Below are 57104 nucleotides of genomic sequence, written 5' to 3'. Positions count from 1 at the left end.
GCACTCTGCATCCCGAGGGTCCACTCGAGGCCCTGCTTGAACGTCTCGCTCTCGGTCTCGCCCGCGAGCACCATGTCCATGAGGATGACCGCCGAGTCGTCGACGTCGGGGTACCAATCGTTCGCGAATTCGAAGGCCCAGCCGGCCGCCGGAAGATCGGGGCGCAGCACCGCCCAGTCGCCGGGGCGCTTGATCTGACACTTGTCGAGCCATCGCATCGCGCGCGTCACGTGCTCCGCGTTCGGCGCATCGCCGGCATCCACCAGCGCGCGCACGGCGAGCGCCGTGTCCCAGGTCGGAGAGACGCACGGCTGAAAGAGCAGATGACCTTCGCGCTCGGCGAGGAAGTCGTCGAGCGCCTTCAGCCCCGCGACGACCGACGGGTGATCTTCCGCGCAACCCATGGCCCGCAACGCGAGAACGGAGTTCACCATCGCCGGCTGGATGCCGGCCCAACCCCCATTGCTATCCTGACGTTCGAGAATCCAATGCAGGGCACGCTCGAGACCCCGCCTGCGGAAACGGACCGGCAGCCGATCGAGCAGCCGCAGCACCTTGTCGGCAGCAAGGAAAAGATTCCGTACCGTGAACAACTTCGAGTCGGGCGGGAACTGCACGTCGGCCGGCATCGGCGGATCGACCCAGAGTTCCTCCACGCCTTGCCCCGGCGGCACGTCGTACGACGGGCGGTGCTGCAGCAGAATCAAGAGAGGCACGACCGTCGACCGAGCCCAACTCGACATCCGATAGATCGAGAGCGGAAAGCGTTCGGGCAAGAGGAGGAGCTCCGGCGGCAACGCGGGTACACCCGCCCACGGGAACTGATCGAAGAACGCGAGAAAGATCCGCGTGAAGACCTGCGCCTTGGCCGCCCCCCCGTTCGCCCGGATGAAGTGCCGAGCGCGCGTCAGTGCCGGCTCGCTCGCTTCGTGCCCGAGCAGCTTGAGAGCGAAATACGCCTCGATGCTGCAGCTGAGATGGCCCGGCCCGCCGAAGTACAGAGCCCAGCTTCCGTCCTCGCGCTGGGTCGACAAGATGTGGTCGCCCAGGCGCCGCTCGACGTCGGGGACCGAGCGACCGAGGAGCCGGTTCGCGAAGATGTACTGGGCATCCATCGTCGCGTTGGCTTCCATCGAGAAGTGCCAGAAGCCCTCTGCGTCCTGCAGGCCCAGAAGGTGCTGCCGCGCCCAATCCGCGGCTCTCCCCGCGCGGGCCCGGAGCCCCTCGACCCCCGTCGGACTCCCCGCGACGACTGCGCCCGCCATGCCCTGTCCTCCCCGACCCCAAGTCCGTCCGATGGACGGCAGACCCCTGTGGATACTACATTTGTCGCTGACCGATTGACCTAAACCGATCGGTCAGACCGATCGGTCAGGAGAAGTACCGCCCTCGTGGCGAGGAGTCAACGCTCGGGCGTGGTACGCCGCCCCCGGCGTGACCGGTCGAATGGACTTCCGAGCCGTGACGCTGCCGCGCGGGGCGCCCTGACTTCTCCTGCTTCTGCTGACCAGCGGGTGTCTCGACCAGTTCGACGATGGCCAGGGCCTCGGCCCGGCCACCACCAACGGAGTACGCCGCCTCGCAAGCATGCGCATCCGCGCGAAACGATTGCGCAGCACCGTCGACGCCCGAGGCGATGCCGAACACTGCACCACGGTCCGGCTGTGGATGCCGATCGACGCCCCAACTACGGAGGACTGAGCGTGGAACCCATCGACTTCTTCGGCTTCGATCACATCGATCTCACCATGAACGACATGCCCCGGTCGACGCGCTAGTACGAGCACTCCCTCGGGCGGCTCGGGTTCAAACTCTGCAAGGAACAGAGCGCCAGTAAGAGCGTCATCTTCGTGAATGGCTTAACGAGCATCGGGATCCGGCCGCCGAACGCCGCGAACGAAGGCGCGGAGTTCGATCGGTACTGCATGGGCCGGCATCATCTCGCCTTCCGCGCGGCACGTCGCGACGATGTCGACCAATTTCGCGGGCGGGTGATCGCCGAGGGCCACGAGGTCCTCGAAGCGCCGGCCGAGTATCCGGAGTACGGCAAGGACTACTACGGCGTGTTCTTCCCGGACCCCGACGGGTTGAAGCTCGATCTCGTGCACTGCCCCTGGGGCTACTGGCGCGTGGCCCAGGCCGAGGGCCGGGACGCACACGAGCCTGAGCGCGCCCCGTCAGTAGCGGAGCTCGGCCACGATCGCAGCGTGATCCGATGGATGGATGCCGTCTGCCGGCTCGGTCGCGTCGACCCGGGCGCCGACGATCTGCCCCGCGCCGCCCTCCTTCGGCCAACCGGCCAGGACGTAGTCGATCCGTCGGTTCGGCTCCAGGTCTCGCGCGGCAAACGGGTTCGCGTTGTCCCACGTAAACCCGGAGGTACCGTCGCCCGCGACGTCCCACGCATCGTGAAAGACCAGCCCGGGAGACGCCACCTTCGCCTTGCCCGTCAGCATGCGAATCTCATCCGAGTCGGGTGTCGCGTTGAGATCGCCACAAAGGATCGGCGGATAAGATCGCTCGGGCGACTCGGCGATGAACTGCGCGATCGCCTGAATCTGCGCGACCCGGACGTGACTGTGGTCGAACCGCCAATTCAGATGAGTCGTGAAGACCTGGAGCGGACCACGCGGTCCGTCGATGTCGGCGCGCAGCACCAGCCGGCGTTCGTCGGGTTCTCCCGCATCCGGCAACGGCCGTTCCTCACTCCCCACGATCGGCCACCGCGAGACGATCCCAATCCCGAGATGGAAGTCCGGGAACGGCAACCGGGACCCGTAGGTGGAATGAAATCCCCACGTGTCGGCGAGTACGCTCGCCTGGGTGCGCTCGTCCTCGGCCCAGACCTCCTGCAGACCGATGACATCGGCGTCGATGCGGGCGAGCGTCTTGCGGATCGGCTCCTGCCGCTCTTCCCACGGCCCCCAGCGACCCCAGAGATTCCACGAAGCGACCCGTAGCCGGGTCTTCCGGAGGGGGCCGAAGTTGCTGTCGTCCTGTGGTTCGGTCACGCCCCCTCGTACCCAGAAACGGAACGCAGCGGAAGCCCCTCCGCTTCGACCCGGCCGCGGACGGCTGGTAGGGATTCGGAACACCAACGGGAGGAACCCTCATGAGAGATTTCAAGGATCGTGTCGCGGTCGTCACCGGGGCCGCAAGCGGCATCGGCGCCGCGCTCGCAGAAGCCTTCGGCGCGCGCGGCATGCGCCTCGTGCTCGCCGACATCGAGGCCTCCGCTCTCGCCACGGTCGAGGACACATTGCGCGCCTCCGGCGTCGAATGCCTGTCGGTCCCGACCGACGTGGGCGACGCCGAAGCCGTGCAAGCTCTCGGCAAGGCAGCGGTCGAGCGCTTCGGTGGTGTGCACGTCGTTTGCAACAACGCGGGTGTCGCCGTCGGCGGCAACTCGTGGCAGCAATCGGTGCAAGACTACGAGTGGGTCTTTCGCGTGAACTTCTACGGCGTCGTGAACGGCCTCCGGACCTTCGTGCCGCTCTTGATGGAACAGGAAGAAGAAACCCACATCGTGAACACGTCCTCGATGGCCGGCCTCACGAACTCGCCCGGGTTCGCCGCCTACTACGCGAGCAAACATGCCGTGATGTCCCTCAGCGAAACGCTTCACCTCGAACTCGAGTCCGCGTGCCCCCGGGTCGGCGTGTCCGTCCTGTGCCCGGAAATCGTCCGCACGCGGATCGGCGACTCCGGGCGAAACCGCCCCGCGCCACTCGAAGCCACGGGCCCCTCGACACCGGAGCGCGAGGTCTACGAAGGGAGCCTTCTCTCCTTCACGGCCGGATCCCCGATGCTGCCGAAGGACATCGCGCAGCGCGTGCTCCGCGGAATCGAAGAACGCCAGTTCTTCATTCTGCCGCCCGCGGAGGATCCGTTCATCCAGACCATGGAGGCTCGACTTGAAGCGATCCATACGCGGCACAACCCGGGAATGGCCATCTCGCTCGAGCCGCCCATCCTCGAGAAGTGAGCCCCCGGACTCGGGGCCATGCCACACGACGGCGAGAGCGGCATGATCCGAGCCTCCCGCTGGGCGCTGTTTGCCGCGTCTCTCGTGACGGCGCTCATCGCAGCGGAGCTCCTGCTGCGCGCGTTCGGGCTCCCCGACTCCTTGCCGGCCCCGCCGGCGCCAAGCACGATCGATCCGTACGAGGCGAACCCGTACATCGTCTCGCGGCGACCCTACGGGGCGATGTTCCTGCCGGGATCGACGTACCGCGCCGAACGTCCGTCGTACGTCGTCGACTACGAAATCAACGCACACGGTTTTCGAGGACCGGCAATCGAGAGCAAAACGGATCGTCGCCTTCTTGTGATCGGCGACTCGATCCCGGAGGGCCACGGTGTCCCCGCCGAGGAGAGCGTGCCGACGCGCCTGGACCGGGCCCTGAACGGGAGTCGCTGGTCCGTCGTGAGCGCAGCGATGCAGGGAGGAAGCCCGCTGCAGTACGCCGCGAACGTCCCGCGCTACCTCGCGCTCGAACCCGACGCGGTTCTCCTCGTTCTGTACGAGAACGACCTCTGGGATGATCGAGCGAAGGAGTCCAACTACTTCGCTCTGCCTGTCTTGGTGGACAAGCCCGCTCCGCACCTTTGGACACTCGCTCGCACCCTCACCTCTCCGCCGGTGGACACCCCTCTCGAAGCGCAGATTCGAAAGAACCGGGATACCCCTCTTCCCGCCTACCCGCCGGATCCCGTCTCTCCGATCGTCGTCCCGCCCGAGGCCTTCGAAGCAGAGTGGAACCAGAGCGCCGCATACCTCGATGCGCTGGCCGACGAACTGGAGAAGCACGAGATCCCACTCTTCGTCGCCGTGTACGCGCTCGGAACCCTCGTGCCTAGAGCGCCGGAAGCGCATCGCCTCCACGCGGAAAATCTCGAGCGCAGCGCTCGAACCTGGAGCGAAGGGCGGAGCGTTCCGTTCCTCTCCCTCTTCCAAGTCACGCGAGGCGCGCTGGCGGAACTTCCGTGGGAAGAGGTATTGATCCCGGACGACGGCCATCCCACGACCGAGATGCACCGGCGACTCGCGCTCGAGCTCACGCCGTGGCTCCGCACCCACCTCCCGTAGGAACCGATGCTTGCCGTCGGGCATCGCGAACGGGATAACGCCTGCATGCGCACGTTCCAGGCCTCCGCCCTGCCATCGGCCTTCGCCGCCGTCGCCCTGCTCCTCCTCGCCGGCTGCCAGAGCAGCGACCGGACGCCCCTTGGTGCGAGCGATCCGCTGGCAGAACGACAGGGCGGCACACTCGTCGTGCGCTGGGAGAATGGACCGACAGGAGCGAAGCTCCCGATCTACGCCGGCCCGTCGCCCGAGCAGATCGACCACAGCGCACCCGTCGGACATCTCGAGAGCGGGCACGCCGAGATTGCTTCGCTCCCGTTCGATACGCGCCCCTACCTGGAGATCGAGCTCCCCGGCGGTGAGAAGGTCTCGCTCGCCGAGCGCCAGCTACCGCTCCAAGGCATGGACAACTTCCGCGACCTCGGCGGCTACCGAACCTCCGACGGCCATACGACCCGCTGGGGCCGCGTGTACCGCTCCGGCCAACTCTCCGGACTGAGCGACGGCGACCTCGACTACATGCACCACCTGGGCGTCAACTTGGTGTGCGACTTCCGAAGCCCGGCCGAGCGAGAGGACCAACCCGACCGACTGCCCGACGACGACACGCCCCTGGTGATCCAACCCGAGATCTATACGCCCGGCGTCGACCCGAAAGAGCTGCAGTACAAGCTCATGACCGGCGACCTCGAGGGGCTCGATCTCAGCGAGTTCCTAGTGGACGGCAACCGGGCCTTCGTGACGCAGTTCGCCCATCAGTACCGCACGATGTTCGATCACCTTCTGGAAGAAGACGGCCTTCCCGCGGTCCTACACTGCACCGCCGGAAAGGACCGCGCAGGCATGGCCGCCGCACTCGTCCTACTCGCCGTCGGGGTGCCCGAAGAGACGGTCATGCGCGACTTCCTCCTGACAAACCACTACACGCACGACAAGATCCAGCAGCAGCTTGCGATCATCTGGGTCACCTCACTTTTTCGGAGCAACCCGGGCCGGGTCGGCCCGCTCGTCCGCGTCGAGCCGCGTTACCTCCAGGCCGGCTTGGATGCGATGGTCGAGCGCGATGGATCCGTGGACGGGTACCTACGAAACACCCTCGGTCTCACGGACGAGAAGCGGCAACGTCTACGCGATCTGCTTCTTGAGCCTCAACCAGAGCCGAGCATGCGCGATGCTCGATAACGCTCGATCCAGCGAGCGTTGACCTCATTCGCTTGCCGGCGGAGCGCCACGTCGGCAACGCATGCGTCCGCGGCATTCGGCGCCCCGAGAAAGCCGAGGACCCGCCGGATCGTCCCCTGCAGGTCGCCGACCAGTTCCTCGTACGTTAGCCGGAAAGGCGCGATGCCCCGCGACGCAAAGTAGTCGTCCCATCCGGCTTCCTGGCGTTCGATCTCGGCAACGAGCCTATCAATCTGTGAGGCACGGTAGAACGACGGCGTCGACGCGCGCTGATGGATCGTCCACCGACCGGTCTGTAAGGCGCGAGCCCACGAGACAGCCTGCGCTACGCGATCCTCGCGTGAGATCCGCACCCACCGCTGCGGTGCCAGCAGATCCTCCACGCTCCAGCCCCGGGTAAGGAACCAATTCTCGAAGTGGTGGTAGTGGATCTTGAGTCCGAAGCGACCGCTCGCATCGCTCCGCCGGGAACGAACGCGCTCGACGTGAGCCGCGAACCGCTCCTGGGTCCATCCCGCTCCGGAAGCCAACCCGCTCGCCCGACCGGTCAGGAGTCCGTACCCGACGCGAGCGACAAGGGACGTTCCCAGTCGGACCTCCCAGTCGCGGAGTTGCATCGCGTTCAAATACTCCTTGGGTGCACCCACTCCGCCGGTGTCCCAAAGCGTCCGGCAAAGCAAAGTGCTCCCGGATCGCGGGACGGACGCGGCGATCCACGTTTGCGCCCCCTCGACTGGGGCAGGCAGATCGAACGCGGGACCGTTTCTCGAGTCGAGCAAGAAGGCCATCGACCACGATGGGTTACCATGGCGAACCTCCGCGCGCGCCTGGATCCGATTGCCAGTGCGTGAAAAGGCATTTGTGACGGGAAGCCCAGTCCGCAAGTCTTGGATCTGGCCGAACGAGCACTTCCTGCACCCCCCCAGTCCTCCACTCCCACGAGGGCGCCGCTTCCGAGGGGCGCGGGCGCGAAGATGCTCCCAAGCCCGGCTCTGCACCCCTTGTGGAGCCGCACCGCACTAGGAGTCACGAAAATAGTTGGATGGTCGGGAGTGAAGTGGGGGCTGCTCGCCTTCGTACCGGGGGAAGCCCCGGCCCAATCAGTGTGCCGAGTTGGAGCTATCGGTCGACAACGGCGAGCCGACCAACAAGGGGTCCTGGTTCTCGGCACACCGGATGGATACCCAATGGGTCGAGGGCAACCAGTCGTTCAACAAGCTTCGCGAAAACGGCGAAGCGCTCGGCTCCTTCGGTGGCACGGGAACGGGGACGACGTGAAGCGCCTAGGCGCGGTCTGCCCGCCCGCGGAACTCGACGGGGAGCCGATCGCCGAGAGCGAGATCCACCGCCTGACCTACGATGTGAAGCGCTCGTCCGGTCAGACAAAGCAACCGACGTGGAGCGGCGTCCTCCTGCACGACAAATTCGACGAGCTCCCGGTCGACACGCAGGGCACCGGCCTACTCCTCTCCTGCGCGACGCTCGGACTCGGTGCCGTGCCCGCTCCCCCGGGGGACGCGCTGGCCGATCCCTAACTTTGCCATCGCGTGAAGGTCTCGTCGCCCTCGAGCTTTCCCGACGGGCAGCAGGTGCGCATCTCAGACACGTTCGAAGACCGACTCTACGATCTGAAGAAGCCCGTGCGGCTGTGTCTCGCGGCAACCATCGGCGGAGCCGCCCCGGCGAATCCCGGCCTGCACGTGACATGTTACAACGCAGTTCGCGCAGCGGACGAGCCGAAGCATCGGAAGCGCATCGGCGCGGTCCGCCCGGCCGGTCTCTTCGGGGACCTGGAACTCGACACGCGTGTAGAGAACGAGCTCTGCCTTCCGGCGAGCATCGAACCACCCGCCTCGGCACGGACGCAGCTCTAGTGTGGTGGAGTCACGACGGCCTCACTGCTCTTGTCGTGGGCACGTCTGTCCAGAATTCGAGCGGCCCTTGGCCCCGACGACGAGGGGCCCTCAAGAACACTCGGGTTTCGGCTGGCACGTGGGTTGCGATCGCCACGGCGCATGGACCGAACTACGAACAGTGATGTCGCGCCGACGCGCGTAGTCGTCGTCGGGCACGGGATGGTCGCCCACCGCTTCTGTGAGAAGCTCGCCGAACGCGACACCACCGGGCAGTTCCTCGTAACCGCCGTCGGCGAAGAGCCTCGCCCCGCATACGACCGCGTGCATCTGAGCGAGTTCTTCGGCGGCAAGAGCGCGGAAGATCTCGGGATCGCCGATCCGGATTGGTACGCCAATACCGCGTATACCCTGCACGTGAACGAACGCGTCGAGTCGATCGACCGGAACGCTCGTTCGATCACCACAAGTGCCGGCCGCAGCGTGCCCTACGAGACACTCGTCCTCGCCACGGGATCCTCTCCCTTCGTTCCACCGCTTCCCGGAGTCGAGACGCCGGGCGTGTTCGTCTACCGCACGATCGAAGACCTCGAAAGGATTCGAGCGTGGGCCGACAAGTCGCGGCGGGCAGCCGTCATCGGGGGCGGGCTCCTCGGTCTGGAAGCTGCGAAGGCCGTGGTCGACATGGGGCTCGAAGCCCACATCGTCGAGTTCGCGGACCGGCTGATGCCCAGGCAGCTGGATGCGGCCGGGGCGCAGATCCTGCGGACCTCGATCGAAGCCCTCGGCGTTCACGTTCACACGGGAGCACGGACCAGAGCGATCGTCGGCCCTGGAGAGGTCTGCGCGCTGGAATTCGACGACGCACCACCGCTGGACGTCGACATGGTCATCGTATCCGCCGGCATCCGCCCGCGCGACGAACTCGCCCGGGCGTGCGGGGTGAGCGTTGGTGAACGAGGCGGCATCCAGATCGACGACGGACTGACTACGAGCGATCCGCACATCTTCGCGATCGGCGAGTGCGCTCTACACTCCGGGATGGTCTACGGCTTGGTCGGCCCCGGCTACACCATGGCGGACGTACTCGCCCGGCGTATCACCGGCGAGGACGCCTCCTTCACCGGCGCCGACCTCTCGACCAAGCTCAAGCTCCTTGGCGTCGAGGTCGCGAGCTTTGGCGACGCATTCGCCGATCAGGCACGTCCGCTAGAGGTGCGAAGCGTCTCCTTCGAGGACAAGGTCCGGGGCGTCTATCAAAAGCTGGTCGTCGAGGGCGAAAGGCTCGTCGGCGGCATCCTCGTCGGCGATGCGGAGCCCTTCGCCACCTTGGCGCGTATCGCGAAGGAAGCCGGCCCGATCCCCGAGCGGCCGCACGAACTTCTCTTCGGAGCGAACGGCACGGCCACCGACACGGCGAGCGCGCTGCCCGATGACGCGCAGATATGCTCCTGCAACGACGTCACCAAGGGAGACCTCCTTCAGGCGATCGCGGCCGACGACCTCTCTACCGTCGCCGAGGTGAAGACGTGCACCCGCGCCGGGACCGGCTGTGGAGGCTGCATCCCAAGCGTCACCCAAGTCCTCGAGAACGCGCTCTCACAATCCGGCCGCGAAGTGAGTCGGAACGTCTGCGAGCACTTCGCCTATAGCCGCGAGGAGCTGTTCTGGGTCGTGAAGCTCGGTCGAATCGAAACGTTCTACGCGCTCCTCGACAGCCACGGGACCGGGGATGGTTGTGAGGTGTGCCGTCCCGTCGTTGCTTCCATCCTCGCAGCGACCTGGAACGATCTGATCGTCCGCCATTCGACGATCCAGGACACCAACGATCGGTTCCTCGCAAACATCCAGCGCGGCGGCACCTACTCCGTCATCCCCCGCGTCCCGGGCGGCGAGATCACGCCCGACAAGCTCATCGTACTCGGCGAAGTGGCGAAGAAGTACGACCTCTACTGCAAGATCACCGGGGGCCAGCGCATCGACCTGCTCGGGGCGCGCGTCGACCAGCTGCCCGACATCTGGGCGCAGCTCGTCGAAGCCGGGTTCGAGAGCGGCCACGCCTATGGCAAAGCGATGCGTACCGTGAAGAGCTGCATCGGCTCCACGTGGTGTCGCTACGGCGTCCAGGACTCGACTGCCTTCGCGATCGAGATCGAGGAGCGATACCGCGGCCTTCGGGCCCCGCACAAACTCAAGTCGGCGGTCTCCGGCTGCGTGCGCGAATGCGCGGAAGCCCAGAACAAGGACTTCGGCATCATCGCCACGGAGAACGGCTGGAACGTCTACCTCTGTGGCAACGGCGGCTCGAACCCCAGACACGGCGACCTGTTCGCGACCGACGTTACCAGCGCAGAGGTGTTCAGAATCCTCGATCGCTTCCTGATGTTCTACATCCAGACCGCAAAGCCCCTCCAACGAACGGCGCGGTGGCTCGAGGACCTTGACGGGGGCATCGAGTACCTGAGGACGGTCGTCCTCGAGGATTCCCTCGGGATCGCCGACCAGCTGGAAGCCGACATGCAGAAACTCATCGACTCGTACGAGTGTGAGTGGAAAGCCGTCGTCGAATCGCCGGAACTCCGCGAGCGATTCCAGCACTTCGCCGACGACCGTGCGCCCGGCGAGGCCCTGCCCTTCGTCCGCGAGCGCGGGCAACGCCGGCCGGCCGCTTGGCCCGCTCCCACACCGATCCACCGCAATGGCCACGTCCCGCCGAAGAAGGCCTGGACTTGGCAGAGGCTCGGCCAGGTCGACCAGTTCCCGGAGAACGGTGGTGCCGCCGTCCGCTACGGAAACGAACAGATCGCGATCTACAACTTTTCGCGGCGCGCGGAGTGGTACGCCACGCAGGCGACGTGCCCGCACCGCAAGGACACGGTCCTCGCCCGCGGGCTCCTCGGAGATCACAAAGGGGAACCCAAGGTCGCGTGCCCGCTGCACAAGAAGACCTTCTCCCTGCACACCGGAGATGGCCTGAGCGATCCGAGCTACCAGGTGCGGACGTTTCCCGTCGAGATTCGGGGCGAGGCCGTCTGGGTTCAGCTCCCTCCCGCGGAATCGCTGGGCGCCGAACTCGGCTGCCCGGGACGTGCGGCATGACCGCCTCGGCCTACCCGCCGAGCGGTTCTTCGCTGCTCGAGCGAGTCCTCGCGGAACAACGCGAGCTCACCGCTGTCGAACGCTTCGCGCAACATCACCGAGACGCGGAAGAGCCACTCCTGGCTGCGCACTATCGGGAACTGCTGCCGACCGAGCGGAGCCCCGGTGCTGGCGAGCAGTTCGCGTTTCGCGTCGACCTGGATGCGTGCACCGGCTGTAAGGCCTGCGTGACCGCGTGCCACAGCCTGAACGGCCTTCGGCCCGACGAGGCCTGGCGCGAGGTCGGCCTCGTCGTGGATGTCGGCACCTCCGCCGGCGACCAACAGACGGTAACGACCGCCTGTCATCACTGCATCGACCCGGGATGTCTCCGCGGCTGCCCTGCACAAGCCTACGAGAAGGACTCGATCACCGGAATCGTTCGACACCTCGACGACCAGTGCATCGGCTGCCAGTACTGCGTACTCACTTGCCCGTACGACGTGCCAAGCTTCGACGCTTCTCTCGGCATCGTACGGAAATGCGACCTCTGCGCGGATCGACTCTCAAGCGGAGAGGCGCCCGCCTGCGCGCAGGGCTGCCCGACCTCCGCCATCTCGATAGACATCGTCTCCACGACGGCCGAGCCCGGCGCGCTCCTCTCCGGACTCGACCCGTACCTACCCGACTCGAGCCTCACACGACCCACCACGAGATACGTGAGCGCGCGTCCCGCCCGGCCGATCGTTCCGGCGGACGCCGCGCTCGTGAAGCCGAATCACGCCCACGCGCCCCTCGCGTTCATGCTCGTGTTCGTACAGCTCTCGACCGGCATCCTGGTCCTCGATGCCGTGGCGCGGGGAACCGTCGGTCCCGCGGCCTCCGGCCGACTCGGGCTCCTCGCATTCGCCCTCGGTGCGGCCGTGATCGGACTCGCGGGATCCATCGCGCATCTGGGGCGGCCCACGCAGGCGTTCCGGGCCGTCCTCGGATGGCGAACGTCGTGGATGAGCCGCGAGATCCTCGCGTTTGGTGCGTACCTCGCGGCCCTTTGTGCGGCCGTCTTGGCGGAAGCACTCGGGAACGGAGCAGTTGTCGCCCGCTGGGCAGCACTCCTCGCGGGAATCGTGGCGACGGCGTGTTCCATCGGTGTCTACGCCGCAACCGGGCGCGCGTGGTGGTCGGCGGGCCGAACGATTGCCGCTTTCGGGTCGACCCAACTGCTCCTGGGTGGGGCCGGGATGCTCTGCGTGACTGTCGTCGCGGCGCTCTCGGCGGGCGCTCCCTCTTCGGGTCGGCTGCTCGTCGGCGGGTTGTTCGCCGTGGTCGTCGGCGGGGCGAGCCTCGTCCGTGTCCAGCGGTTCACGGAGACACCGGCGTCGGGCCACGACCTCGAGAGATCGCGAAGCCTTTTGCGGGGCCCGCTTCGCTCCAGCGTTCACGCGAGAGTGGCTGTGACAGCCGTCGGGCTCTTGTTGGTGGTTGCCGCGGTGGGCTCGTCCCTCGTCGGAAGCGACCTGCCCGCCGCCGGTGTGGCCGGCCTCGCGCTCCTCACCCTGACCCTCGGCGAATTCCTCGACCGACGCCTCTTCTTCGCCGCGGAAGCAGCCCGCGCCATGCCCGGCCTCTGACGCGAAGTTTTCGATGTTCCTGCACACACACGACGGCCCTCTAACGCGCGACCTCTTGCGCTCGCCCGGTCGCTACGGCCTCGGTCAGCTCCCGCGACGGCTCACCCCGGACTCGACGACGCGAACGGTCTGCGGCTTCTGCTCAACAGGCTGTGCGCTCACCGGCCATCTCCGGGACGGCCAAGCGATCAACCTGTCGCCGGCGCCCGACTATCCGGTAAACCTCGGCATGGCCTGTCCCAAAGGCTGGGAAGCACTCGCCCCCCTCGATGATCCGGGACGCGCGACGCGAGCCCAGGTGCGCAACGCGCGAGGGGAATGGGAACCGGTGGGATGGGACCCGGCTCTGCGCGAGATGGTGCTGCGGTTCCGTGCCGTCGCGGAGGAACATGGCTCTGAGGCGCTCGCGTTCCTCGGGACCGGCCAGATCCCGACCGAGGAGATGGTGTTCCTCGGGGCCCTCGCCAAGTTCGGAATGGGGATGAAGCACGGCGACGGGAATACGCGCCAGTGCATGGCGACGTCTGTCGTCGCGTACAAGGAAGCCTTCGGGTTCGACGCGCCGCCGTACACCTACGCGGACTTCGAAGAGTCAGACGTGATCGTGTTGGCCGGGTCGAATCTCTGCGTCGCGCACCCGATTCTCTGGGAGCGGATTTGCCGCAACCGGCACGCGCCCGAGGTCGTGGTGATCGACCCCCGCCGGACCGAGACGGCCACGGCCGGGACGCAGCACTATCCCATCCGGCCCAAGTCCGACCTCGCGTTCTACTACGCGGTCGCGAGCGTCCTCATCGACCGAGGCTGGATCGACCAAGCCTACGTCGACGCCCACACCGAAGACTTCGAGGCATTCGCGTCGCATGTGCGCCCGTTCACGCCCGACGCCGTGGCCGCGTCGATCGGACTCCCGGCGGAATCGGTGCTCCGCCTCGCCGAGACGATCCACACCGGGCGACGGGTCTCCTTGTGGTGGACGATGGGCGTCAATCAGAGTCACGAGGCGGTGCGAACGGCGCAGGCGCTGATCAATCTCGCCCTCCTCACGGGGAACATGGGACGCCCCGGGACCGGTGCGAACTCCATTACCGGGCAGTGCAATGCGATGGGCTCACGCCTCTTCAGCAACACCACCTCGCTGTTCGCCGGACACGAGTTCACGAACCCGGACCACCGCAGCAAGATCGCGGGTATCCTCGGGATCGACGAGAAGAGGATCCCCCGGGAGAACGGCCTGCCCTATGATGGCATCCTCGAGGAGATCCGAGCCGGCCGGATTCGCGCACTCTGGATCATCGCGACAAACCCGGCGCACTCCTGGATCAACCAGACCGAGTTCCGCGAGACGCTGAGCAAACTCGACGTGCTCGTCGTTCAAGACCTCTACGCCGACACCGAAACGGCGCAGCAAGCCGACATTCTGCTGCCCGCTGCCGGCTGGGGCGAGAAAGACGGAACGTTCATCAACTCGGAACGGCGCATCGGCCTGGTAAAGAAGATGCGCCAGGCACCGGGCGAGGCGCTCGCCGACTTCCACATCTTCCGCCTCGTGGCCGAATACTGGGGTGTGGGCGAACTGTTCGACGCCTGGCAGACGCCCGAAGACGTGTTCCGCTCGATGCAGGAGATGTCCGCCGGTCGCCCGTGCGACATTACGGGCATCGCCGGCTACGACGCGATCGAAGAAGAGGCCGGAATCCAGTGGCCGCACCCCACCGGCGCCGTGGAACCCGAGCGAGAACGACGGCTATTCGAAGACGGACGCTTCTTCACGACGACGGGGCGCGCGCGCTTCTGCTTTGACCCGCCAAGACCACCGGAAGAGAACGTCGACGCGGCGTACCCGTTCGTCCTCATGACCGGCCGCGGGTCGTCGAGCCAGTGGCACACCGGAACCCGCACCGACCGATCCCCCGTCCTACGAAAGCTCCACCGCCCGGACCTCTGGATCGAAATCCACCCCGACGACGCCGCCCACCTCTCCATCTCTCCCGAAGAAACCGTCGTCGTCCGCTCCCGCCGGGGCTCGCTACGCGCCCGCGCCGTCGTCCGCGACACGGTCCGCCCCGGCCACGTCTTCCTCCCCATGCACGACCCGAAAACCAACCACCTCACCCACCCCACCTTCGATCCCCACTCCCACCAACCCTCCTACAAACACTGCGCCGTCTCCCTACGCAGAAGTGGGGACGTTGGTTAGTCTCGGCGAAATGTTTAATCGTGGAAGAAGTGCCGCTCGAACGGAGTCCGAGGCGTCGAGAAAGTAACGACTAAAGAAACGGGCGAGACTAACGAGCATCCCCACCTGGGGAGCGGATTTGGGTGGAGAAGGTTGGGGAGGTGTCGGCGGCGTTGGCGCGATCGACGATATTGGCGCGGCGGCGAACTTCGGGGAACGGAAGGCTCGTGTCGATGACGCCGGATTCGTAGGCGAGTTCGTCGAGGTAGCCGTTCACGAGGAAGCGGTAGTCCCACGGGCCGCTCGCGCCGATGGCCGCCGTGTGGTGGCGGATGGTCGTCGTGCAGTTGTGTGTGGCGGCGTTGTACCAAACGGCTTGGTCAGCCAACTCGTTGATTCGCGCGACGTAGTCCAGAAGCAATCGACGCGCGGTCTCCGGGGTGGTGTCGAGCGGGTAGAGGTAGACGTCCTCCCCCCGGTAGTTCGTGCGGACGCGTACGACATCCCGCTCGTCGGCGACCACGTAGTAAAGCTCGAACTGGCGAAAGAAGCCCAGAACCGCTGAGTACTCCTCTCCCTCCTCCTTCCGAGTCTCGATCGAGATCGCGAGTGGCGGGCCATCCTCGAACGTCCACGTCATCATCGTATGCGCAATCAGGGGAGACGACCAGTAGGAGAGGAGCAGCCCGACCCCGCTGATCGCGGAAAGATCGTAGGTCCGGGTCTCCCAGACTTCGTCGAAATCCGTCTCGGAGCGGTAATCGAAGTTCCGAACGTTCTCGAAGGTCAGAAGGTCGCCGTCGAGGGACGCGCGCGGCATCTGCGCGACGGAGGGCTCCCACACGCGATCGTTGCTCGGGGCAATGGTGAACCACCACCCGACGACGAGCAGGAACAACACCCCGAAGACGCCCAGGGCCCGCCACATCGGCCGAACGATCAGAAACACCGCGAGCGCTGCGGTCGAGAACGCCACGCCGAGGGCCCCGGCGAGAGCGTGCGATTCGGGGCCGTCGATCCAGAGCGCCGCGACCGCCCAGGCCGCACAGCCGAGAACGACCGGAGAGAGAAGAATACCGAAGAGAAACTTCATCGACGCGCCGAATGTTGCAGAACCGGCCGGGCACGTCGACTGCTCCCCGTTTCCCTCCTCCGCTGGTAGAATGCGGCCGATGAGCGAATCTATCAGCCTCGCGCCGCCCTTCTGGGCACTGGGCCTGGTGGATCCCACGCCGGATGCGTGGACCAGCGACGAGAAAGGCGTGCGGACACGTTCGTCTGAGGGCCCCGGATTCAGCCTGGCTTCGGCCGCAGTCCCCGCCGCCGCATCGCTGGACGCGGCGCAGTTTCAGCGCGCGACGCAAGCCGCCTACGAGTCGATCCACAGGGAACTCCGCGGACACGACGCCGCCCGACCGATCCGGTTCTGGAATCTGATACCCGGAATCCTCGAACCACTCGAGCCGCTGCCGCATCGCTACATGGCGTTCAACGCAGGCCGCCATGCCGCGTATCTCCACTGGTACGAGCACCCCGAAGAGGTGGCGAGGCAGGCGGCGACGGCCAGCGCCGTCGGCCACGCCGGTTCGAGTCTCGTGATCCACTGCCTCGCAGCGACGGAGCCGGGGCGATCAATCGAGAATCCCAGGCAGACACCCGCACGCGAGTATTCCGCGCGTTACGGCCCGGTCCCGCCCTGCTTCGCACGAGCGACCCGGCTCGAGCGAAACGGCCCGAGCTGGCTCCTCATCGGTGGGACCGCGAGTGTCTGCGGCGAGACCAGCCTGCACGAAAGAGACCTGGTAGCACAGCTCGACGAGACCGTCCGGAACCTCCGCGCCCTTCTCGAGACCTCCTCCATGGGCCGCGCCATCCCGCGAAGCGTGCGCGCCTACTACGTCCGCGCACAAGACAAGCCCTTCCTGCAGAATGCCCTGGAGCGGCACTTCCCGGCCGCTGTCGACAAAGAGCTCGTTCCCGCCCAGCTCTGCCGCCCCGAGCTTCTCGTCGAGATCGAGGCGCTCTACGTGCACCTGACCGGACAAGCAACGGCGACCGCGTAACGCCTCAGGCGCCGCTCACGTCGTACACTTCGACCGGGCGCACCTTGCCCTTCATCTCGAGGGGCTCCAGTCGCACCGCGGACACGCCATCGAGTCCGGCGACGGCTTTGTACGACGTCGCCGACAGAAGCGTCTGCCCCCGTCCCACCACGGAGCAGAGCCGCGCCCCGACGTTCACCGTGTCGCCGAGGATCGTGTAGTCGATCCGCTCTTCGCTGCACCTCGCCCCCATCACGACCTCGCCCGTATTCACACCGATGCCGACCGCGACGTCCCACTTCGGGTGCTCCGACCGAAGCCGTTCCATCTCCGCTTGAATCTTGATCGCACAGCGGACGACATTTACGACCATGTCGTCCCCGCGAAACACCGCCACCAACTCGTCACCGACGTACTTGTCGATGTCCCCCCGGAACTCCTTCCCGAACGTGGCCTGCTCGCGAAGGAACACGTTGAGCATCTCCACGACGACCTCAGGCTCTCGCTCTTCGGAGAACGGCGTGAAACCACGAATGTCGGAGAAGAAGACGGTCACGCGGCGACGAACGCCGCCGAGCCGCCTCCGAACTCCCAGCGCCGCGTGACGTCGCCCGCTTCGTTCCCGACCGCCCGCGGTGAGACCGTCACCGCCGTACAGAACAAAGCGGGCCGAGGTATCGAACTCACCCGAGCCGAAGAACACGTCCACCTCGCCGCCGGCGTCGGGGTCGAACAGCCTAACGCGTATCGGCCCCTGGGTGTTGGCGGGCACATCGATCAAGACGACCTGCGCGAAGTCTTCGTGGGCCGCACCCGACACCGACGAGAGCGCGAGACCGAGGAGCAGAACACCGGCCAGCCACACGACGGCCGAGACCCGAGGCGGCTTACGCGGCCGTCGGAAGCCCCGGCGCGGACAAGACAGGCGATCCGAAACGGGAATCGCGATCGACCTCCACCGTGTACTCCACCGCGCCCTCCACGGCAGCCCAGCGCAAGAGCACCGTCTCCCGATAGTGAACGGAGTCATCGACCGAGCCGGTTGGGGCCGGCGGCGGCAGGAGATCCTTCGGTTCGGCCGGTCCCTCCTCCGACGACACCACGATTCCCTGGTTCCACCCGAGCGTCACTTCCGCGGTTCCGGACGACAGCTTGACCGGTTGCACTTCGTAGTTGGCGAACTTCGCGCCTTCGCCCTCGCGACGCGACCGCGTGAGGTCGCGCGCTTCGGTGGGAAGACGAAGTGCCCCGTTCGCACGGTCGCGCGCATCCTTCCGCCGACCGGCCTGACCATCACGCAGAGCCTCATCCCGATGCGTGGTCGCACGCACGAGCAGGTCGCGCCAGAGTTCCAGACTGCCTAGATACCGGCGTGAAAGATCACGAACATTCTGGCCTGGTTGAACCTCAATGGTCTGCAGAGTGTCTTGCGCGGATCCCGCAACGGAAGAGGCGTACGACGTTAAGGCGACGACGAGACCGCCGATCGCCGCAGGAAGCCTCGCCCTACGCACCTGGTGCGCGGGGATTCAATTCAGCACTCCCGGTAGAGCCGCCCGCGACTTCGCACGCTCTCGAGCAGCCGCGGATCGAAAGGCTCGAGTTCATATCCCTTCGGATGCGGCGGACGGGCCTCGCGCCCGAGCGCGACGAGAACCTCGGGGTGCTCGTAGTAGGCGACGTACGTCGGGAACGCGAGCATCGGCACCAGCACTGAGCCGGCGTCCTCGACTTGCCCGAGAATCCTCTTCCGGTCGCCGGGCGCGAGTGCGCTGAAGGCGTCTCCGCATTCGCCACGCGCGACGCGGTCGAGCGTGGCAAGACCGGCCTTGAGCGCGTCGAGAACCACCGGGTGCTTCGCGAGCGCGACCGCGACGATCCCTGCGAGGCCGAGGTCTCCGGCGCCGGGCATCCCGCGGTCCGGGTTCGGCGGGATGACCTCGTTCAGGAGCCCCGTGAGACCGCGCCGTTCGTCGTCGGACAGGTTCACGGAACTACTCTATGAGGAATCCGCTGCGACGCTCAACGGCTGGCGGGGCCGCGAGGCCTCAGTCGAACAGATTGGCCAGGTTCTTCTTCATCCGGTCGGCCACGTACAGCGCCAGTGCCTGGATCGTGCTCGTGGGGTTCACCCCTCCCGACGTCACGAAAATGCTGCCGTCAATGATGAAGAGGTTGCGCACATCATGGCTGCGGCCCCACTCGTTCACCACCGATGTCGCCGGATCCCTGCCCATCCGAGCGGTCCCCATGAGATGCCAGCCGGCGACGCTCAGGGGCGAGTTCACCTGGGTATCGCGCGCCCCGGCCGCCGCGAGGACCTCCTGCGCGCGAGCGACACCGTGCGCGAGCATCTTCTCGCTGTTGTCACTCAGGCGGTAGTTGATCTTCGGCGCGGGGATGCCGTCAAGGTCCGTCAGCTCGGAGTCGAGCGTGACACAGTTCCGTTCCTCCGCGAGATCTTCGCAGATGGCCAGTAAGCTCGCGGTGCGATCGTAAACGTTCGCGAAACCGTCGTGATGCCCATCCCCCCATGGAACACGCCCGGTACCCATCCCCGACAACGCAGCCGAAACCGGCCCCATCCCACGCACCGCCTCAAACGAGTAGCCCCGCGTGAAACCACGCTCGAGATCGGTCTCGTAAAATTCCTGACTCATGATGCTGCAGCCGGTCGGGCCCTTGTAGCCCTCCAACGGCTCGTCGAAGAATCCGACGACCATGCCGTAGGGATGGAACATGAGATTCTTCCCCACGAGTCCACTGCGATTCGCAATGCCATCAGGGAACGCCAACGACTTCGAGTTGAGCAGCAACCGCGGCGTCCCGATGCCGTTACAGGCGACGATCACGATCTCGGCCCGCTGCCGGCACTCATTCCCGGCTTCGTCGTAGTAAAGGACACCGTCGGCCATGCCGTCCTCGCGAAGGAGGATCTCGCGCACGCGACAGTTCGTCCGGACCTCGACGCCCTGCCGCACCGCTTCGGGCCAGTACGTGATGTCGGTGCTCGCCTTGGCACCTTGAGAGCAACCGCTGATGCAGGGCCCGAGATTCACGCAACGATCACGACCGCGGTATGGTTCCGTCGCGATCGCACTGTCCGAAGGCCACCAGTGCCAACCCAGCTGATTGAAACCGCCCGCGAGTCTCTCGCCGAGTTTGCCGAGGGGCACCGGGGGGAGCGGCATCCCCTTTGGCGGATACGCCGGATCGCCGGCGAGACCGGCCACGCCCATCATCCGATCGTTCTCGGCGTAGTAGGGTTCGAGCGTCTTGTAGTCGATCGGCCAATCCTCACCGACGCCGTCGAGCGTGCGTGTGCGGAAGTCCGAGGGGTGGAGCCGCGGGAAGTGGCCCGCGTAGAGGATCGTGCTGCCGCCGACTGCGTTGAACATCGACGCCTTGATCGGCGATTCGCTGTCGTTGACGGGATAGTCCTCGGGGCGGCCGCGGTCATTCGGACTCACACTGAAGTCGCCCAGGGCCCGCGCCTCCCAGTCCATGCCGGTCGTCGGGTAGGTGGCCGGGTTCATCCACCCGCCCTGCTCCAGGCAGACGATGCGCATCCGCGTGTCGGCAAGACTCCAGGCGAGCGCCGCGCCTGAGGCGCCGGCCCCGATGATCAGAACGTCGACGGTTTCTTCAGCCACGAGCGCACTCTTGCAGCGAGCACGCCGACCGACAAGTCCCGGTCAGAAGTTGAAGTTTCCGCCCTGCGTGAAGCGCTGCATGAAGGACGCATCGTAGGCCGACTCGGGCTCCTCACGCACCATCTTGTCGAGAAGCTCGGCATCCTTGCCGACCAGGATGCGCCATTTCTCCTCGCGAACCCCATCGAGGATCACGTTCGCCGCCTGGGCGGCGGTCATGGGTGCGTTGTCCCGGAATCCTTCCATCCGCTGATGAATCGCCTGCCGAATCTGGTCGTCCGTAACGCCGTCGGCCGGCATGCCCATGCGCTTCATCTGATCGCGAACCGGCGCGAGATCTTCTGCGCCCATCTCCGACGGCGGCGGCTTGCCGAGGATGCTGCGCGAGTTGTGGGCGATCGACGTGCCGACGTGGCCCGGCATCACGAGGGCAACTTTCACGTGCGGCGCATTGATCTCACAATCGGTCTTCAGCGCTTCTGTGAAGCCCTTCACCGCAAACTTTGCCGCGCTGTAAGCCGTGTGCGGGGTCGCGGGGCCCATGCTCGCCCAGAAGCCATTTACGCTGCTCGTGTTGCAGATGACGCCTTCCGGCGCGGCGACAAGCAGAGGAAGGAACGCACGCGCACAGTAGTAGACGCCCGACCAACAAACCGAGAACGTCTTTTCCCACTCGGCGCGGTCTCCGTCGACGAAGCCACCGCCGCCTGCGATCCCGGCATTGTTGAAGAGCAGGTGAATGTGGTCAGTTCCGTGAGCGGCGAGGACGCCGTCGCGAAACGCGAGCACCTGCGACTCATCGGAGACGTCGCACTCATGCGTCGAGATGCGCACACCGTCCGGCGCGACCGCGCGGCACGATTCCGCCGCCTCGGCCATGTTCTCGGCGATGACGTCGCAGATCGCGACGTGGGCGCCTGCCGCGGCGAGTTGAACGGCGAGTTCCCGGCCCATCCCGGTTCCGGCACCCGTGACGACCGCGAGCCTGTGGCGAAAGTCCTTCATTGGATTTAGTCCTCCCTTAAGGGTCTCCAACAGTTGGGGGTGGGCGCGCGCAAGCGCAGCCCACTCGAAGCTTCGCTCAGTCGAGGATCGAGAGCTCGCAATCCCCCCGGTTGGTCACGCCCCTCCGTCTCGCTCGAACTCCTCCACCAACTCGGGCCAGCCATCAGGCCGCAACGCACCGAACAGGAAGAGCCGCTTCAACTCACGCGCGAACCGTGCCGTCTCGACCTTGGCCTCTTCCTCCGACCGGGTCCGTTGGCGCGCCATGAGGGACCAGACCAGCGGCGCCGCAATGCCGATCACACCGAACATCTCGGCATCGATCCCGTCCTGCGTTCGGGGACTCTGCGCGAGCCGTTCGACCGCGCCCAAGTAGTCGCCCCAGCCTGGAGAAGAATCCGCATGCCCCGAGAGCATCTGGAACATCCAGATGCGGGCGATGTCGGGATGTTCGAAGAAGTACTCGACGAAGTAGTCAATCTGCTCACCGAACGGCCGCGGCTCGGCGAAAATGTTTCGCACCTCCCGCGCGAACTCCCCGGCGACGGCCTGGACCAGGTCTGCGCGCTTGGGAAAGTGCTGGTAAGCCGTACTGCGATTGAGTTCGGCTCGCTGCGCGACCGCAACGACGGTCAAGCCCTCCATCCCGCGCTCGGCGATGAGCTGCCGGGCGGCGGCGAGGAGTGTCGCGCGGCTCGCCTGCGCGTCGCTGCGTAGGGGGCGCGGCGTGACGTCGGCTCCGGGCATCGGCCCGAACATACCCGTTTGCGCCATCGAACTACAACACTTATGTTGGATTTTGGACGGAGGAGCCCGCGATGACGCTACCGAAGACCAGCTTTGCGATGGTGCAGACGGCCGAGCGCAAACTCGAACCGATGGACCTGCCCATCCCCGAGATCAGCGACGACTCCGGGCTCGTTCGTATCGAGGCCTGTGGCATCTGTGGCAGCGACTACGAGCAGTTCGAGGGCGTTCTCAAAACACCGATGCCGGCCGTTCCCGGCCACGAGCCCCTCGGTGTCGTCGCCGCCATCGGCGATCGCGCCGCGAAACGCTGGGGCGTCGACCTCGGCGATCGGATCGCCGTCGAGACGATGCTGTCGTGCCGCCACTGCAACCCGTGCCTTCAGGGCTCGTACCACCTGTGCGACTCGCGCCGGATCTACTCCTACATCCCACTTGCCGATGAACCGGGCCTGTGGGGTTCGTACGCACAATACATGTACCTCGATCCGAACTGCATCGTGCACAAGGTCGACAAGAACCTAGCGGCCTCGACGGCCGTCATGTTCAACCCACTCGGCGCCGGCTTTCGGTGGGCAGTCGAGATCCCGAAGACCAAACCCGGCGACACCGTCGTGATCCTCGGTCCGGGCCAACGCGGATTAGCCAGCGTGCTCGCCTGCCGCGAAGCCGGAGCCGCCAACATCATCGTCACCGGGCTCGAAGCCGATGCGCAGAAGCTTGAGATCGCGCGAAAGTTCGGCGCGCACGCGACGGTAGACGTGCAGAACGAGAACGCACGCAATCGCATTCGCGAGCTCACGAACGGACGCGGCGCCGACGTCGTCGTCGACGTGTCCTCCTACGCGGTCGAGCCCGTCGCAGAATCACTCGACTACGTACGCATGGGCGGCACCGTGGTGCTCGCGGGAGTGAAGGGCTTCAAGGAGATCCCCGGATTCATCTCCGACAAGATCGTCATGAAAGAGGTGTCGATCCACGGCGCGATCGGTGTGACGAGCACGGGATACGCGAACGCCATCCGACTCCTCGAATCGAAGAAGTACCCGGTCGAGGCCATGCATACGCACGACTTCGGACTCGCCGACGCCGAGCTCGCGATCCGCACCCTCGCGCGACAGGTACCCGGCGACGAGTCGATTCACTCCTGCCTCATCCCGCAACACTAGCTAGCTAGGAGTCTTTGTGGACCAAGAGATCAAAAGCTGGGTCGAGGACTCGCCTTACGGCCAGGCCCTCGGCGCTCGACTCGACGAGCTCGGCGCCGAAAGCGCCCGAATCTCCCTGCCCTACAAGGACGACAACTCCAATCCCGGCAAGGTTCTTCACGGGGGGTGTGCCGCCTCTCTCGGCGCCATCGGTGGCCAGGTCCTCGCGCGGGCGGCACTCGGCTCGGAGTCCGGGCCCTGGCACACTGCGCAGATGCAGGTGAGCTACCTGTCCGCCGCGATCGGGCAGGACGTGGTCGCCGAGGCGGAGCTTCTTCGACGCGGCAAGGAGCTGTGCTTCGTCTCGGTCGTCCTCAAGACGTCCGAGGGAAAACCGATCGCGCGTACCGTCTCCACCGTTCGCGGACGCTTCGGCGCCGCGCCCACCGAAACCGTCGTGTCGAACGGCGACCACGGCGAGTCGGATCCGGGAACGATGGGCCCCCACATCGGAATGATCCCCTTCATCGGCAACCGCGGGATCCAGGTGGAACACATGAAGGGTGGAACGTCGCGACTCGTAATGCCGTGGCTCGAAACGAACGCCGATCGTACCGGCGGCGTCCACGAGGGCGCAGTCCTTGCCCTGCTCGACACGACCGGCGCGATGGCCTCGTGGGCCGAGAGCGGACCAGGGCGCTACAAAGCATCTACCGCGTCGATGCAACTCCAGAACCTCGGGCCGACACCACGGTGCGACCTCGTTGCGTACGGCCGCTGCGTGCAGCGAGACGCTGAGATGTTCTGGTCCGACGTCGAAGTCGGCAACGCCGCGGACGGTCGAATCAGCGCACGCGGAACCGTGCTCTACCGAATCGTGACCTGAGAAGCGGCAACGGCGTCAGCCGTCGGGCTCGTCCGACTCTGCGACCTCACGGCGTTGGCGCGCCGCATTCACAAACAGGAGAAGAGCTCCGCCGACCTGGATGACGACCGCCGGCACGCGGTACTCTTCACCGCCGAAATAGTACACGCCGACGCCGGCCGCGAACACGGCCAACCCGGCGCGCAAGAGAAGGCTCGTTGACATCGGCCTCAGAGCTAGGGGAGTCCGCGGCACTTGTCGAGGAGTTGCCGCGCGCACCCGAAACACCGTAGCGTCGCGCTGTGTCCGTCCGACTCTTTGCCTTCACCTGCGGCTGGCTCGAGGGAAACCTCGACCTCTTCGTGCCCGAGGGGACCGGCCGGATCCGCGTGCCCGTTCCCAGCTATCTCGTCGAGCACCCCAAGGGGCGCGTTGTCTTCGACACGGGAATGCATCCGCACGTCCAAACCGACCCCGCGGAGCGCCTGGGTTTTCTGTCGAAGATCTTTCAGGTCGACTTTTCGGCGGGCGAGGAAGTCGGCGCGCGGCTCGAGGCCCTGCAGATCGCGCCGGATCGGGTCGAGTTCCTGGTGAACTCCCACCTTCACTTCGACCATGCCGGCGGCAACCAGCTGCTGCCGAACGCGAGGTGGGTCGTCCAGGAACGCGAGTGGAACGCCGCGCGCGATCCCGACCTGAGTGCCGGCAACGGCCTGGCCGCCGCCGACTGGGACCACGGCCACGACGTCCTCACGCTCGACGGCGAGCACGACCTCTTCGGCGACGGCAGCATCGTGTGCGTCCCCACCTGGGGCCACACACCGGGACACCAATCGCTCCGGGTCCGCCTCGACTCCGGCGATGTCCTCCTGACCGGCGACGCGTGCTACCTGCGACAATCTCTCGAGGAGCTGCTGATTCCTCAGGTCGTCCACGACAGCGAACAGATGCTCGCCTCGATGCACCGCCTGCGGGATTTGCAGGCACGCGGGGCGCGCATCTATTTCGGTCACGACCCGGAGTTCTGGAAGACCGTCCCACAGAGCACCGCGATCGTCTGAGGGCTCAGCCTCCGAGCGCGCGGACGACGTCCGCCGCGGACGCCAACACCTCATGCGCCGAAGCGAAGTCGGCATCGCGCGACAGCGGACGCGGGATGACGAGACAAGGCATCCCCGCAGCCGTAGCCGCGCGGAGCCCTCGCTCTGTGTCCTCGATCGCGAGACAGCGATCCGGGGCGAGACCGAGACGCGCAGCTCCGGCCAGGTACGGATCGGGGTGGGGTTTGTGACGGTCGTAGTCACCGTTCGCGAGCACGAAGTCGAAGTACGCCAAGAGCTCTGTAGACCGATGGATGCGATCGAAGTGCGTGCGCTGCGAACTGGTGACGATCCCCATGGGCAGGCGACCGTGCAGCGCCTGCAGGCTCGGGCGCACCCCGGGCAGAACCCTGACCCCCGTGTCGATCAGCTCCGCGTATCGAACGTCGCGTTCGGACCGAAGGGATTCGATCTCGGCGCCGTCGAGCCCCTTCTCTTCCGCGAGGACGAATACGCTTCCCCCCTGACGCAAGCTGATGTCCTGGAAGAGCGCCTCGGTGAGCGTCACGCCGACGCCCGCGAGAATCTCCTGGTTCGCACGAAGGTAGAGCGGCTCGGTATCAACGAGGACGCCGTCGTTATCCCAGAGGATGCCTTCGACGCGCGAGAGCGCTGCTGCGGAACTCACTCGACCTCCTTGAACGAGATCGACTCGAGAAAGCGATTCAGGCCGGAGAGCGATTTGCCCGCCGGCGTGACTGCCATGAAGGTCACCATGCGATCGCCCACCAGGAAGAACTCAGCGCGCACTTCCCTCTCCGGGCCGCCGCCCCGCCGGGTGAACTCGAGGCGCCTCCCCTCCCAGCCGGCTCGCTCAGCCTCGCCGTACGACGTCTCCGTCTTGTCGCTGCCCTTGAGGAATCCCTCGCGCACGTTCTGGTACAGAGACTCGTCCGACATGAAGAACGTCGCGACCCCCGGCAGGTCGATGCGAGTGACGACGAGCTCCATGCCACCCTCGTCGAAGGCGAACGTCACCCGGGTCAGGTCGCCGACGATCGTGTCCGTAAGCGCGGTCTTTCGGTCGGGCTTGCCGGGCATCTGGACGGAGAAGGGCTCGTCCGGCGGTGAAACCGTGATCCAGGGCGCTTCGGGCTCCGCGTGCGAAAGGCCGACGGCCGACAGAACCGAAACCAAGGCGAAAAGGGGACCAAGAAGCGAAACCGAGATCGACACGCGCATCCCCCGACGATGCCGAGCCGCGCACCGATGTTCAACGGTCGCGGCCCGGAGACGCACCGCGCGGACCCGACTCAGGACTCCGGGTGGATGAGAAATGCCGGGACGGCCTCGAACTCCAGGGCCGCGGAAACCGACGTACAGCGCCCGGTAACCGGGTCAGGGTGACCGTCGGCGAGTCGCTCCAGCGCGTAGTGCATCCCGCCGCAGATATATCCACGCGCATCCGAGGCACTCCGCCCCGTGTGGTACTGCCCGATGTAGTGATCGTTCATGTGGGCAAACAGGCGGCCCGTATCGCGATAGAAGCCGAGCACCCCGCGCAGGCGGCCGTCGGGGAGCAGTTCGGCGCGGAGCCTCGTGTCGCGGTAGTACACATCACCGTCGATGACCTGCTGCTTGAACCGCAGGAGGACGTCGACCGGCTCGGTGGTCAGCACTCCGTTCTCGATCCGTCCGGGCGCGAAGTCGCTCCAGAACTTCGGCTCGTCGAGAACGCCGAGGCTCGTGCCTTGCGTCACATGCCCGACCCCATCGAGAGATACCGCGTCGCGACTCGACAAGAAGCGGACCGACACCGCGTCGTCGTTCTTCGGATCGTCGACGCCGTCGACTTCCAACAGGATTGGGAAGCCCTCGCGCACGTAGTTGTTGTTCTCGAAGGCCCGGTCGATGAGCCCCCCCGGGCGGTAGCCCGCCACACAGCCGACGAGGCGCCAGTACTGGTTGTCGATTCCGCTCTCCCCGTTCGGCCCAACGAAGTCGTCGTGCGCGCATCCGGCGGAGTCCGACTTGCGCGAAGTCTTCCCGTCGAGATCGAGTCCCGCGACCGCGGCCGGCTCGTCGAACGTTCGGAAGCCCGGATCCGCGTGCCGCTCGGGGTCCCGACACGTGTCGGGCGGGTACAAGAGCTTCTCGGCTGCGACGCGACCGAGCTCGTCGATCTTCGCCTCGAGCTCTCCCGCCTCGATGCCGTACTGCTGCCGTTCCGTTCGGTTGAGGCCATCAGGGCATCCGGCGTCCCCGACCGGCGGAATCCCACTCAACTTCGACACGACGAAACCGCGCGTCTCCGGCGCGGCAATCCGCGCGGACCGACCCGGCTCCGTCTGAGGCGCCTGCTCGGGCGGCGTCGCGCAGCTGACGAACGCAACCGTAGCGAGGGCCCAAAGGAAGTTTCGCGCACGACGGCGAGCGACGGCCATACCGACCGATCCTTCAGCCTTCGCTCGCCGAGTGCAAGTCGATTGACGCCCCCCACAACGTCCGGAGATCGACGAATGCGTACTTGGCCGCACCGCGCACTCTTTGGTACCGCTAGGACCTTCGTGGAGGCCCGTTCGATCAAACCGATTCTCGTCGGCCTACTCTTGGCGGCCCTGGTCGCACCCACCTCGCTGAGCCACGCGGCCGACGACGCCCCGCCCGCGAAAGGCACCCTGCGAATCTTCATCACCGACGGCGAGTCGGGCGCCCCCTCGCCGGCCCGATTGGAAGTCCTGGACGCTTCCGGTGACTCACATGTCCCGAGCGATGCGCTTCCTGCCCCCGGAGAGTGCAGCCGCGCAAAAGCGGTTCCGTGGTGGAACGAGCTCTCGTCGGACGAGCAGTTCCCGCGATCAATCGTCCTGCCATACACGCCGACCTCGAGCATGCACTTCTACGCCCTCGAGAACGGCGTCGAACTTCAGCTGAAGCCCGGCAAGTACGAGGTCGTCGCGCAGAAGGGACCCGAGTACCGCATTGCATCGACGACGGTGGAGATCGGTGCGGGGAAGACCGAAGAGCTCGCCCTGACAGTCGAGCGCTGGACCGACATGGCGAAGCGCGGCTGGTTCAGCGCCGACGATCACCTCCACATCACACGGACCTCGGCGCACGCGAACGAGTTCCTCGTTCGGTGGTTCGAAGCCGAAGACCTGAACGTCGCCTGTCTCCTCGAGATGGGCAGCTACAAGGGGCTCGTGTCCGCTCCGCAGTACGCCTTCGGGAAGGACGGCACGTTCCTCAAAGGCCGACGGCTTCTGGTCTCCGGGCAAGAGAATCCGCGCACATGGCTGCTCGGGCATGGCATCATCCTCGGCGCGGGCAACTACATCGACTTTCCGAAGCGGTATCTGATCTACAGCGAATACTGGCGTGAGGCGGAACGACAGAACGCGATCAATGGGTACGCCCACTGGGGTGTCGGGCCCGGGTTCGCTCTCGACCTGCCGGAAGGAAATCTCGAGTTCGTCGAACTCCTCCAGCGCGATGCCACGATCCTCGAGCCGTACTACCGAGGCCTGAACCTCGGTGCCCGGTTGAGCGCAACCGCCGGAGCCGACTATCCCTGCATCCCGTGGGGAGCACCCGGACGGAACCGCTTCTACACCCGGGTCGATGGCGCCCTCAGCGAGGCCTCGTGGCTCGAGGGCATTCGCCGCGGGCGAACGTTCGTGACCAACGGTCCCATGCTCGAGTTTCGGGCCGGCAATTCGCAGATCGGCGACACGATCGAATTCGATACTCCGCTGCCCGTAGCCCTCTCCTTCGTCGTCGAGTTCGACCCCGATCGCGACGCCGTGGATGCCGCGGAGATCCTGCACGACGGCCAGGTCGTCGCGACGCAGAGCAAGCTCGCTGGCCCCGGCCGCCTCGTCCTCGAGGCCACCGTCTCGATCACTTCTTCCGGGTGGCTGGCCGCTCGAACAGAGGGGAGAAAGCTGCGAGACGATCCGGAATTTGGCAAGCCGCTTCGTTCGATCGCGCACACGGCACCCATCTATCTTCGCCACCGCCCCCAGGAGAAACCCGATACCCCGGCCGCTCGAAGCGCGGCCGCGGCAAGCTTGGAGCTGCTCGAGAAGCTCGAAGCGGCGCTGATCGCAGGCTACCAAAAGCCGAAGAAGGTCTCCCCGATCCTGCTGGGCTTCGACGGCCGCCAGGTCCTCTGGAATGCAGGAACTCTGTTCGAGGAGATCGAAGAGAGCGTGGCCTTCTACGAGACGATCGCCGGCCCGAGCGAGTCCGTCGACCGGTCGCCTTCCGACGCCCCTGCCGCCGAGCCATCGCCGGCACCTTGACGTTCCCCGATATCTTCGCCAGCTTCGCGGCGCCATGACAGACCGCAACTACGACCCCGAACTCGCCCCGCTCGTCCCTCTGCTGCCGAAGCTCGGGATCGAAGACGTCGCGAAGGCACGCGCCAACCTCGTCGAACTTCTGGGCGCCATGCCGCGCACCGATCCGCCGGAGCACGTCGCCTGGGAGGACCGTTTGGTCCCCGGACCAGCGGGCGATCCCGAGATCCGGGTACGCGTGTACCGGCCCAAAAGCGGCGATGGCCGACCCGGCGTTCTGTACATCCACGGTGGTGGCTTCTGCGTCGGCAGCATCGACGCCGAGCACGAAGGAGCTCTTCGTGTTTGTGCGGACCTCGAGGCCGTCGTCGTCTCCGTCGGATACCGGCTCGCACCCGAGCATCCCTTCCCCGCCGGCTTCGAGGATTGCTACGCCGGTCTGCTCTGGGTGGCGGAGAACTTCGATGCGCTCGGGGTCGACCCGTCGCGAGTCGCCGTCATGGGAGGCAGCGCAGGAGGTGCGCTCGCCGCCGCGGTCGCGCTCGCCGCGCGGGATCGCAAGGGGCCGCGACTGTGCTTCCAGCTCCTTAACATCCCCGTGATCGACGACCGACTCGAAACCGTTTCGATGCAGCAGTTCACCGACACACCGATGTGGAATCGCCCGAACGCAGCGCTGAGCTGGCGCTACTACCTCGGCGAGAACCCCGGAGACGTATCGCCTTACGCAGCCCCCGGGCGCGCCACGGATCTCTCCGGCCTGCCCCCGGCATTCGTGTCGACGATGGAGTTCGATCCGTTGCGTGACGAGGGGATCCAGTACGCCCAGCGCCTCCTGCAAGCGGGCGTCTCGGTAGAACTGCACCAGTATCCAGGCACCTTTCACGGCTCGGCGGTGATTCAGACCGCGGCCGTGTCGCAGCGCGCGGGCGGCGAGATGACGGCGGTTCTGGCGCGGGCGTTCGGGCTCTCGACCTAGCGGGCCGGCTCAGCGGCCCTTCGGTCGCACTTCGTACCCCCGCACTTCCGGGTCCTCGTCTACCATCTCCTCAGGGAATCCGGCAGCGACGATCTCGGCTCCGCAGCCGTCCTCGAGTCGCTTGATGATGTTCGGCGAGAGTTCCCGCGCACCGTAGCGCTCGGTGCCGTCGTTGAAGATGTCGAGCAGCACCGGCGCCAACTCCAGCGGAACGCCCGCACGCTCGGCGACCGCGCTGAAGAGACCCATGTCCTTCACGACGAGATCCATCGTGACATTGATGTCGCGGCTGCCGTTCAGAATCACCTGACTCTCGGTCTCGTGAACGAACGAGTTCCCCGACGAGATGCGGATCGCCTCGTACGTCGTGTTCAGATCCATCCCTGCCTGCTTCGCAGTAGTCAGCGCCTCGCACAACGACACGAGGTTCGCCGTCGCGAGATAATTCGTCACGACCTTCAGCACCGAGGCCGAGCCCAACTCGCCGGTGTGCAAGATTCGGCGCCCCATCACCTGGAGAGCCGGCAACGCCCGTTCGAAAACTCCGCGGTCGCAGCCGGCGAAGATCGAGATGTTACCGCTCGCCGCCCGATGACAGCCACCTGAGACCGGACAGTCGATGGGCTTCGCGCCAGTCGCTTCGACCAACGCACCAAGGCGCTTTACCTCGGCCTCGTCGGTCGTCGACATCTCGGCCCACAGTTTCCCACCGCTGAGACCGGCAAGGATTCCATCCTCGGATTCCAGAACCGCTGCGGACGCGGCGGGATTCGGCAGACAGGTGATGACGAGGTCCGCCCAATCGGCCATCTGCCGCGGAGACGCCCCCCACCCGGCGCCCCCATCCAGGAGGGGTCGGGCCGCGGACTCGTCCAGATCCCGAACGACCAGGTCAAACCCGTTCCGCAGCAGGCTGCCGGCGAGTTTGCCACCGATGTTGCCAAGACCGATGAACCCGATTCGCATGCTGGTCGCCCCCTCGCTGTGTGTCGCCAAGCCACAGACGCTAGCGCGGAATTCCCCAGCCGCAAGAGGGCTCGCATCGACGCGTGGCCTCTGCCCAGACGCGCGGTTTTTCGGGAACCTTTCCAGCCAGGATCGATCGGATGCCCGTCATTACCCCATCATCCTCTCCGCCTTGTTCCTCGTCGCTGGCTGCGGAAGCAGCGACCGCTCTGGACCGAGCCGCCCGCGCCCGGTCCCGAGCCCACCGATCCGACCTGCGACGTGAGCTTCGACTCGACCTACGAGGCGATCCAGGACGTCGTCTTTTTACGTAAGCAGCTGATAGAATTCCTGCTTGTCGGTTCGGTGTGAGCGTTCGACCTTGCCATTGAGTCGGGGCGTGCGTGGCTTGATGTAGGCGTGCTCAATTCCGCGATCCGCCAGGTGCCAATGAAACAGCGCCTGGAACTCATGTCCGCGATCGGTGCGCACCATGTTGATGCGAAACGGAAACTTCTCGACGACGTAGCCCATGAAGGCGATCGCGTTCTGCTGGGTGTGGCGGGTGTAGACCTTGAGCGCACGAATGCAGGTCGCGTCGTCGATCGCGGTGTATTGGAAGTGCCTCGCAAGCTTCCCCCGCTTCCTCTTCAAGTTCAAAAACGTAACGTCTACTTGCACATGACGGCCCGGCACCTGCTTTTCGTAGCGATGGGTATGAATCGCGCGTCGCCCGACTCGGCCGGGGAGGCGATTCATCCCATGGCGCCCACAGGTGCGTTAGACGCTGGCATCGGAGATCCGAATGCCGTGATAGCGCTCCATGTACCAGACGATTCGGATGGGCCCGAGGTGGTACGTGCGGCGTAGGTGAAGGACCTTCTCGACGGCCTCAGGCGCAATCGCTGTCGGATAGACGGCGCCGACTGCTTTCTTTCGTGCTAGGCCCGCTCGACTTCGAGCTCGGTACTTGCCTCGCCAGACCTAGAACAGAGAACCGGGAATTCCGAAGTACCGGCAGGTCAGACGGATGTTTCCACCCCGGCCTGCATGCTCGAGGACACGCAGCTTGCGGCGGATCTCCCGCTCGTCATTGGACATGAGCGACCTCCTCTAGGCTTAGGGGTGAACCTCATACACCCAATTGTCCTAAGAGGTCTGTAATTCCTGCAGGAGGCGGACAAGGCCCAGCGCCGCCCATCGACTGCACGCACACCAAGCAGTAGAGAGAAGACACCCAACCCGGAGGACTCTGCATTGGCGATCAAGACCTTCTTCGACGCAACGGACACGAACGACACGCGCGAGCTACGCTTCATCCCAGCCGACCCCGCGAACGCCCGCACGCTCACCCGCGAACAGATCGAGCACTACAACGAGAACGGCTTCATCAGCGGCCTTCCCGCCTTCGACTCGGCGGAGATCACGCGGATCCGCAGCTATCTCGACGATCTACTGGAGAAGGTTCTTTCCGCGCAAGATCGTCGCAACTCGTATTCGATCAACGCCTACCACATGGTCTGCGCGGGAATTTACGACATGCTGCTGCAGCCGGTTCTGCTCGACTACGTGCAGGACATCCTCGGAACGAACTTCGGCTGCTGGGGGAACCACCTCTTCTGCAAACTCCCCGGCGACCCGATGCAGGTGCCGCTCCATCAAGACGGCGCCTACTGGCCGATCAGCCCGTCGCGTACCGTTACCGTCTGGCTCGCCGTCGACGAGGCGGACGAAGAGAACGCGGCGATGCAGTTCGTTCCCGGCAGCCATCTGCGCGGCGCGATCGACCACGAAGACCTACCTCTCGACGGCACGCGTGTCTTGAAGCGACAGGCCGTCGGGCCTGGAAGCCTGGGAGAGCGGTTCACCAACGCACTCGCAGCCGGCGAGGTCTCTCTGCATTCCGACTTGCTCCTGCACGGGTCCGAACGGAACGACTCCAACAGTCGACGCGCCGGGATGACCTTTCGCTACGCTGCCGCGGAAGTCGCGCCACTCCGAGGAAGCGAGTACTGGTTCGCTCCCTGCGTGCACTGTCGCGGCGATCTGCCGGCACACTGGCCGCATCGGCGGCGGCCCGACGGGGAACACCCAGAGAAGATGGCGGAGTTCTTCGGCGACTTCGACGGCCTTCCGCTTCCGAACGCGGGCTGAACTGCCGCCCTCGTCCCCCTCCGATCGGAGGCGTTCAGTTCGACCAGTAGATGTATTCGTCGTCCGCCGCGTCGGGGATCGACAGGTCCTTGTCGATGTTGATCGCGAATGATCCGCCCGAGGGCCAGCGGGAAGGCTGCTGCTCCGCGTTGTGAGCCGCGAGCGCGACCTGCAACTCCGCAAGTTTCTCCGGACGCTCGGCAGAAAGATCGTGCTGCTCCGTGGGGTCGGACCGCAGATCGAAGAGCCAGCTCCGCCCGGGCGGGTCGCTGACGTTCAGCTTCCACCCATCGACGAGCGCGCTCCTTGAGGCACCGCTGCGCCAGAAGAGCGCGTCGTGCGGTGCTCCCTGCGCCTCTCCCCGTGCGAAGGGAACGAGATCCACCCCGTCCATCTTCCGATCGGTGGGAAGGGCCGCACCCGCGGCCGCGGCCGCCGTGGCGTAGACGTCGAAGTGGTGTACCGGTTCGTCGACAGTCGTTCCGGGCGCGATCTTCCCCGGCCACTTCACGAAGTACGGCACGTGAATGCCGCCCTCGAAGAGGGTGATCTTCCAGCCCCGATAGGGATCGTTGACGTCGGGCAGACCAATGTAACCGGCGCCGCCGTTGTCCGACGTGAAAATCACAATCGTGTTGTCCTCGAGCCCGTTCTCGCGCAGCGCGTCCAGAACCTGTCCGACACCACGATCGAGAGCCCGAATCATCGCCGCGTACACGCGCTCGCGGTGCAGCTCGACGTGAGAAAGCGCATCGTAGTCTTCCTTCGAGGCCTGAAGTGGCGTGTGGGGAGCCCAATGCGCGAGGTAGAGGAAGAACGGGCGATCCTTGTTTGCCTCGATCATCTTGACGGCCTCATCGGTGTAGTAGTCCGTGAGATACCCGCCGGGCTCGAACGCCTCGCTGCCATTGAAGCTCGCGGCATACCGCATTCCCGCCCACAGGAATCGATCGATCGGATCGAAGTTCTGCTTAGCGTTCACCACCTGCGGGTCGTCCTCCTGCTGGTAGAGACCGCTGACCATGAGGAGGCTCTCGTCGAAGCCCTGATCCTCCGGCGCCATTCCGTTGCTCCGTCCGAGATGCCACTTCCCGATGTGCGCCGTGTGGTAGCCCTGCGCCTTCAGGAGTTCCGCGATCGTAATCTCAGAGGCAGGCATGCCCATGTCCTCGTAAGCGAGCGACTCGCCGCCGTCTCCCGGCATCCCTGGGCGCAATCGATCCGACGACTCGCCGGCGAGCATTCCGACGACCGTACCCATGCCCGGAGGCGTCGGCGTGAACTCAAATCCAAACCGCGTGCCGTAGCGCCCCGACATCAAAGCAGCGCGCGACGGCGCACACGTCCCATTGGCCGCGTAGCCGTTCACGAAGCTCGCGCCCTCCGCAGCGATGGAATCGATTCGCGGCGTCGGAACGGTCCCTCCGGCAACACCCCCGCCGCCGAAGGTCAGGTCGTTCCACCCGAGATCGTCGGCGAGAATCAGGACGATGTTCGGCGGCCGCTCCCCGGGCGCACCCGCGTCCGGCTCTCCGGCCTGCCACTCGACCGCAACGTTGGGTCCCACGGAACCGCCCATGTCCATGGCGATCCCGACCGCGGTCAACACCAGGGCGGAGCGATTCAACCACGCCGCACCGAGTAGGAGTGCGAGAACCAGTGTGACTTTGAGAGCGACTCTTGTGATCTTTTTCACGACTCAAGGACTCCTCTATCGGGGCGGCTCTTGGACCACTGCAGCGCGCGGATCGATGGCCGGCCGCCTCCCGAACGCTGGCCAGGCCCTCGCCCCTGCCTGATTTTTGGGCACTTCGGACCGCTCTCCTCGCGGCCTGCCCCTTCGCCACAATATCTGGGCGCCTATCACTAAATCAGGCAGTGACGTTTCCACCAAGCTGCCGTCCAGGAGCACCATTTTGATGATTGAGCGAGAACCCACGATGAGTCCGGGTACCGATACTGAGGCGGCGCCGCCCGCCTGAGGAGACCAACATGAAAAAGATCGAAGCAATCATCAAGCCGTTCAAAGTCGACGAAGTGAAAGCCGCGCTCGCCGCGAGCGGAATCCGGGGGATGACACTCACCGAGGGAAAGGGCTTCGGGCGTCAGAAGGGACACACCGAGCTCTACCGAGGAGCGGAGTACATCGTAGACTTCCGACCCGAGGCCCGGCTCGAGATCGTAGTGACGGACTAAGAAGTGGCAGCGGCCACCGGCTTGACTCTCGCGCTCCTGTTGCCCGAGGGAGCTTCGGCCCGGAGCGCATGCACGGCGAGGCAGTAGCGAACAGCCGGTAGTGCGGCGCTGCAGAAGGCCAAGTGCAAATCCGTGGCAGCGGCCAAGGGCCTCGCCGTGGAGGAGGCCGGCTTGGCCAAAGCGGACGCCAAGCTCGCGAAGGCTGGGCGGAAGGCTGACGCGAAGGGGGACTGCGTCGCGACCGTCGCTTGGGCGACGAACTAGAGCCTGACCGACGCATTCCTCGGCGATGCGATGGACACGCTCGAGCCGCCGCCGGGCGGGCTCGGGAACTGCTGCGCCCTCAGGGCGGGTTCGTGCGTGGCCGGCCCCACCGCAGGCCCAGGCCCATGCTCGACTTACCCGGAGTGGTCGTTCTTCCCCAACTCGATCTGCAACTCGAACGGCACCTGCGCACCATAGCCGAGTTCAGAATCTTGCAGCCGATCTGCGGTGCCGCAGAGCCTCGGTGGGGCCAACGCCGGTCACCCGATCAGGTGGTTTCGCCGAGCAGTTCCTGCACTCGATCCGCGACGGCGACCAGCACCTGAGCGCACGGCTCGCAGTGCCCGCCGCAGCAGCTCGGCCATTGCTTGCGCGGCAGATTCAGAATCGGCCGGACCAGGTCCCGATAGTAGAACTGCAACCGAAACTCTTGGCCGGCCTGGTCGAGCGCGCGCGTCAGCTCGTCGGACATCGCGCTGACGCTAGCAGCGCTCCCGACCCAGCTCCACGCAGATTTTCCCCGTGGCGCCTGCCGCCTTGCCTGGTGGTATCCTTTCGGATACCATTAAATCATGAACGGACCCGAGGGGCATCCGGCTACGATCCTCGCTTCCGCACGTCAGGGAGCCGGCCTCTCTTTGCGTGCCGCCGCCGAGCGGGCGGGGACCTCGCATTCGACGCTCGTCGCGTACGAAAAGGGACGCAAGACGCCCACGGTCACGACGTTTCTACGGCTCCTAACCGCCTTCGGGTACGCCACCGACATCGAGCTGTCGCCACGAATTCGCGAGCAAGACGGCTACCCGCGCGGCGACGAACTCCGCGCCGTGCTCGAGTTGGCCGCACACTTCCCAACGCGCCATACGAAGACGCTTCGCTACCCGAAGTTCGGCGCGACATGACCTCCCTGACGGAGAAGATCGTCGCCCTACACCAGGCGCTCCGCGCGGCGAATCTACCTCATGCGTTTGGCGGAGCGCTCGCTCTGGCGTGGTGCACGCAGCGCGCGCGGGGCACCATCGACATCGACGTGAACATCTTCGTCGACACCGACCAGGCAGGTGCCGTTCTCTCTGCCCTCCCCGCCCCTGTCCGTTTCGATGACGCCAGCGAAAAGGCTCTGCTCCGCGACGGGCAGGTTCGGCTCTGGTGGGACAACACGCCGGTCGACGTATTCCTCGACACGACACCCTTTCACGGCGCCGTCTTTCATCGGACCCGCTGGGAGAGCTTCGCAGGAACCGAGATCCCGTTTCTCTCCTGCCACGACATTGCCGTATTCAAGACGTTCTTCGATCGAACAAGGGACTGGGCCGACCTCGAGGAAATGCGCGACGCCGGAACTCTCGACGTCGGACGCGTCACAGCCGTGCTCATCGAGTACCTCGGCACGGACGATCGGCGCATTCGAAAACTGGAGGAGCTTCGGGCGGCGCGCACCCCCTAGTCTAGTCGAGCAACGAGCCCACCTCCTCAAGGAACTCCCGCGTCGTCGAGCCCTACACGAGCGCCGCGGCGCGATGTCGAGCGTGAAGGGCCCACTACCGGGCCGACACGAAAGCTCAACCCGCAAGAGTCGTCGTTACAGGCGATCTCGTTCGCCGAGAGGTTGCACGAGCCCTCGCGGATGTGGAGCACCGTGTCGAAACCCGAACCGCAGGTCTCGATCGTCGCGACCCCGCTCGTGTTCGGCGTCTACATGAAGACAGATTCGGGCCCCGCGCTCATTGACGATGCGCCAGGAAGTCTTGGTCGAATCGACTGGTCGGCGAGGGGAGACGCGTTCGAGCCCGCCTCGAACGGGACACCCAGCTGGAGGAGTCCGTGGACCGAGCCCCATCCTCCGGAAAACCGTCCGGAATGCGAAGGTCGGCGACCCAGGGGAACGGCTCGTTGCCTTGCCGCTCGTCGTAGGCCGACGGCCTTTGGGCTCGCGCCACCCGCAACGGAGACACAATGCGCGTCTTCCCCTCCACGTTCCGCGCGGCCGAGGACTCGTCGCGCGACGTGCTCCTGGAGCTTGACGGGCCGTGCACCCATCGAAACGCCCGCCTCTCGTCCAGCCACGCGGAGTCACGATCGTTCGAGGAATCATCGATCGTGCGCCTCGGCCAGGAGCAGCTTCTGCTGTTCCTGCCGAACCAGTCGCTCACGTGGCTCGAGGTGGAGTGCGGTGCCGCTCAGCCCGCCGAGAACCGGTAGCTGATCTCCCCGCCCCACGAGATCGGCGGTGCGAAGTACTGCGTCGCGTACCCGAAGGTCCCGGTCGTGCCACCGCTCGTGTTGAAGTACTCGGCGGCGGCCAGATTCCGGCCCCAGAGGGCAACCTGAGCGCGATCGTCGAGGAAGTCGTATGAGAGTCGAGCGTTCAGCAGATTGTAGCCGGGAACGTGCCCGGACGTGTCCTCCGGCTGCAGGTTGTGCACCTTCGTCTGGTAGTACCAATCCAGCCGCGGCGTCAGCCAGCCGTCGAGCCAAGTCGGGCCGACGTCGATGCCGAACGAGTACTGCACCGCCAGGTAGCTCGTAAACTCGGGGACCTGGTTGAACGTCTCTCCCTGCCGGTTAATCTCGCTGACCGCATCCAGCGCAGAGATGTCGGGGAAGTCACCGTACTCGGAATCGAGGACGCCGATGTTGCCCGAGATGAGGAGGCCGTCGATCGGGCGCGTGATGACTTCGGCCTCGATGCCCTTCAGTGTCGCCTTCGAAGCGTTCACGATGAGGCGCACGTTCTCGGGGAGCTCCTGCCCCGGCACAAACACGCTCTCTGACTGGGTTACCTGAATGTCCTGGTAGTCCATGTAGAACAGAGTGAGGTTGAAAGTAGCGCGCTGATCGAAGCCGATCGTCTTGAAACCGATCTCGTAGTTGTCGAGCGTTGACGGATCGAACGGGATCAAGCCGCCGACGTCACCCGTGCTCCCGACCACCGCGTTGAAGCCGCCGCTCGAAAAGCCCTTCGAGTAGGTGAAATAGCCCATGAGGTGATCGAGGGAGATCGTGTCGAGAAGATCCTCGGGGGCGGTGAGCTGGAGGCTAACCATCGGCGTCCACTCGGTGAAGCCCTGGCTATCCGAGCCGCCAGAAGTAACGACCGGCTCTGTCGCGGTGGGATTGCCTCCTAGCGGGAAGATGGTCGAGCGCGTGACTCCGCGCGTTTCGCTCGTGTATCGGATTCCGCCCGTCAGGCTCAGCCATTCGAGCAAGTTCCACGCCGCCTGACCATAAAACGCCCAGTCGCTCTCGTCCCGCTCGACCGGCCCCACGGTGAACCCACCGACATAGTCGAGCGTGGGCGGGTTCGAGCGGACGACGTTCGCCAGGCTGTTGTTCTCCCAACTCGCGAACCCGCCACCGATGAAGCTGATGTCGCCGTCGAGCGCCGTCCCGAACACTTGTCCCTCAACCAGGCTCGATGTCGTCCTCGACGGGTCACCCTGCACGTCTCCGATATTGATGTTCGTGAGCTCGATGATGAGGTCTTCGGTGAGGTCGATGTCTTCGCGCGTACGGTTCTTGTTCTTCCGCCAGGAGCCCAACAGCTTCACATTCAGGTCGTCGAAGACGCCGACCTCGCCGAGCGAGTACTGAGCGTTGCCCCACAGCCCATAGTTCGTGTCCTGGTAAAGCATCTGGGAGAAGGTGCGAAACTCGAACGGTTTCGTTGCATTGCACTTCTCGAAGAAGTTCGGATTCGCGATGAGAAGGAGACCGCGGATGGACGGATCCGCCTCCTGCACCTCCACGCAGCGCCCGCCGGCGCCGTTCGTCTTGTTCTGAAAGTAGTTCGCGTTCACGTTGATCTCGAGATCCTCGATCGGAAGAACGCGAACCTTCCCTAGGAACCAGAGGGCACTCCGGTTGTTATGGTACTGGTCGAGCCCGGAGTTGTAGGTGTATCCGTCCGAGTTGGCCGAGGCGAAGGACCAGCGCGTGAAGACCTTGTCCTCGAGCGCGCCGATCTTGACCGGCACGCTCAGCATCGCGCGCGTCTCGACGGTGCCGAAGCTGCCGGCACGAAGCCACGCGGAGCCGGCCAGCTCATCGGACGGTGCCACGGTCGTGAAGTTCACCGCGCCACCGAGCGTGTTCTTTCCGAACAAGGTTCCCTGCGGCCCCCGCAGCACTTCGACCTGCTGCACATCGATCACGTTCAACAGGGCTGCGGTGCCGTTCTGCAGAAAGATGCCGTCGATGTAGGTCCCGACGCCGGGGTTGCCCGACTCGGTGGGACCCACGCCGCGGATGCGCAGAGCGCCGCCGGTGCCTCCGCGCCCTTGTGAGATCTGAAGGTTCGGAACCAGGTACTGCAAGTCAGGCAACTTCGTGACCTGCGCTTGGACCAGGGTTTCTGCGTTCACGGCGGTAACGGAGATCGGTGTATCCTCGAGCAACTCCGCGCGTCGTCGCGCGCTCACGACGATCTCTTCGACCTGCTTGGCGCGGCGCCCAGACAGGCCCGTGGGCACCTTGCCGGTGGACTCGATCTGCTCGGCCTGAGCGGCGGCCGCGTCCTCCTCCATGTCGATACCGGTGGCGGGGTCGCCCTCGGTCTCGATGCTTTCGACGAAGCCGGGGCCGGCCCGGTTCTGCCCGACCGCCGCAGTCGCGGAGAGAATGAGAGAAAACGAACAAGCGAGGATGCCAACAACGCCGATGCGAATCGTCATGGGAAGGACTCTCCAGAGGTCGAACTACACACCATCACTCTTGTTCCAGAAGGGTCTCCGGAGTCAAACAACCGCAGCCCCGACCGGGAAAAGGCCGGTGCTCGTGCCTCCTCCGCAGGCAGGTAGGTCTGCGGGTTTTCGGCGCAGCAGTACTGCGTCGTCGAAGCCACCGTTCGTCGACTTCGCGAGCGTCCCCGACAAGAACGGAGAGACAGGACCTAACGCATCCGCCCCTACGGGGGGCAAACGTCGCGGCGCCACGCCGAGAAGTCGAGCGCTACACCGAAGCCCTCGTACTCGAGCTTGGTCGCGTCGAACTCCAGGGTCCCGAACGGCCCATCTATTCTCGGGAAGCCGGAGAGCGCGACCTGCTGCCCGCCCACGACGAACGGGCGCTCCCAACCAAACTCCATCCGGCCCTGGCTCGGCGACTCGTACGTGACGTCGAAGCCGGGCGAGATTCCGTCGGCCATCCTTTCTCCGAGCGGGACCACATCGATCAGCGTCTCCGCGAGGGTACGCCGGAACGCCTCGAACGTGCCCCAATCTTCCGCAAGACCGGGCGCCACGACCACAGGCCCACGTAGCCGTCGCCCTTCCGAGCAAAGATCCGGCCGCCCTCGGAGACGACCTCGCCCATGTGACCCTGCGAGACAAAGGCGTGCGTGACGTCCTCGTAGCGGAATTGGGTTGAAGTGGCTCGGGCGACGGCCCGTGTGATATGTGAACACCGTGCTCATTCCATCGATGATGACGGGCGACCCGAGGTGACCTCTCAGATCGAGAACGCGGTGGAAGTCCTCGTTTCCGTCACCGTCGCCCGTCCGAGAGCGGCCGTGTGGAAGGTGCTGGCAGACGTACAGCGTCAGCCCGAATGGATGCGCGACGCGCTATCGATCGAGATGCTGACGGACGGGCCGATGGGAGTCGGCAGCCGCATGAAGGTCCCCACGCAGATCGGGATCTTTCGCACGACCGACATCATGGAGGTGACCGCGTACGAGCCCCCGGAGCGATGGACGGTCGTCCATCGAGGGCTCGTCACGGGCGAGGGCACGTTCACCCTGCGCGAGAGCGATTCCGGCGAATCCACCCATGTGGGATGGCGCGAACGCCTCGCCGCGCCCCTCGGACCACTGGGCCGTTGGGGCATGACGTTCGTCCGCCCCCTCCTCCGGCGCCAATTCCAGAGCGACCTGGACCGGTTTCGGGCTCTCTGCGAGTCGTAGTCGCGCGCCTGGCACGCCCTCTCACAGATACGCCCGGTTCATCAGGCCGTCTAAGGCAGGAACGTTCGACAACAAGAACAATTGCCATCGGTCAGATCTTTCATATTCCTGGGTCATGGGAGGTAATCTGGCGATGAACATGAACGCTTTGCCCAACGGACTTCCGACACCGAAAGTGAACATCGCGCTGACCGGTCTCGGCCCGTGCTACCAAGAGATGGAGGCGGGCGAACAGTCCCGACCGCGCCCCTACCCCGCCAGGGACAGTCTGCTGCAGATGACGCCAGGCCTTTTCTACCTGGCCCTAAACACCTGCCTTCGCCTCGCCCTGTTTTGATTCGGACGAGCCCGCAAAGAGCCCACCGGAACCCGCTACGCGAATGCGATGGTCGCGGCGATCGCCTGCATGACAACGCCGGCATCCACAGACCCAGGAAAAAGGCGAGCGCGACGCTGATCTTCAGCACGCCGACGACCCACATAAACCACCGCGGCAAACCATACACCGCGAACTCCTCGGCCATGTTCCTCGCTTCCCCCCCGGTAGGGAGTCGGCTTGCCCGAACGGAGCAGCCACACATTGAGCAGACCAAGAGCCGCGACGACTTGTAGGACGATGCCTAGGGTTTCCATATCTTTCGCTCCGCGAGTCGTCAGAGCGTATCCCGGCAGAGGCCTGCCGCAAGCTCAAAACACGCCGCCCACCGCTCCCTGATGGTACCGAAGCGCTGTGCGGATAGAATGCCGCGGCAGTGCGAACATCGACCTCGCGGCGAAGGAGGAACTGGTCGAGATCGTTCGCGGATGGCTGTGCGCGCGCAGGGTGTGACGTCGTGCTTGGAGCTTCGATCTTTGAGCCTTGTGCCCGCCCCTAGAACGAGTACCGTCACCTCATGCTGGAGGATGTGCGCGGGCCGATGCCCCGTTTCTCAGCGATCTACAACGGAAAAAGAAAGGACACACCAATGGCGGCTTCGTTCGACGAGATCCTCGGTAGCAGCGGCGCAAACCCAGCTCTCTTGCGCGCACTCGCCGACAACAGCTTCGACTCGATCCTGATCACCGATGCCTCCAAGCATGGGCGGATCGTCTATGCCAACAGGGCGTTCAAGAAGCTCACCGGCTACGAGCCGGCCGAGGTGATCGGTGAGACGCCGCGCATTCTGCAGGGCGCGGGAACCGACCGAAAGGTCATCGCTCGTCTCTCGGAGGCGCTCTCCTCCGGCGGCCGTTTCGAGGGCAAGGCGGTGAACTACAAGAAGGACGGCACGCCGTTCATCATGCACTGGCGCGTCCTGCCCATCCGGATCGGGCGCCGCATCCAGGGGTGGCTCGCCATCCAACGCGAAGCACACATCGGCTAGGGCTCGCGTCGAACGCCCGGCAGGCCGAGGCTCCGCACCATGTGCGTGCAGGTCCCGCCGGGTGCCGGGATCTTGCCGAAACGGCTGTCTACCGCCCCGCAAGGAGAGCCAGGAGCCACATGGAAGAGCCGACCAGGCGAGGCGAGGAACGAAACATACTGCTCACCGGAGCTACCGGTTTCGTGGGTGGTGCCGTCTACCCGGCACTCGTCGCCGCGGGCTGGGACGTGCGCTGCGCGACGCGAGACGGGGAACGCGCAGCCGCGCAGTGGCCCAGCCGCAACTGGGTGACCGCCGACGTCGCAGATCGGGACTCGACGGTACGCGCCCTCGAAGGATGCGACAGCGCTCTGTACCTCGTGCACGGAATGGCGACGGCGAGCGGCGACTTCCACCGAGCGGAGGTCGCCCAGGCCGAGACGTTCCTGCGCGCCGCCGAGGACGCCGGGGTGCGCCGCATCGTCTACCTCGGAGGTGTCACAGCCCCGAGCTCCGATGCCTCCGCACATCTTCGCAGTAGGCGGGACGTGGGCGAGACCCTGCGTTCGGGAAGCGTGAGCGCCATCGAGCTGCGCGCGAGCATGATCATCGGCCACGGCAGCCTCAGCTGGCTCATCGTGCGAGATCTCGCAGCGAGACTCCCCGTTATGGTCTTGCCGCGCTGGCTGAAGTCGCGCACCGAGCCGGTGGCAATCAACGACGTCGTCGTCGCCGTCCTCGGCGCGCTCGACTTGGTCGTCGACGGGAGCGAATGGTTCGGGGTGCCCGGCCCGGAGGTCCTCTCGGGTCGCGAAATCCTCGAGCGCACGGCGGACGTGCTCGGCCGCCCGCGACCGATCATGATCGAGGTTCCGTTTCTGACGCCGAAGCTCTCGTCTCACTGGGTCCGCTTCGTCACGCGCGCCGAGTGGTCAGTGGCGCGCGAGATCGTCGTGGGGCTCAAGGAAGACCTCCTCGCCGACGATGCGCGCTTCTGGGAGAGGATAGGCCACACCAGCCTGCAAGACTTCGACGAAGCCGCGCGTCGCACGATCTCTGACGAGAAGCGCGAAGGGCCCATACGCGGCCCGTGGGGCATCATCGAGCGCCTGCTTCTGGCGGCGCCGGGGCAGGCCACTTGAGAGTCGCGGCGGCGACCAGTTCGGGCAAGGGGGCGATCGCGCTCGGCATGGCGGCGCTATGGGCCGTCGGCGCCTGGCTGTCGCACCCGCTCGGAATCTGGCCGGCGGTGGGCGGAACCGCGTTACTGCTCGGCATCACCGCGGTCTTCCTCCAAGGACCCGAAATCCGCGCGGCTCTCGGCCTAGACCCGAGAGCACTTTCAATCGGCTTTGCCGCCGGCGCCTTCATGGCCGCAGCGACCTATCTCCTGTTTCCGCCCGTCACCCGCGCCGCGCCCGAGCTTCTCGCCGGCGTCGTCCGGCTCTACGTCGACTTCGGCCACCTGGGTCCCGCAGCACTGTTCGTCGCACTCCCCATCGTCGTCGCCTGCGAGGAAATCGTCTGGCGCGGTGTCATCTACGGTGCGCTCGTCGACCGCGTGCCCTGGCCCCTCGCCGTCATCGCCGGCACCGCGCTTTACGCCATCGCGCACGCTCCGATCGGCTCGACGGCCCTAGTCCTCGCCTGTCTCGGCGCCGGCATCTGCTGGAACACCTTGCGCTACGAGACCGGCAGCCTCACCGCGGTGTTCGTCGCGCACATGGTCTGGGACGCAGCGCTGCTCGTTTTTTGGCCGTTGGTTGGGACGAGCATCGAGTGATCGGACCCCTTCCCGCACGATCCGGGGATTCCGGTGCAAATCTGCGGATGGCCCGGCGGCGTAGATCCTTTCGGCTCCGAGGGGGTCTACCGAGCGGCGGCTCGATGGCCGGGTTCGAGGCCACCGAGGAAGTGTGGCGCTTCCTCGAGCGACACCACAACGTCGGCGTAGGTGGCGACATTTCGGCCGCGCGCGAGAAGGTCGTGCCGCGCGCGAAGTCGCGAGGCGCTATGCGCGCCGGGGTGGTACGCTCCACAGCAGCGTGTCGGTATGCTCTCAATCGATTCCGCATGTCGGGTCGCCGCAACGGATAGACAGCATGGAGAACCAGCCCGAACCTGGCGAAAGCAAGCGTGGCTCGGGACTTGGAAGCGGCGATCCGTCCACCGGGGAAGATAGGGTGTCGATGTCTGCTCCCCGCCACGTCGACGGCGGCCTCCAGCGCGCCGTCTGCCGCTTCGGCCGTTGCCTCGCGCTTGGTCTCGCGCTTGCGGGATGCGCGGCGCGCTTCCCCGTCCCGCCCGACACGGTACCTGCCGGGCCGACGGCTGCGGAGATCCTGGGCCGGAGCATCCAGGCCTCTGGCGGAGATCCCTACTCGTCGATTCACGATATCGCCGTTCGCTACCGGGGCGAGTGGGGCTCAGTCGTCCAGATGCTTCAGCCCGTATTGACCGACGGCGAGTACAGGGGCGAGTCCGAAGAACGCCTGCTGCTCGGAGAAGACGTCATCGCCCAGCGACACCTGGGACCGTCCGGTGAAAAAACCGTGCTCCGCGGCCGGGGGGAGATCTACGTCACGTATGATGGAGTCCCGTCGACCGATCGCGCCGTGCTCGAGTCATCGGCCCTGGTTGCGGACGCGTACGGCCTTTTCCTCGTGGGACCGGCGTGGCTGAACCGCCGCGGCACGGAGTGGACGCGCCTGGCGGACGAGGTCGAGGATGATCAAACCCGCCTGCGAATCCTGGGACACCTCCGACCCGGCATCGGCCTGTCCGACGCGGACCGGGTCGTCGCGTGGATCGATGCCGAGACCTTCCTCCTCCGTCGCGTCCACTTCACTCTGGAGGGCTTCGAGGGGACCCTCGGGGCTCACGCGGACGTGACCTTCTTCGACTACCGGGAGATCGAAGGCCGACAGTGGCCGACCAGATTCATCGAGCGAGTTCGGTCCCCGGTCGACATCCACGCTCACCTGTGGACCCTCGAGGGACTCGACGTCGACCGCGGCCTGAAGCGCGCGGACCTCGGTACGAGAGAAGATCCCACGTGGTCACCCACGGCCGCTCGCCCCGCCACAGCGCGCTGAGGGCTCACCGCGGAGTGCCGTCTCCTCTCGAGTGCGCGACGAAGCGGCCGATCGCGCGCGGAAACTCCCACGAGCCGCGATCAGAGCCCTGGATCAAGGCGCATTCGGTGATGACGTGCATGCGCCCTCCTCCGGAGCCAGCACGCGCACGTCGAGCGCTCCGCGCAGAGCGTTCCAGACCGCCGGCACGCTCGGCCAGCCTGGCTCGGGAAACGCTCCGCTCAGACGCCTCCAGGCGGCAACCGTCGAATCGACCCCGCTCGGTGGCGCCAACTGGGCCGTGACCAACTGGAAAACCGCCTCCTTCGCCATCGAGATCCCTGGGCCAAACAGCGCCCAACGGCCCTGCACGAGAAAGCACCCCAAGTGGCCGAGAGAAACGAGCATCGGTTTCTCGGCCGGCACGAACCGTTCGAGCACCCTACCATCGAGCCGACGCATGGCGTTCCTCGCGGCGCAGACGCCCATGTCCATCGCGTGGTAGGCCTGCTTCGCGATCGGTTCCCCAAGCGCAGCCGCATCGCCGGCGAGGAACACGCCTTCGGCATCGGAGCTCTCGAGGGTCGCGGCGACGGGCGCCCAGGCGCCTGCGCGCGGCGCGAGGCCGGCCGAGTTCAGGAGGGGCGCGCCCGTGGGCCCTCCCGTCCAGATCGTCACCTCGCTGTCCACCGCCACGCCCGAGGAGAGCGTGACCCGTTCCCGACCGACCTCGTCCACGCGCGACTCCATCTCGAAACCGACATCGAACGCCGCGCATTCTTTACGCACCGTCCGGTCCAGGCTCGCGGGACCCGCAGAGAGCAGGCGCGACCCCGCTTCGACGACGCGGATCCGGAATCGGGGAAACGCGCGCAGGATCTCGCCCAGGGCTTCGACGCCTTCGAGCCCTCCCCCCACGACCGTAACTCGCGCCCTGGGAGATCTGCGGTGGAGCGCGCGCAGCCGAGTGCCAATCTGCTCACAGTCGGCCACGGACTTGAACGGCATCGCCCATCGATCGGCGCCCGAGACCCCATGAGTCGCGTTCACTCCGCCGACCGCGACGATCAATCCATCATAGGCATGCGTTCCCGAAGAAAGGCCGCGGACTACGCGGCGGCCCCGATCGATCTCGACGACTTCGTCCTGCACGAATCGATGCCCGGCCTCCTCGACCCGGGCGGAGGCGTCTATCCGCAAATCCTCGGGGCGCTTCTGTGAGGACAGAATCTCGTGGATGTTGGGCAGAAATTCGCACCAGGGTCGATCGGAGATCACCGTGACGTCGCAGGAATCCGGCAACTCGAGCGCCGCGGAAAGGCCCGCGAATCCAGCCCCGACGATGACGATCCGATGGCTCATTTCTCATCTCCCATAGCGACGCATCCCCCGCCGGCCCTGCCCCCCACGGCCGCTCGCCGCGCTTCCAACGCAATGCGCACCTCGTCGTGACGCTCGCGCGTAATCGGGAAGTGTCGCAGAAAGAGAGCGCCGACTGCCATGAGAATCGCGGGGACGCCTCCATAGATCGCCATCAGCCAAGCCTGCACGGGAAGTGTCGCCACGTCGCTGGATGGATCGTAGCCGAAGGCGGCCGGCAGTGTCGTTCCGAGCAGAACGCCGAGCGCAAGCGACAGCTTCGTCACCATTCCCCAGACCGCGAAGTACAGCCCCGTGCGCTGCTCTCCGGACACCAGCGTGTCGACGTCGATCACGTCGGCGGCGATCGAGTTTGCGAGAAAGAGGATCGACGCGAAGCTGCTGCCACGGATAACGACCATCGCGATCATCACGGTCGTGTCGCCCTCTCGCAGGGCCACGAGTGGGAGGCTCCAGACCGCGATCCACAGGGCCGCGGCCAGCAAGGCACGGTGCTTCCCGATACGAACCGATACGGCGAGCCAAAGAGGAACGCCTGCCAACGTCGCCACGTTCTCGAGCAAGATCATGAGGGTGAAGCGGGACTCGTCGCGCATCACGTCGGCAAGAACCAGTCGGTGGAGGCTCCCCTGGATGGCAACACCGGAGACGAAGAACAACACACAGCCCATCATCCGAAGGAACGCGGGATTGCGCGCGACGAGTGCGAGGCCGGCCCAAGCGCTCCGGGCCTCGTGCGCAAAGCCCTCTGGCTCGCCCTCGGGCACCGTGAGGACGCAGACCGCGGTCAGGATGGGGAGCGCTACGATGACCACCAGCGCGACGCTGCGGAGTTGCTCGGCCGCGTCCTTTACGCCGTACGTTCCGAGCCAGACGAGGACGACGAGAAGGAGGACCTGGCCAGCGGTCGACAGACCTTCGCGCCAGCTGGTGATGCGCGAACGCTCGTCGTAGTCGGTGGAGAGCTCCGCCCCCCAGGCCCGGTGCGGAAGGTCGATCATCGTGAAGCCGAGATACAGCAGCGCCGACCAACCGAGTAGATAGGCGGGGGTCACCGCCTGGTCCGGAACGAAGACCTTCCATAGTGAGACGGAGAAGAGCGGCAGGCCGAGCACCATCCATGGCTTGCGACGGCCGATCGGAAGCCGGAGCCGGTCGCTCAGCTTGCCGATTAGCGGGTCGGTGACGACGTCGAGCAGGCGCGAGAGCGCGATCGCAACGCCAACGGACGCGAGCGGCATGCCGAGGTCGTCCGCGTAGAAGGCCGGGACGAACAAGGCCATCGGAAGAGCCGTCACAGACGTCACGAGAGACGGCAGCGAGTACCTCACAATGCGCCCGGGGCCGAGGCGCGACGACTTCACTGCGACGGCTCCCCGGTTCTACGACTCATCCGGAACCGTTCCGAGACCCCAGCGAGCTTGGTGGGCGCAGAAACAGAACCGGTGTTCGGTCCCGATAGGCCTTGTAGTCCGCTTGGCCGCCCCACTTCTTCTCGGCTCGAGCCTCGAGAAGGGGGATCCCGCTAATGCGAGTGAGCAGGACGTAGACGAATACCGGGGAGATCAGCGTCACGTACTGCCAGTCGGCGAGGGCCGGCAGTGCAATCAACGCAACCCCGCTCCAGAGCGTGATCTCACCGAAGTAGTTGGGATGACGCGACCAGGCCCAGAGGCCTACGTCGATGAACCGCCCCCGGTTCGCCGGCTCCCTTCGAAAGCGACTCTTCTGCCGGTCTGCCAGCACTTCGATCACGAAGCCGATCGCCCACAGGGCCGCTCCGAGAGCGGCGAGCCCGCCGAGCGCCTTCGGATGAGCCGAGGTCATCGCGGCCAGGGCACAGGACAACGTCAGGAGGACCCAAAGGCCTTGCAGGGTCCAAGTCATCAGAAACCGTAACAGGCTAGGCTTGAGCGCGTCGAAGCGTCCGTCTCCGCCGTCACGCGTGATTCGTCTGAACAGAAAGCTGCCGAGCCGCGCTGCCCAAAGGACGACCAGGACGGCGAGCAGCAGGGAACGCGGATCCGGCTCGTCGCGCAGGGCCAGGGCCAGCAGGACGAGAGAGAGGTAGGTGAAGCTGCCAGTCAGGTCGAAAAAACGCTCCGTCTGCGAGAGATACGCCGGGAGGAAAGCGATCCAGTTGACTGCGAACGCGAGGATCCCGCATAGCGCAAACACTGGGAGCCCGCCCACCCGCACACCACCCTGACTTCCCGCCCACACGATCCCGCCACCCACCAGAAGGATCGCGACAATGGCCAGCAGACTCTGTCGCTCCGCCGCACTCATGCGGTCGTCTGAACCAGGGCTTCTTCCAACTCGGCGAACCGGAAGTCGTACCCCGTCTCGAGGAGTCTCTTTGGGCTCACACGCACGCTTGCGAGCAAGAGCTCATCGGCCATCTCGCCGAAAGCCAGTCGCGCGCCGAAAGATGGCAAGGGGATGACCGTCGGGCGCCTCAGCACCCCTCCCAGCGTCTTCGTGTATTCGCGGTTCGTGACCGGGTTCGGGGAAACCGCATTGACCGCGCCCCGCAGGTCCTCATGGGAAATCGCGTGGAGGACGATTCCGACGGCATCGTCGAGGGCAATCCAGCTCATATATTGCGACCCGTCGCCGAGGATCCCTCCGAGTCCGAGACGAAAGGGCAATAACATCTTCGCGAGCGCTCCCCCCTCTCCGCTCAAGACGACGCCGAAACGCAGGTGAACGACACGTATTCCCTTTTCGCGCGCCGGATCCGCGGCGGCCTCCCATTCACGGCAAACCTCTGCGAGGAAGCCCACCCCCGGGGGCGCACTTTCGTCGAGGATCTCCTCGCCACGATCGCCATAGAAGCCGACCGCCGAGGCGCACACGAGTACCTTTGGCGGCTGGTCGAGCTCCGATAGTGAGCGTGCGAGCAGGTTGGTCCCCTCGATCCGGCTGTCGCGAATCCGCTTCTTCTTCTCCACCGTCCACCGCCCCTCGGCGATGCTCTCCCCGGCCAGGTGGACCACGGCATCGAAGCCTTCGAGCGGCGAGCGGTCCAACTCGCCACCCCGGGGGTCCCATGGGATGCCTACGGAATCGGCCGCACGCACCAGCCGCAGGACCTCGTGCCCAGCTTCGGTCAGGGACCGGACCAAGTTCCTACCCATCAGACCGCTCGCCCCGGAGATCAGCACCTTCATCGAAGATTCCCTTCCATCTCTTCCCGCCGGCCGCGTCCACGCCACCGCGAGAGACTGATTCCGAGCACCAGCAGAAACGTCCCCGGAATCCAGTATATTCCGATCAGCGACCGCACCGCCTCGAGCGGCCCACTGAGCCAGTCACCAACCTCCAGGATGAGAACGAGCCGCGCCATGAGGGCGACCGCCGCAAGACTCGAGAAGACGACCGCCTTCATGCCGGCGGCGCCGGCGATCACGGCAACGGCCGGACCGGCCAGGAGGAGCACCGCCGGGTACGATGCGTGCGCGAAGGCGCGCTCGAGCCACCGCACGAAACGACCCATCCGGGGTGCGCGCAACTCGAGCCACACGAGGGCCGCCGGTCCGAAGGCCCGTCCCAGGTAGAAGCACACGACGAAGAACGACAGGGAACGGGCAGTCGCGACGAGGAGAAAGGCGGCCGGATCGACGGTGGGGGCGACGAGCACGAGGTGCCGAGGGAGTGGACTCAGAGCGATGAGGGCCAGGGGATGGTTGTTCGCCAGGTAGAGCGATGCGACGACTCCGACCAGGGTCGCGAAGCTCATCGAGGCCAGCAATGGCAGGCACACGGTCGCAATCCTGCGGTCTCGGGACGAATGGTCCGCGCGAAGCGTCAACGGGGTGGTGTACGGGCTCGTAACCATGATCCATCTGCGACCGATAAGGTGCCAAGGATCGCACCCGCCGAACACGCCTTTACGCTACCAGTCCCTAGGGTCTTGGCGACCAACATTCTCACCGCAATCGCAACGAGCGGGCGTGAGGCCTGTCGGGAGCCAGCGGCGCGCGGTCTTCCCCTACCGCCGACTCACCAGCCGTCCGTCCCGAGGCTACCTTTGAACGGCCCCCGAATCTCGCTCGTGATCCATCCGCCGTAGAAGTCTCCAGGCTGTGCTTGGATGATCTCACCGTCGACCAAGCACTCGTCCATTCGCGACGGATAGAAAGCAATGTAGTCGCGGATCAGCTCGAAACGGTCCGTCGGTGTAGGATAGCTCCACGCCGCTGCTTCCTCCCTCCGGTCTCCGACGACGACGTCGTAGTAGATCGCCGAGCCTTTCCACTCACAGAAGGACCGCCGAGAGACTCGGTGGAGACAACCAGTGAGCACATCGGCGGGAGGAATGTAGAACACGGGCGGATGACTCGTCTCGAGAACGCGATGAGCGAGCGTGCTGTCCGCGATCTCACGATCTCCGAAGCGGACCTGGATCCGCAGAGAGCTCGGCTCGGATCGAGGGGGCCTGGGGTAATCCCAGACCGACTCCGTCGGACGCCCATTCTCGATGTGCCGCTCGGTCACTTCTCGCCTTTCAACGCAGGGTCTCTGCGACTCTGATCGACCCAGATCAGCGACGCGACATCGAAGCCTGCCTCGCGGGCAACGGATAGAAGCTCGTCCAGGCGTTCCCGGGGCAACGACCGCTCGCGGGAGAGGAACCAGAGGTAGGAGCGATCCGGTCCCGTGACAATGGCGTCGCGGTAATCCTCATCTAGCGAGATCACGTGATAACCGCCGTAAAACGGGCCGAAGAAGCTCACCTCGAGACTGGCCACCGTGGGATCTCCCTGCGAGTAGGCTTTGCCTACGGCCTCGCGCCACTCTTGCGCAGATTCGTCATACCCCCGGTTCACGACGCGGATGCCCCCATCGTCCTTCACGGTGTAACGCGCCGACACGTCCTCGAGGCCTCGCTCGAACGGGTGGTCGAGGCGTGCGACCTCGTACCAGGTACCGAGGTAGCGTGTGGAATCGAAGTCTCGCACCGGCTCGAGCCCTTCCGGAATGCCCGTGCACCCGAGGGCTCCCATGAGTACCGTGGCGAGCATCGTTCGGATGTCATTGAGATCAAGATTCATGCGGACGCTGACTCCGCCGTCGTTTCACACCTACGCCCTCTCGACCCGCTGGCAAGGGCGCAACCTCTGCATTTCGGCACTTTCGACGAGGCATATATCCTCTAGCCCGATCCCATGGGAGAAGACGGCGCGATCATACTGGTGGACCACGGCAGCCGGCGCCCCGAGGCCAACGCGCAGCTCGAAGATCTCGCGAGCCTCCTCGTCGAGCATCGTCCGGATGGGGCGATCCGCTGCGCCCACCTCGAAATCTGCGCCCCGCACGTGCCCGAAGTCGTCGCCGCGTGCGTTCCGTCCGCGTCACTAAGACGCTTGGGCTCGGCGCCAGACTCGTCGAGATCGTATTAGCTCGTATCGATGAGGCCGAGAGCCTCCCCGACGAGGAGCAAGGCACCACCGGGCGCGCGCCCAGATGCTCCCGCGGCCCACTTCTCGCGGCGGGCTATCTGCACGGCTTTCGCACGTCGATCAATGGCGGCGGAGCCTTCTCGACGGATACCGGGTTCGCCGCCGGACGACTCGGATTCCCCGTCGGCGCCGGCCTGATCCTCGGCGGCCAGCTCGCGTTGCAGGGCGACTGGTATTCGTTTCGGGACAACAACCCCGGGGCGGCGACGCCAGACCCTCGGCCCTGGGGCGACATCCACAGCGCGCGGGCTCCGTCAGCCTGGGGAAGAAGCTCGGTAATTGGCTGATGAACCACGCGTTCACCGCACGCTTCTCGTTCGAAGTCGGCGCTTCGATCGGGCAGAGCTTCAACCCTGGCGGTCTCGTCGGTGCGCAGTATGCCTTCTTTCCGGGCCTCCGGCTCGGAGCGGGCGGCTCGTAGGCGCGCGTCTGGAAGAAGGCCCCCTCGGCGTTCCGAGCCCGTTCGTCTACTGGGAGATCAGCGAGCAGTTCGTGCTCTCGAACACGATCGCACCCGACGCCTATCCGCGTGGACCTGGCCTCGAGTTTGCCTGACGCCCTCTTCCCGACGGGGCTCTGGCGGTGGGCGGCCGGCACAGACTCCATTGCCTAGCTTGGCGCATTCGTCGCTTGGCAGTTTTGATACCTTCTCCGCCCGGCGACGCAGTCCGGCGCGCCGATTTCCCCTTGACGACCTGGCCTGAGGGGGAATTCTCGTAGGCGGATGGCCGGCTTCCTCGACACCTCGCGCCAACGCCCCGCGCGGGCGAGTCGAGTGCCTTCGACCCGTATGGAGCGCTTCTTTCGCATGGGAGTCGCCGCGGGCGGGATGGTTGCATCCGCCGCCTTCGACGGAGCCCGACGCCTAGCCAGTGGCGAGGTGCCCGAGCTTCCGGACTTGCTCTTCACTCCCACCAACGCTGCAGCCCTGGCGAGCCGTCTCTCGCACATGCGCGGAGCCGCCATGAAGCTCGGACAGCTTCTCTCCCTCGAGGGGGGCGCATTCCTTCCCCCGGCACTGTCCGAGGCGCTGGCGATGCTCGGTGCCTCTGCCGACACGATGACCCCGGGGCAGCTTCGTCGGGTTCTCGAACGCGAATATGGTCGCGGATGGCGAGAGAATTTCTCATGGTTCGACGAGAGACCCATCGCCTCTGCTTCGATCGGACAGGTCCATCGCGCGCAGGCGTGTGACGGTCGCCCGCTCGCGATCAAGGTTCAGTTCCCGGGGGTCGCCGAGAGCATCCGCGGAGACGTCGACAACCTGGCGATCCTGGTGCGGCTATCGGGCCTCGTACCGGCGAAGTTCGACCTGGGTCCTCTTCTGGACGAGGTTCGCCAGCAGCTCCTTGCCGAGACAGACTACGTCAAGGAAGCGGCGAGTCTCGATCGCTATCGGGGGCTCGTCCGCGATGAGGAGCACGTGAAGCTCCCCGCCCCACACGTCGACCTGACCACTCGCCGCGTCCTGGCCATGGACTTCCTCTCGGCTGCCCCCATCTCCTCACTCTGGGAAGAGAGCCACACCCAAGAGCTGCGAGACCGGATCGGAACCCTCGCACAGCGCCTCGTCCTCCGCGAAATCTTCGAGTTCCGCTTCATGCAGTCCGATCCGAATTTCGCGAACTTCCAGGTGGACCCGCACGCCCGCGATCTGGTCCTTCTCGATTTCGGCTCGATGATCGAGATCTCCGAAGAGCTCTCCTCGCGCTATCGCCAGCTCATCGCTGCCACCGTCGAGAACTGTTCGGCGAGTGTTCAGGACCTAATTGTCGAGTTCGGTTGGGTGGGGCCGGAAGACGAGCCGCAACAGGTCGAAAAGCTGGTCGAGTTCCTCCTGCTCGCGACGGAGCCGCTTCGATCCAACGGTCCCTACGACTACGGCGCTTCGGATCTGGCCGCGCGAGCGCAGAACGTTGGAATGGAACTCGCGTTCGCGGAGGGCATGCGTCGCCCTCCGCCCCCCGAGCTGGTGTTCATCAATCGGAAGCTGGCCGGGACATTTCTTCTCTGCGCACAACTCGGGGCTCGGGTCGACACGGCCGCCATCGCCATGACGGCGCTCGAGGGCCCACCGACCGCGTTGCGCGAGCCTCCCGGTGAAGAGGGACGTCAGGAATGCGGAGCGTAGGCGAATGGACGTGATGCCCGACCACGCCGGCCACTTCGGGGAGTTCGGCGGCAGATGGGTCAGCGAGACCCTCATGCCGGCTCTCGACGACCTCGAGACCTACTACAAGAAGCTCCGACGCGACCGAGGGTTTCAGAAAGAGCTCAGCCATTTGCTCTCGGAGTATGTCGGTCGACCGACCCCGCTGACACACGCGCGGCGGCTCTCCGACGAGTTGGGCGGTGCGCAGATATATCTCAAGCGCGAAGATCTCTGCCACACCGGAGCGCACAAGATCAACAACACCATGGGACAGGTTCTGATCGCCCGGCGAATGGGCAAGACACGTATAATCGCCGAGACAGGCGCGGGCCAGCACGGCGTGGCGGCCGCGACCGCGTCGGCCTACTTCGGACTTCCGTGCGAAGTCTTCATGGGCGCCGAGGACATCAAGCGACAATCGTTGAACGTCTTTCGCATCAAGCTGCTCGGAGCTACCGTCCGCGAGGTCCGCAGCGGAAGCCGTACGCTCAAGGATGCCATGAGCGAAGCGCTGCGCGACTGGATCACGAACGTGAACGACACGTTCTACATGATCGGATCGGCGGCGGGGCCGCACCCCTATCCGATGATCGTACGCGATCTGCAGAGCGTCATCGGCAAGGAGTCTCGCCGCCAGATTCTAGCGGTCACAGGGAGACTCCCCGATGTGCTGATCGCGTGCGTGGGTGGAGGCTCCAACGCTATCGGGCTCTTCCATCCCTTCCTAGGCGATCCCGGGGTCCGTGCCATCGGCGTGGAGGCAGCCGGCATGGGAATCGCTTCCGGTCGCCATTCCGCGACGCTCAACGCCGGGAAGCCCGGGGTCCTCCACGGCGCCCGGTCGTACCTCTTGCAAAGCGAACTCGGTCAGGTGCAAGAAGCTCACTCCGTGTCCGCGGGGCTGGATTACCCGGGGGTTGGCCCGGAGCATGCATACCTGCGCGATCAAGGGATCGCGAAGTACGTCACGGCGACGGACGACGAAGCTCTGGATGCGCTCGTGCGACTCTCACGAACGGAGGGGATCATCGCGGCACTCGAGACGGCTCACGCGCTGGCGCACACGATCCGGCTCGCTCCAACCCTGGGCCGCGACAAGATCATCCTGGTGAATCTCTCGGGTCGCGGGGACAAGGACATGGAGACGGTTTCGCGCTTGCGTGGGAACAGCATCGACCCAGTCGAGTGCTAAACCTGTTCGGGTTCAACTGAAGTTGGACCAAATCGGGGTTTGAAATAAGAGACACTCCCGGGCGACACGAAGCGCAAGGCGGGCGCCCCCTTTCCAAATCTCAGGAGTGTACGTCGTCAGCTGAGTCGGGATCTTTGGGGTCGATTTATAAGAGACACTTCCGGCACGTTTGCCCGCCTACGCGGCGCGTAGATTCTGTCGCTTACGACGGGCCATTGTCTTGTTCTTGATCTGTTCTCGGCGCGTCA

The 57104-nt window shown here is 65.6% G+C and carries 58 protein-coding genes and 2 pseudogenes (1 of these 60 running past the window's edge); 32 read left to right on the top strand and 28 right to left on the bottom strand.

The features are described 5' to 3' along the window. The 3 genes from shc to P8R42_10670 form a co-directional block, all read right to left on the bottom strand. Window positions 1-1265 carry the 5' portion of a squalene--hopene cyclase gene (shc, locus tag P8R42_10680; GenBank protein ID MDG2305102.1) on the bottom strand. The gene continues 664 nt to the left of window position 1, outside the view, so only the first 1265 of its 1929 coding nucleotides appear in the window; it begins with the start codon at window positions 1263-1265; the stop codon falls past the left edge of the window. 594 nt (window positions 1266-1859) lie between these two features. Then, entirely contained in the window at window positions 1860-2108 is a 249-nt protein-coding gene (locus tag P8R42_10675; GenBank protein MDG2305101.1) for a hypothetical protein, read from the bottom strand. A gap of 69 nt (window positions 2109-2177) precedes the next feature. Beyond that, on the bottom strand, window positions 2178-3011 hold the full coding sequence (locus P8R42_10670) for an endonuclease/exonuclease/phosphatase family protein (protein MDG2305100.1): 834 nt from the start codon (window positions 3009-3011) through the stop codon (window positions 2178-2180). Between the two features lie 101 nt (window positions 3012-3112). Here P8R42_10670 and P8R42_10665 point away from each other — a divergent pair, with 101 nt between their 5' ends. From P8R42_10665 to P8R42_10655, 3 genes are read left to right on the top strand one after another with little or no spacing between them, the layout of a single operon-like run. Beyond that, a complete protein-coding gene (locus P8R42_10665; protein ID MDG2305099.1) occupies window positions 3113-3985 on the top strand; it encodes an SDR family NAD(P)-dependent oxidoreductase in 873 nt (290 codons plus the stop codon). Between the two features lie 18 nt (window positions 3986-4003). Next, on the top strand, window positions 4004-5089 hold the full coding sequence (locus P8R42_10660) for a GDSL-type esterase/lipase family protein (GenBank protein MDG2305098.1): 1086 nt from the start codon (window positions 4004-4006) through the stop codon (window positions 5087-5089). Window positions 5090-5134: 45 nt separating this feature from the next. Continuing rightward, a complete protein-coding gene (locus P8R42_10655) occupies window positions 5135-6268 on the top strand; it encodes a tyrosine-protein phosphatase (GenBank protein MDG2305097.1) in 1134 nt (377 codons plus the stop codon). On the opposite strand, the gene P8R42_10650 is transcribed toward P8R42_10655, so the two are convergent. Further along, on the bottom strand, window positions 6235-7056 hold the full coding sequence (locus P8R42_10650) for a Stf0 family sulfotransferase (GenBank protein ID MDG2305096.1): 822 nt from the start codon (window positions 7054-7056) through the stop codon (window positions 6235-6237). The genes P8R42_10655 and P8R42_10650 overlap by 34 nt on opposite strands. A gap of 325 nt (window positions 7057-7381) precedes the next feature. On the opposite strand from P8R42_10650, the gene P8R42_10645 reads away from it, so the two are divergent. The 6 genes from P8R42_10645 to P8R42_10620 all read left to right on the top strand — a co-directional run bounded on the left by P8R42_10645 (window position 7382) and on the right by P8R42_10620 (window position 15030). Next, window positions 7382-7546, top strand: a complete 165-nt coding sequence (locus P8R42_10645; protein ID MDG2305095.1) for a hypothetical protein — start codon at window positions 7382-7384, stop codon at window positions 7544-7546. Further along, the gene (locus P8R42_10640; protein MDG2305094.1) at window positions 7543-7803 is read left to right on the top strand and encodes a hypothetical protein; all 261 of its coding nucleotides are present in this window, start codon (window positions 7543-7545) and stop codon (window positions 7801-7803) included. Before P8R42_10645 ends, P8R42_10640 begins: the two co-directional genes overlap by 4 nt. Window positions 7804-7815: 12 nt before the next feature. After that, window positions 7816-8142, top strand: coding sequence for a hypothetical protein (locus tag P8R42_10635; protein MDG2305093.1), 327 nt, complete (start codon window positions 7816-7818; stop codon window positions 8140-8142). Between the two features lie 141 nt (window positions 8143-8283). Further along, window positions 8284-11220 (top strand): nitrite reductase large subunit NirB, encoded by a 2937-nt coding sequence (gene nirB / locus P8R42_10630; protein MDG2305092.1) that lies wholly within the window; start codon window positions 8284-8286, stop codon window positions 11218-11220. Further along, entirely contained in the window at window positions 11217-12830 is a 1614-nt protein-coding gene (locus P8R42_10625) for a dimethyl sulfoxide reductase anchor subunit (protein ID MDG2305091.1), read from the top strand. The genes nirB and P8R42_10625 overlap by 4 nt, the downstream gene beginning before the upstream one ends. A gap of 13 nt (window positions 12831-12843) precedes the next feature. Continuing rightward, complete coding sequence (locus P8R42_10620) at window positions 12844-15030, top strand: nitrate reductase (protein ID MDG2305090.1); 2187 nt, start codon at window positions 12844-12846, stop codon at window positions 15028-15030. An 88-nt stretch (window positions 15031-15118) separates the two neighbouring features. Here the strand turns inward: P8R42_10620 and P8R42_10615 are convergent, their stop codons facing one another. Beyond that, window positions 15119-16102: a DUF4105 domain-containing protein gene (locus P8R42_10615; protein ID MDG2305089.1), complete on the bottom strand. Its 984-nt coding sequence runs from the start codon at window positions 16100-16102 to the stop codon at window positions 15119-15121. 79 nt (window positions 16103-16181) lie between these two features. On the opposite strand from P8R42_10615, the gene P8R42_10610 reads away from it, so the two are divergent. Continuing rightward, the gene (locus tag P8R42_10610; protein ID MDG2305088.1) at window positions 16182-17072 is read left to right on the top strand and encodes a hypothetical protein; all 891 of its coding nucleotides are present in this window, start codon (window positions 16182-16184) and stop codon (window positions 17070-17072) included. A 4-nt stretch (window positions 17073-17076) separates the two neighbouring features. On the opposite strand, the gene P8R42_10605 is transcribed toward P8R42_10610, so the two are convergent. The 6 genes from P8R42_10605 to P8R42_10580 all read right to left on the bottom strand — a co-directional run bounded on the left by P8R42_10605 (window position 17077) and on the right by P8R42_10580 (window position 22483). Then, window positions 17077-17916: an adenylate/guanylate cyclase domain-containing protein gene (locus P8R42_10605; protein MDG2305087.1), complete on the bottom strand. Its 840-nt coding sequence runs from the start codon at window positions 17914-17916 to the stop codon at window positions 17077-17079. Between the two features lie 22 nt (window positions 17917-17938). Further along, a complete protein-coding gene (locus P8R42_10600) occupies window positions 17939-18382 on the bottom strand; it encodes a hypothetical protein (protein MDG2305086.1) in 444 nt (147 codons plus the stop codon). A gap of 203 nt (window positions 18383-18585) precedes the next feature. Then, a complete protein-coding gene (locus P8R42_10595) occupies window positions 18586-19041 on the bottom strand; it encodes a gluconate 2-dehydrogenase subunit 3 family protein (GenBank protein ID MDG2305085.1) in 456 nt (151 codons plus the stop codon). 58 nt (window positions 19042-19099) lie between these two features. Beyond that, the gene (locus tag P8R42_10590; GenBank protein ID MDG2305084.1) at window positions 19100-20704 is read right to left on the bottom strand and encodes a GMC family oxidoreductase; all 1605 of its coding nucleotides are present in this window, start codon (window positions 20702-20704) and stop codon (window positions 19100-19102) included. Window positions 20705-20746: 42 nt separating this feature from the next. Then, window positions 20747-21709, bottom strand: coding sequence for an SDR family NAD(P)-dependent oxidoreductase (locus P8R42_10585; GenBank protein MDG2305083.1), 963 nt, complete (start codon window positions 21707-21709; stop codon window positions 20747-20749). Between the two features lie 114 nt (window positions 21710-21823). Further along, window positions 21824-22483 carry a helix-turn-helix domain containing protein gene (locus P8R42_10580; protein ID MDG2305082.1) on the bottom strand — a complete coding sequence of 220 codons (660 nt, stop codon included), beginning with the start codon at window positions 22481-22483 and terminating at the stop codon, window positions 21824-21826. Between the two features lie 44 nt (window positions 22484-22527). Here P8R42_10580 and P8R42_10575 point away from each other — a divergent pair, with 44 nt between their 5' ends. Both P8R42_10575 and P8R42_10570 read left to right on the top strand, forming a co-directional pair. Continuing rightward, a complete protein-coding gene (locus tag P8R42_10575) occupies window positions 22528-23625 on the top strand; it encodes a zinc-binding dehydrogenase (GenBank protein MDG2305081.1) in 1098 nt (365 codons plus the stop codon). 16 nt (window positions 23626-23641) lie between these two features. Next, entirely contained in the window at window positions 23642-24490 is an 849-nt protein-coding gene (locus P8R42_10570; GenBank protein ID MDG2305080.1) for a PaaI family thioesterase, read from the top strand. Between the two features lie 15 nt (window positions 24491-24505). Here the strand turns inward: P8R42_10570 and P8R42_10565 are convergent, their stop codons facing one another. After that, window positions 24506-24694 carry a hypothetical protein gene (locus tag P8R42_10565; GenBank protein ID MDG2305079.1) on the bottom strand — a complete coding sequence of 63 codons (189 nt, stop codon included), beginning with the start codon at window positions 24692-24694 and terminating at the stop codon, window positions 24506-24508. Window positions 24695-24771: 77 nt separating this feature from the next. On the opposite strand from P8R42_10565, the gene P8R42_10560 reads away from it, so the two are divergent. Continuing rightward, window positions 24772-25530: an N-acyl homoserine lactonase family protein gene (locus P8R42_10560; protein ID MDG2305078.1), complete on the top strand. Its 759-nt coding sequence runs from the start codon at window positions 24772-24774 to the stop codon at window positions 25528-25530. Window positions 25531-25534: 4 nt separating this feature from the next. Here P8R42_10560 and P8R42_10555 read toward each other — a convergent pair whose 3' ends face one another. The 3 genes from P8R42_10555 to P8R42_10545 form a co-directional block, all read right to left on the bottom strand. Further along, a complete protein-coding gene (locus P8R42_10555) occupies window positions 25535-26197 on the bottom strand; it encodes an HAD family phosphatase (protein MDG2305077.1) in 663 nt (220 codons plus the stop codon). Further along, window positions 26194-26745, bottom strand: coding sequence for a hypothetical protein (locus tag P8R42_10550; protein ID MDG2305076.1), 552 nt, complete (start codon window positions 26743-26745; stop codon window positions 26194-26196). Before P8R42_10550 ends, P8R42_10555 begins: the two co-directional genes overlap by 4 nt. A gap of 77 nt (window positions 26746-26822) precedes the next feature. Then, window positions 26823-27953, bottom strand: coding sequence for a hypothetical protein (locus tag P8R42_10545; GenBank protein ID MDG2305075.1), 1131 nt, complete (start codon window positions 27951-27953; stop codon window positions 26823-26825). A gap of 75 nt (window positions 27954-28028) precedes the next feature. On the opposite strand from P8R42_10545, the gene P8R42_10540 reads away from it, so the two are divergent. Then, complete coding sequence (locus P8R42_10540; protein MDG2305074.1) at window positions 28029-29813, top strand: CehA/McbA family metallohydrolase; 1785 nt, start codon at window positions 28029-28031, stop codon at window positions 29811-29813. A 34-nt stretch (window positions 29814-29847) separates the two neighbouring features. Further along, complete coding sequence (locus P8R42_10535) at window positions 29848-30789, top strand: alpha/beta hydrolase (protein MDG2305073.1); 942 nt, start codon at window positions 29848-29850, stop codon at window positions 30787-30789. Between the two features lie 9 nt (window positions 30790-30798). Here the strand turns inward: P8R42_10535 and P8R42_10530 are convergent, their stop codons facing one another. Continuing rightward, the gene (locus tag P8R42_10530) at window positions 30799-31755 is read right to left on the bottom strand and encodes an NAD(P)-dependent oxidoreductase (protein ID MDG2305072.1); all 957 of its coding nucleotides are present in this window, start codon (window positions 31753-31755) and stop codon (window positions 30799-30801) included. Window positions 31756-32064: 309 nt separating this feature from the next. After that, window positions 32065-32602 (bottom strand): annotated as a pseudogene (locus tag P8R42_10525) (DDE-type integrase/transposase/recombinase). Window positions 32603-32991: 389 nt separating this feature from the next. Between P8R42_10525 and P8R42_10520 the strand changes: the two are divergent. Continuing rightward, the gene (locus P8R42_10520; GenBank protein MDG2305071.1) at window positions 32992-33888 is read left to right on the top strand and encodes a phytanoyl-CoA dioxygenase family protein; all 897 of its coding nucleotides are present in this window, start codon (window positions 32992-32994) and stop codon (window positions 33886-33888) included. Between the two features lie 34 nt (window positions 33889-33922). Here the strand turns inward: P8R42_10520 and P8R42_10515 are convergent, their stop codons facing one another. Then, window positions 33923-35584 (bottom strand): sulfatase-like hydrolase/transferase, encoded by a 1662-nt coding sequence (locus tag P8R42_10515; GenBank protein ID MDG2305070.1) that lies wholly within the window; start codon window positions 35582-35584, stop codon window positions 33923-33925. Between the two features lie 296 nt (window positions 35585-35880). Here P8R42_10515 and P8R42_10510 point away from each other — a divergent pair. Further along, window positions 35881-36081 (top strand): annotated as a pseudogene (locus P8R42_10510) (P-II family nitrogen regulator). Between the two features lie 135 nt (window positions 36082-36216). Further along, entirely contained in the window at window positions 36217-36348 is a 132-nt protein-coding gene (locus P8R42_10505) for a hypothetical protein (GenBank protein ID MDG2305069.1), read from the top strand. A 268-nt stretch (window positions 36349-36616) separates the two neighbouring features. Here the strand turns inward: P8R42_10505 and P8R42_10500 are convergent, their stop codons facing one another. Then, complete coding sequence (locus P8R42_10500) at window positions 36617-36820, bottom strand: hypothetical protein (GenBank protein ID MDG2305068.1); 204 nt, start codon at window positions 36818-36820, stop codon at window positions 36617-36619. Between the two features lie 100 nt (window positions 36821-36920). On the opposite strand from P8R42_10500, the gene P8R42_10495 reads away from it, so the two are divergent. From P8R42_10495 to P8R42_10485, 3 genes are all read left to right on the top strand, one after another. Then, the gene (locus tag P8R42_10495; GenBank protein ID MDG2305067.1) at window positions 36921-37250 is read left to right on the top strand and encodes a helix-turn-helix transcriptional regulator; all 330 of its coding nucleotides are present in this window, start codon (window positions 36921-36923) and stop codon (window positions 37248-37250) included. Continuing rightward, window positions 37247-37795, top strand: coding sequence for a hypothetical protein (locus P8R42_10490; GenBank protein ID MDG2305066.1), 549 nt, complete (start codon window positions 37247-37249; stop codon window positions 37793-37795). The genes P8R42_10495 and P8R42_10490 overlap by 4 nt, the downstream gene beginning before the upstream one ends. Window positions 37796-38304: 509 nt before the next feature. Beyond that, complete coding sequence (locus P8R42_10485; GenBank protein MDG2305065.1) at window positions 38305-38550, top strand: hypothetical protein; 246 nt, start codon at window positions 38305-38307, stop codon at window positions 38548-38550. Here P8R42_10485 and P8R42_10480 read toward each other — a convergent pair. Together P8R42_10480 and P8R42_10475 are read right to left on the bottom strand one after the other, a co-directional pair. After that, window positions 38529-41021: a TonB-dependent receptor gene (locus P8R42_10480; protein MDG2305064.1), complete on the bottom strand. Its 2493-nt coding sequence runs from the start codon at window positions 41019-41021 to the stop codon at window positions 38529-38531. The genes P8R42_10485 and P8R42_10480 overlap by 22 nt on opposite strands. A gap of 233 nt (window positions 41022-41254) precedes the next feature. Beyond that, on the bottom strand, window positions 41255-41590 hold the full coding sequence (locus P8R42_10475; GenBank protein ID MDG2305063.1) for a hypothetical protein: 336 nt from the start codon (window positions 41588-41590) through the stop codon (window positions 41255-41257). Between the two features lie 198 nt (window positions 41591-41788). Between P8R42_10475 and P8R42_10470 the strand changes: the two genes are divergently transcribed. The 7 genes from P8R42_10470 (at window position 41789) to P8R42_10440 (ending at window position 46688) form a co-directional block, all read left to right on the top strand. Next, the gene (locus tag P8R42_10470) at window positions 41789-42250 is read left to right on the top strand and encodes an SRPBCC family protein (protein MDG2305062.1); all 462 of its coding nucleotides are present in this window, start codon (window positions 41789-41791) and stop codon (window positions 42248-42250) included. Between the two features lie 115 nt (window positions 42251-42365). Continuing rightward, on the top strand, window positions 42366-42587 hold the full coding sequence (locus P8R42_10465) for a hypothetical protein (protein ID MDG2305061.1): 222 nt from the start codon (window positions 42366-42368) through the stop codon (window positions 42585-42587). Window positions 42588-43215: 628 nt separating this feature from the next. After that, complete coding sequence (locus P8R42_10460; GenBank protein ID MDG2305060.1) at window positions 43216-43614, top strand: PAS domain S-box protein; 399 nt, start codon at window positions 43216-43218, stop codon at window positions 43612-43614. A gap of 119 nt (window positions 43615-43733) precedes the next feature. Further along, the gene (locus P8R42_10455) at window positions 43734-44735 is read left to right on the top strand and encodes an NAD(P)H-binding protein (protein MDG2305059.1); all 1002 of its coding nucleotides are present in this window, start codon (window positions 43734-43736) and stop codon (window positions 44733-44735) included. After that, a complete protein-coding gene (locus P8R42_10450; protein MDG2305058.1) occupies window positions 44732-45376 on the top strand; it encodes a type II CAAX endopeptidase family protein in 645 nt (214 codons plus the stop codon). Before P8R42_10455 ends, P8R42_10450 begins: the two co-directional genes overlap by 4 nt. A gap of 104 nt (window positions 45377-45480) precedes the next feature. Further along, window positions 45481-45690, top strand: a complete 210-nt coding sequence (locus P8R42_10445) for a hypothetical protein (protein ID MDG2305057.1) — start codon at window positions 45481-45483, stop codon at window positions 45688-45690. 92 nt (window positions 45691-45782) lie between these two features. Next, window positions 45783-46688, top strand: coding sequence for a hypothetical protein (locus tag P8R42_10440; GenBank protein MDG2305056.1), 906 nt, complete (start codon window positions 45783-45785; stop codon window positions 46686-46688). A 93-nt stretch (window positions 46689-46781) separates the two neighbouring features. Here the strand turns inward: P8R42_10440 and P8R42_10435 are convergent, their stop codons facing one another. The 7 genes from P8R42_10435 to P8R42_10405 all read right to left on the bottom strand — a co-directional run bounded on the left by P8R42_10435 (window position 46782) and on the right by P8R42_10405 (window position 53104). Further along, on the bottom strand, window positions 46782-48029 hold the full coding sequence (locus P8R42_10435) for an FAD-dependent oxidoreductase (GenBank protein MDG2305055.1): 1248 nt from the start codon (window positions 48027-48029) through the stop codon (window positions 46782-46784). Next, window positions 48026-49411, bottom strand: coding sequence for an MFS transporter (locus P8R42_10430; protein ID MDG2305054.1), 1386 nt, complete (start codon window positions 49409-49411; stop codon window positions 48026-48028). Before P8R42_10430 ends, P8R42_10435 begins: the two co-directional genes overlap by 4 nt. 25 nt (window positions 49412-49436) lie before the next feature. Continuing rightward, the gene (locus tag P8R42_10425; protein MDG2305053.1) at window positions 49437-50336 is read right to left on the bottom strand and encodes a DUF1295 domain-containing protein; all 900 of its coding nucleotides are present in this window, start codon (window positions 50334-50336) and stop codon (window positions 49437-49439) included. Next, the gene (locus P8R42_10420) at window positions 50333-51220 is read right to left on the bottom strand and encodes a TIGR01777 family oxidoreductase (GenBank protein ID MDG2305052.1); all 888 of its coding nucleotides are present in this window, start codon (window positions 51218-51220) and stop codon (window positions 50333-50335) included. The genes P8R42_10425 and P8R42_10420 overlap by 4 nt, the downstream gene beginning before the upstream one ends. Continuing rightward, complete coding sequence (locus P8R42_10415; GenBank protein MDG2305051.1) at window positions 51217-51789, bottom strand: hypothetical protein; 573 nt, start codon at window positions 51787-51789, stop codon at window positions 51217-51219. The genes P8R42_10420 and P8R42_10415 overlap by 4 nt, the downstream gene beginning before the upstream one ends. 263 nt (window positions 51790-52052) lie before the next feature. Beyond that, window positions 52053-52547, bottom strand: coding sequence for a DUF427 domain-containing protein (locus tag P8R42_10410; protein ID MDG2305050.1), 495 nt, complete (start codon window positions 52545-52547; stop codon window positions 52053-52055). Next, window positions 52544-53104: a lipocalin family protein gene (locus tag P8R42_10405; protein ID MDG2305049.1), complete on the bottom strand. Its 561-nt coding sequence runs from the start codon at window positions 53102-53104 to the stop codon at window positions 52544-52546. The genes P8R42_10410 and P8R42_10405 overlap by 4 nt, the downstream gene beginning before the upstream one ends. 284 nt (window positions 53105-53388) lie before the next feature. Here P8R42_10405 and P8R42_10400 point away from each other — a divergent pair, with 284 nt between their 5' ends. The 4 genes from P8R42_10400 (at window position 53389) to trpB (ending at window position 56856) form a co-directional block, all read left to right on the top strand. After that, complete coding sequence (locus tag P8R42_10400) at window positions 53389-53799, top strand: hypothetical protein (GenBank protein ID MDG2305048.1); 411 nt, start codon at window positions 53389-53391, stop codon at window positions 53797-53799. Further along, window positions 53799-53933, top strand: coding sequence for a hypothetical protein (locus tag P8R42_10395; GenBank protein MDG2305047.1), 135 nt, complete (start codon window positions 53799-53801; stop codon window positions 53931-53933). The genes P8R42_10400 and P8R42_10395 overlap by 1 nt, the downstream gene beginning before the upstream one ends. Window positions 53934-54302: 369 nt before the next feature. Beyond that, on the top strand, window positions 54303-55643 hold the full coding sequence (locus P8R42_10390; protein MDG2305046.1) for an AarF/ABC1/UbiB kinase family protein: 1341 nt from the start codon (window positions 54303-54305) through the stop codon (window positions 55641-55643). A 4-nt stretch (window positions 55644-55647) separates the two neighbouring features. Beyond that, window positions 55648-56856 (top strand): tryptophan synthase subunit beta, encoded by a 1209-nt coding sequence (gene trpB / locus P8R42_10385; GenBank protein MDG2305045.1) that lies wholly within the window; start codon window positions 55648-55650, stop codon window positions 56854-56856. Window positions 56857-57104: the final 248 nt, after the last annotated feature.

The sequence above is a fragment of the Candidatus Binatia bacterium genome (assembly GCA_029243485.1).
Lineage (GTDB): Bacteria > Desulfobacterota > Binatia > UBA12015 > UBA12015 > VGTG01.
This window is presented reverse-complemented; position numbering and strand designations above follow the sequence as displayed.

Bases quoted from the DNA above. Each gene is read 5' to 3' on its own strand.
- P8R42_10665 (MDG2305099.1), top strand. From the start codon at position 3,113: ATGAGAGATTTCAAGGATCGTGTCGCGGTCGTCACCGGGGCCGCAAGC.
- P8R42_10660 (MDG2305098.1), top strand. From the start codon at position 4,004: ATGCCACACGACGGCGAGAGCGGCATGATCCGAGCCTCCCGCTGGGCG.
- P8R42_10655 (MDG2305097.1), top strand. From the start codon at position 5,135: ATGCGCACGTTCCAGGCCTCCGCCCTGCCATCGGCCTTCGCCGCCGTC.
- P8R42_10650 (MDG2305096.1), bottom strand. From the start codon at position 7,056: ATGGCCTTCTTGCTCGACTCGAGAAACGGTCCCGCGTTCGATCTGCCT.
- nirB (MDG2305092.1), top strand. From the start codon at position 8,284: ATGGACCGAACTACGAACAGTGATGTCGCGCCGACGCGCGTAGTCGTC.
- P8R42_10625 (MDG2305091.1), top strand. From the start codon at position 11,217: ATGACCGCCTCGGCCTACCCGCCGAGCGGTTCTTCGCTGCTCGAGCGA.
- P8R42_10620 (MDG2305090.1), top strand. From the start codon at position 12,844: ATGTTCCTGCACACACACGACGGCCCTCTAACGCGCGACCTCTTGCGC.
- P8R42_10615 (MDG2305089.1), bottom strand. From the start codon at position 16,102: ATGAAGTTTCTCTTCGGTATTCTTCTCTCTCCGGTCGTTCTCGGCTGT.
- P8R42_10610 (MDG2305088.1), top strand. From the start codon at position 16,182: ATGAGCGAATCTATCAGCCTCGCGCCGCCCTTCTGGGCACTGGGCCTG.
- P8R42_10585 (MDG2305083.1), bottom strand. From the start codon at position 21,709: ATGAAGGACTTTCGCCACAGGCTCGCGGTCGTCACGGGTGCCGGAACC.
- P8R42_10580 (MDG2305082.1), bottom strand. From the start codon at position 22,483: ATGGCGCAAACGGGTATGTTCGGGCCGATGCCCGGAGCCGACGTCACG.
- P8R42_10575 (MDG2305081.1), top strand. From the start codon at position 22,528: ATGACGCTACCGAAGACCAGCTTTGCGATGGTGCAGACGGCCGAGCGC.
- P8R42_10565 (MDG2305079.1), bottom strand. From the start codon at position 24,694: ATGTCAACGAGCCTTCTCTTGCGCGCCGGGTTGGCCGTGTTCGCGGCC.
- P8R42_10545 (MDG2305075.1), bottom strand. From the start codon at position 27,953: ATGGCCGTCGCTCGCCGTCGTGCGCGAAACTTCCTTTGGGCCCTCGCT.
- P8R42_10540 (MDG2305074.1), top strand. From the start codon at position 28,029: ATGCGTACTTGGCCGCACCGCGCACTCTTTGGTACCGCTAGGACCTTC.
- P8R42_10535 (MDG2305073.1), top strand. From the start codon at position 29,848: ATGACAGACCGCAACTACGACCCCGAACTCGCCCCGCTCGTCCCTCTG.
- P8R42_10530 (MDG2305072.1), bottom strand. From the start codon at position 31,755: ATGCGAATCGGGTTCATCGGTCTTGGCAACATCGGTGGCAAACTCGCC.
- P8R42_10500 (MDG2305068.1), bottom strand. From the start codon at position 36,820: ATGTCCGACGAGCTGACGCGCGCGCTCGACCAGGCCGGCCAAGAGTTT.
- P8R42_10495 (MDG2305067.1), top strand. From the start codon at position 36,921: ATGAACGGACCCGAGGGGCATCCGGCTACGATCCTCGCTTCCGCACGT.
- P8R42_10490 (MDG2305066.1), top strand. From the start codon at position 37,247: ATGACCTCCCTGACGGAGAAGATCGTCGCCCTACACCAGGCGCTCCGC.
- P8R42_10485 (MDG2305065.1), top strand. From the start codon at position 38,305: ATGCGCGTCTTCCCCTCCACGTTCCGCGCGGCCGAGGACTCGTCGCGC.
- P8R42_10480 (MDG2305064.1), bottom strand. From the start codon at position 41,021: ATGACGATTCGCATCGGCGTTGTTGGCATCCTCGCTTGTTCGTTTTCT.
- P8R42_10465 (MDG2305061.1), top strand. From the start codon at position 42,366: ATGGGAGGTAATCTGGCGATGAACATGAACGCTTTGCCCAACGGACTT.
- P8R42_10460 (MDG2305060.1), top strand. From the start codon at position 43,216: ATGGCGGCTTCGTTCGACGAGATCCTCGGTAGCAGCGGCGCAAACCCA.
- P8R42_10455 (MDG2305059.1), top strand. From the start codon at position 43,734: ATGGAAGAGCCGACCAGGCGAGGCGAGGAACGAAACATACTGCTCACC.
- P8R42_10445 (MDG2305057.1), top strand. From the start codon at position 45,481: ATGGCCGGGTTCGAGGCCACCGAGGAAGTGTGGCGCTTCCTCGAGCGA.
- P8R42_10440 (MDG2305056.1), top strand. From the start codon at position 45,783: ATGTCTGCTCCCCGCCACGTCGACGGCGGCCTCCAGCGCGCCGTCTGC.
- P8R42_10435 (MDG2305055.1), bottom strand. From the start codon at position 48,029: ATGAGCCATCGGATCGTCATCGTCGGGGCTGGATTCGCGGGCCTTTCC.
- P8R42_10425 (MDG2305053.1), bottom strand. From the start codon at position 50,336: ATGAGTGCGGCGGAGCGACAGAGTCTGCTGGCCATTGTCGCGATCCTT.
- P8R42_10420 (MDG2305052.1), bottom strand. From the start codon at position 51,220: ATGAAGGTGCTGATCTCCGGGGCGAGCGGTCTGATGGGTAGGAACTTG.
- P8R42_10415 (MDG2305051.1), bottom strand. From the start codon at position 51,789: ATGAGCTTCGCGACCCTGGTCGGAGTCGTCGCATCGCTCTACCTGGCG.
- P8R42_10405 (MDG2305049.1), bottom strand. From the start codon at position 53,104: ATGAATCTTGATCTCAATGACATCCGAACGATGCTCGCCACGGTACTC.
- P8R42_10395 (MDG2305047.1), top strand. From the start codon at position 53,799: ATGAACCACGCGTTCACCGCACGCTTCTCGTTCGAAGTCGGCGCTTCG.
- P8R42_10390 (MDG2305046.1), top strand. From the start codon at position 54,303: ATGGAGCGCTTCTTTCGCATGGGAGTCGCCGCGGGCGGGATGGTTGCA.
- trpB (MDG2305045.1), top strand. From the start codon at position 55,648: ATGGACGTGATGCCCGACCACGCCGGCCACTTCGGGGAGTTCGGCGGC.